This is a genomic window from Mesorhizobium subarcticum, from assembly GCF_055456085.1.
In genome coordinates this window covers 3,403,097-3,457,780 of the sequence record NZ_CM144237.1, presented here as the reverse complement: position 1 = coordinate 3,457,780, position 54,684 = coordinate 3,403,097, and the positions used below count along the sequence as shown (strand labels likewise).

Genomic DNA, 54,684 nt, shown 5'->3' with positions numbered 1-54,684 from the left:
TTGGCATTTCAAGCCCCCGGTTTCCAATCCCTCACACAACCCTATAGACATCGAGAGTTGCGGTTCGGTTAAGTTTTGCCAGGCTTTTGAAGGTGCTTGCGCACGGACCTGAATCAAAACATCAAGCGTCCGGCCGTGGGACACGGCTTGGTTGCAGGCGGCCCAGACCGGAGCTGTTTTCAGCTTACCGGCCTGGAACCGCCCACCCGCCTTGTGTCCTTCCCAAGACAGTAGACCGGATAAAGGGATCGTCGCCGATCCGCTTTGACATGGATCAAACGCCAAATGCGCCCGTGAAAAAACTCCGCATGCCTGTCGAAATCCGTTCCTGGCGAACGACATTGGTGCGGCGCCGGCGAGGCGCGATCACATCAAAACGACAGGGAGCGCCACCATGGCCAAGATGCTTGTCATCTACAAAACCCCCGCCGATCCCGCCGCCTTCGACCGGCACTATTTCGACATCCATCTGCCGCTCGCAAAACAGCTTCCCGGCCTGCGGCGCTATGATGTCAGCAAGCGACCGATCGTGAACCTCTTGCAGGGCGAGACGCCTTACCTCGTCGCGACCCTCTATTTCGACAGCCTGGAGGCCATTCGAGCGGCCTTTGCCAGCGAGGTCGGCAAGGCCTGCGCCATCGACCGGCGCAAATACGCGCCTGACCACGATGTGACGATGCTGCTCTTCGATTCCGAGGCGATGTGAGGCGTAAGAGCAATGCTAGAGCAATTCCAGGAAAAGTGTGTAGCGGTTTTCCGTTCGGAATTGCGTCAAAACAAAGAGTTAGAGCGGTTCGCCGTTTCCGTGAAACGATGAACTGCTCTAGGAAAAGTGTGAAACGTTTCCCCTTGGGATTGCGTCAAGACCAAGAGCTTGAGCAGGGCAAGTCACAAGGGCAGAAAAAACCCGCCATCTTGCGACGGCGGGTTTGATGGTCGCGTCGAAGGCTGTTTGCGTGTCAGCTCTTGGACAAGACTATCAGCGCCGTCACGCAGGAGAGCTGCTGGCGCTTGCTGAGCGTCGGCTTTTCATAAGTCTTTTTCATCGATGTCCCCCAAAGCCCCCGATGGGCTATCGCGAAGTGCGCCCTGTGCTGTCTCTTTGTCAAGCTGGAGCTGAAATACCCGGCGAGAACGCCATGGCCGAGCGGCTCACACATCTTCACTGTCGAAGATCAGCATGTCGGCGCCGCCGGTCGCGAAGACCTGGAGATCGGCGCCGGCGGCCTGCCCTTCGGCGCTGGCAAAGGCATTCTGGATGGCGGTCAGGTCATCGAAATGCAGGATGGCGACAAGGTGCACCTTCGCTGGTCCCGCCGGCGTCATGACAGGGCCACGGTTGATTTCGTAGCGCCGCAGCCCCGGGATGGTCTTGGCCAGCGGAATGTGTTTTTCGCGATAATAGGCATCGAACGCCGCCGGATCCACAGGCGTGCCGTACATCACCACCAGACTTGCCATCATTGCCTCCCGAAATAGTTGCTCTTTCGGGAGCGTGATGGCTTTGGCGGGAACTTGTCAATGCGTCCTTAGCCCAGAGCGAAGGAGCCCTGACGACTTGCTCAGCTCTTCAATCGCCGCAACCGGCGCATCACACCATGCGCGGCCTTGTACAGCCCCGGCTTGGAGCGAATGAAAAGCTCGGTCTTGCCGCGCAGCTTGATATAGGCGGTCGAACCCCTGCCCTTCAGCGTCATCGCGTGGCACAACTCGGCCAGCACCGAGCCTGAAGCGCCGATATGCTGCTTGTAGCCCTGGCTGCCGACCGACAGGTCGAAATAACCGAGCCCCTGCTCGCGCGCCCAAATCATCAACTTGCCGATCGTCGTCAGGCCTGGCGAGACGTTGGGAACCGCATCCTGGTCGATCCCGAGCAGAAGCGCGTGCAACGTGCCCTTCATGACCAGCACGTAGATGACGGCGAGATAGGCCTCACCGACACGCAGCCCGAACAGCCGCACGGAGCCATCGGACAGGCCCTGGAGGGCGGCGTTGCGGTAGAACGCGACGACCGGCGCCTGCGTCAGCAGGTCGAAACGCCCAAGCTCGCGGAAGCGGTTGAGCCTGAGCTCCAAAAGCCTCGCGAACTGCTCCTCCACCAATTCAGGCGTCTCGGCTTCGACCAGATCGAGCTTGCCCAACTGTTCGAAGCGGCGGCAGTGCTTGTGGAAATTCTTGGCAAAAGACGATTTGCAGATGCGCTTGATCAGCGTCTCCGGATTGCCATCCAGGGCCAGGCCCGAGGCGATCTGGATGGAGTCGTGCGCCGCCGAGAGCAGCGCCACCGGATTGTCGACGCCGTGGATCTGTCGCGGGATCCCAGCGATGTGGAAGCGGTCCGTCGGCGGCAGCACGGCGCACACCGCCGCCCAGGCGGCGTCGGCACTCTGCCTGGTCCAGGGTCTCGCATCGGCCAGCAGCGGCGCCGCGTAGTCGCACACGCCGCCGCTCAGCCATTCGATCACGTAATGGCCCCGAGCGCGGCGGCGCATCAGCGGCAGCAGCATGACCGGCGCACCCGTGGCGACGTCATTGACCTCGACGACGAGCAACTCGGCACTTTTGGGCATCAGCCGTTTGGCGATCCCTTCCACCCAGGCAAAGCCCTGGTGGCCGGTGCACAGGCCAGTCTCCTCAAGGCGCAACCAGAGCGGCTTTACGGTGTCGAGGCTGGTGTGCAGCCGCGCCGCATAGTGCGCGGCCATGCCGAAGCCGACGACCGGCGAAAGCCTGACGCTGCCCTCGGTCGCCGCAGCCTGTCGCATTGCATGGCTTGCCAAACGCTTCTCCTGTTCGTTCTGGCCCGCCCTCAGCGCCCTCAGCGCCCTCCACGCAAGCGCCGCAAGCCCCGCATCGTCCCCTGAGCCGCTTTGAGCAGCCGTGGCTTTGAGCGCACGAAAACCTCGGTCCAGTCGCGGAACTTGATGGCCGTGCTCGCGGCATTGCCCCGCATCGTGAACCCGTGGCAGAGTTCGATCAGGACCGAACCCTTGGCGCCCATATTTGCCTTGTAACTCTGGTTGCCGACCGACAGGTCGAAATAGCCAAAGTCCTGCTCGCGTGCCCAGCTCATCAACCTGCCCATGATCGCAAGTCCCGGTGAGACATTGGGCACGACGCTCTGGTCCATAGCTATCAGCAGAGCATGAACAGTCCCTTGATGGACCAGCAGATATTGAACCGCGATCAGAGCCTCGGCTACGCGCAGTCCGAACAGCCGCACCGCTCCGTCCGACAGGCCCCGAACGGCGGCGTTGCGGTAGAAGTCGACGACTTTCTCCTGCGTCAGCAGGTCGAAGCGGCCCAACTCGCGAAAGCGGCTGAGCCGCATCCGGACCAGTTCGCCGAAGATACGCTCTACCTCGGCCGGTGTACCGGCCTCGACCAGTTCAACATCGCCGAGCCGTTCGAGCCGGCGCCAGTCCTTGCCGAATTCCTTGACGAAGGAGGGCTTGCACAAACGCTTGAGGACCGTGTCCGGATCGCCGTCGATGGCGAGGCCGAAACTGGTCTGGAGGGAATCCCGCGTCTCCGCGAGCAAGGCAAGCGGATTGGCGACGCCGTTGATCTCGCGCGGAATCCCCGTGATCTGGAACCGGTCCGCCGGCGGCAGCACGGAGCGCACGGCGGCCCATGCGGCCTGTGCGGATTGTGTGGTCCACGGCCTCGCATCGGCCAGCAGGGGTGCCGAATAGTCGCAGACTCCGCAGCTCAGCCATTCGATCACCCGATGACCCAACGCCGGCCGGCGCATCAGCGGCACCAGCATCCTGGGTTCGCCGGAAGCGGCGTCCCCCACCTCCACGACGAGAAGTTCTGAACCTTGCGGCATCAGCCGCGCGACGATCCCCTCGGCCCACGCATAATTCTGGTGACCGGTGCACACACCGCTCTCCTGGAAGCGCAGCCAGAGCGGCCGCGCCGTTTCGAGACTGGTGTGCAATCGCGCCGTGTAGGCGTCGTTCGCCGCTATGATGACTGAGTGCGAGACCTGCTCGTCGGCCAAGCCGGTCACCGCAACTATTTCCACTGCCTGGCCCGTCACATCGCCCTCCTATCGTTTCGCCGGGGCGAATGTGATGGCCCGCCGCCAGGAGCCCAGGCGGCTGTAGCGCTGCTGGTCCGGATGCTCGATGTTCCACATGCGGTGATGCGCGAAATACCATGATGCCGCGAGCACGAAGGTTTCGGAGACCGCCGAGCCCAGCAGTGCCCACTGCGGAGACGCGATTGAAAGCAGGATGGCGATCAGCGCCAGCCCGACAATCGCGCCGCCCATGGTGATGAAGGCGACGATGCGGAAGTCACCGAATATCTCGAGCACGATGCGGGGCATGATGTAGAGCATGATCGGGATAAAATTCACTGTCACGAAAAGCCCGATGAATTCGACCGAGGCATCCTGGAGAGCCTGCGATTTTATCATCGGCAAGACGAACAGGATGGCGCAGCCATAGGCCAGGCCGCCGAGCCCCATGACGACCGACCAGATCTTCGCCTGCGACCAGACACGGCGCGTTTCATTCTGCCGCATCAGCTTTGCAAGCTCCGGCTGCGTCATGTTGACGAAGGCGAGGCTGATGATGCGCAGCGGCGCGAACAGCACGATCACCGCCGCCAGCGGCGCGTAAGCCGCGGGTCCAGCAATGCCGGCGACCAGCAGGGCCAGGCTTTGTCCCTGGATGTTGGTGGTGGTGGCGCTGAAGGCGGACCAGCACAGCTGACGCCACAGCCTGGCATAGCGCCGCCGCGTCGGCATGCGGAAGGAGATGCGAATTGTACGGCGCGCCAGCCGAACCAGAACAAAGATGCCGAACAAATTCGCCGCGGCAAGCGCATAGAACACGGCTTGCAACACGTCCCGGGCGTACCAGATTGCCATCCCGGCCAGCACGGTGCCGGCGATCGTGAAAGCGGCATCGCTGATGGAGACGACCACCTGCTGGCGGCGCGCGAAGAAGGCCGTGCGCATATGGCTGCGCAACGACCATGCGCCGACGAAGCAGCCGGCGGAAATGCCGCTCGGGTCGCCCAGGAGACGCATCAGGACAGCCGTGCCGACCGCCATCAGGAGCGCCACCATCAGCGCCGCCGTTCCGAAGGCCACGTCATAGGCATCGACGCCGGCTGCGTTGGTGCTCTTGCTCATCCATATCGAGGCGGGGACAGCGGTGAGCGACCTGATGTAGGACAGGCCGACGCCGCCCATCACCATCGCGATGGCGAAAAGGCCGTAGCCTTGCGCCGACAGCATGTGCAGCAGCATGATGTTGAGGGCAAAGTGGAAGCCGCTCTGCATTGCCTCGCCGCCGATCATCAGCACGAGGCGGCGCACCAGATCGATCGGGAGCTTCACGACCGTGTCTCCGCCTGGCGGATGCTTGCCGCCCTGCCCGGCCGCGCCATGGCGGCCTTCAGCTTCTCAGTGGCGATCGCGGCGATCGCGGCGGCAGCGACCGGCTCGCTGAACATCGTCTCATAGCGCTTGCGCCCGGCGGCGACAAAACCGCGCCACGCTTCAGGGGCGAGGATGATCTCCCGCAATTTCGCGGCAAGCGCGGCTGCGTCACCCGGCGGCACATGCCAGCCGGTCTCGCCGTCCGCGACCACCTCGACCAACCCGCCGATCGCCGACACCAGCGGCGGCCGGCCATAGGCCATCGCCTCGATGGCGACGCGGCCCAGCGATTCCGGACGCCGCGACGGCACGGTGACGATATCGGCCCAACGATAATGCTCTGACGGGTCCGAGATGAAAGGCAAGGCGCTGACCTGTCCGGACAGCCCCATGGTCTCGACCAGTTCGGCCAGGGCATGCTCGCGCTCGGCGCTTTCGAAGGCACCGCCGACCAGCCGCACCTCGATCCGTGACTTCAACGCCGCCGGCAGCGAGGCGATCGCCTCCAGCAGCACTTCCTGGCCCTTGATCCGGTTGATGCGGCCAAGCAGCAGCACGCGCAGCGGGCGCTTGCCGTCATAGGCCATGGCTTCCGCCGCCACTGGGCCGGCAACGCCATTATAGACGACGTAGGAGCGCGCCGATCTGGGCTCGCCGAAGGTGGCGCGCGTCGCTTTCGAGTTGAAGATGAGGTCGGCATGGCTCCAGTGCATCAGGCCGACGAGGATCCGGCGCAGCACGCCTTCGGGAATTTCGTGGATGTGCAGCAGCGCCTTGGAGGGCAGCAGGCGCGAGGCCAGCGCATAGTCGGCGACGATCGAGGTGTTGACATAGACGAGGTCGCAATTGCAGAGCCGCCGCCATGCCCGCCACAGCGCGACCGGCAGCCGCACCATCTCGATGGTCGCCAGCCGCAGCATCGCCTGGCGCCGCAGCACCCAGAGCGGCTCGAAGACGATCCGGCTGGCATGGGGTTCCAGGATGTCGACGATCGGTCCGCTGCGCGGCAACACCACTTCGATGTCGGCCGGTGGAAACGCGGCGCGCAACGCCGCCACGCTCTCCGCGAAGCTGCGGTCGGAGCCGTAGAGTTCGTAACCCTGGTGGATGCAGGCAATCCGCATCTTCACATGCATCTTTCTGTCAGGGTGGTGAGACGATTCCGCCGCCTGACGCTGTCGGCGACCGGAAACTTCAAGCCAACACCCCTTTGGACTTCACTCGTCGTCAGTGTAGTCGTGAAACGGATGCAGGTCCGGATCACCACACCAATGCTGCACGCCCTCCGCCGATTCCGGCGCGCAGAAGTCCGTTTGCAAGGATTATGCCGTTCTAATATATCCATTTGCAGGCCAACCGGCCCCGGCATTGCCTCTTTTCGATACAAATACGATGGGAAGGTTGACCGATAATGAAACAACCCCGGCGTTTGGAAGAAATATTTTACAACCTGGATGCGATAATGGCTGGAATCGGGCCTGGCAGGCATCTTGCAAGGCGGCGGTTGAAATGGGACAGCCGCGCATCGCGGATCGGGCAGACTTGAAGGTGCCAGCAGTCATGAAATCGGAACAGCCTGCCATCCTCATCCTGGGAACGCGCGGCATTCCCGCCGCCCATGGCGGCTTTGAAACCTTCGCCGAGAAGCTGGCGCTTTTTCTCGTCGGGCGCGGCTGGAAGGTCGGCGTCTATTGCCAGGACGAGGTCGAGCGGGTCGACCAGAGGGTGCGCCTCGACAGCTGGCGCGGCATCGATCTCATCCACGTCCAGGTCGCCTCGAAAGGCCCGCGCGCGACGCTGGAATTCGACTGGCAATGCGTGCTCGACGCCGCGCGCCGGCCGGGCGTCTGCCTCGTGCTCGGCTATAATGGCGCGGTCTTCCTGACCTGGCTCAGGCTGATGCGGCGCAAGATCATCACCAATATGGACGGCATCGAGTAGCGCCGCCCTAAATGGGGAACGGCGGCGAAAACATGGTTCTGGCTCAATGAGTGGATCGGCGCCTGGGCCTCGCACCGCCTGGTCGCCGACCATCCTGTCATTGCCGACCACCTGGCGACGCGGCGGCCGCGCAGCGCCATCACCACCATCACCTATGGCGCCGATCCGGTGACATCGGCACCCGAGGCACCGGTGCGCGCGCTCGGCCTCGAGCCCGGAAAATACCTGATCTCGATCGCGCGTATCGAGCCCGACAACAACATCCTGCCCATCGTCGAAGCCTTTTGCAGCCAGAAGCGCGACATGAAGCTGGTGGTGCTGGGCACGCTGTCCGACCAGATCCCTTATCATGTCGCGGTCCGCAAGGCGGCGAACGCCTCGGTGGTCCTGCCCGGCGCCATCTACGACCAGGCGGCGGTCAAGGCGCTCCGCTACCACGCGCGCGCCTATATGCACGGCCACACGGTCGGCGGCACCAACCCGTCGCTGGTCGAGGCGCTGGCCGCCGGCAACATGGTGATCGCGCACGACAATCCCTACAACAGATGGGTCGCAGGTGCGGCCGCCATCCACTTCACCGACACGCCGAGCTGCGCCGAGCGGATGCAACAGGCGATGGAGGATGACGCGCTGGTCGAGGCCTGCGGCGAAGCCGCCCGGACCCGCGCCCGCGAGGCCTTCCGCTGGGACGATGTCCTGCTGGCCTATGAGAATGAAGCCTACCGGCTTCTCGGCGTCACATCGGCACGAACGGCCGCGATCGACCGTCCCTCGCCCGGCGCGGTATGACGGGCTGGTCGCGCCGGCGGCTTCTCAAGGCGGCGGTCGCCGCCACTGCGGCGCCGTTGGCGGCGCCGCTCGCTGCTCCATCGCAAGCCGCCACGGTCACCGGCGCCTGGCCGTTCCGCCGTGGCGTCAACGCCTGGCCCTGGTTTGCGCTGACGCGCGAGTTTCCCGCCCCGCGCACCGACTATGACTGGCCGCCTTTCCAGTTGCAGCGGCCGGTGCCGACCCCAGACGACCTCCGTCGGCTGCGTACGACCGGGCTCGATTTCATTCGCCTGCCCGTCGATCCCGGCCCGTTCCTGGCCGCCGACGCCACCACGCGCGGAAAATTGCTTGATATGCTGGACGCGGCCGTCGCGGCCAGCCTCGACGTGGGTCTCGGCATCATCGTCAATGTCCAGGCCAATGGCGCCACCCATTACTGGAATCCCGACCGCATGGTTTCCAGCACCGCCGCACCCGAATTCGCGGCTTATCGAGGGCTGGTCGGCGAACTTGCCGGCAGGCTGCAGCGGTTCACGCCGGGTATGGTCGCGCTGGAGCCGGTCAACGAACCTCCGCAATCCTGCGATTCCAACGTCTGGTCGCAGGTCCAGGCATCCCTGCTGACGGCGGCCAGGGGGTCGTCCCAGACCTTGCCTCTGGTCGTCACCGGCGGCTGCGGCTCGATGGTGAGCGGGCTCACCGCCCTCGACCCGGCGCCGCTGGCCGGCGCCGAGCCGATCCTATTTACCTTCCATTTCTACGAGCCCTATCTGTTTAGCCACCAGGGCGCGCCGTGGATGCGCGAACCCGTCTACCGGGCGCTGAACAATGTGCCGTGGCCGGCCTCCGCCGGTTCGCTCGAACAGACGCTGGCCTCCGTGCGGGCGCGCATGGCCGGGGATACCGAGACCTCCGAAGCGGACAAAAAGGCCGCCTATGCGGAAACCGAGCGCGTACTGAAGGTCTATTTCGACGCCCAACCCGACCGCTGGTTCATCGACAAATATCTCGCCCAGGCGCGCGGCTGGGCCGATGCCCACGGCATTGCGCCGGAGCGCGTCATCATGGGCGAATTCGGCGCGCTGCGCACCGACGCCCGCTACACCGCCGCCCCCAACCCCGACCGCGCGCGCTACATTTCCGATGTCAGGCAAAGCGCCGAGGCGGCCGGCTTCCCCTGGGCGTTCTGGGACCTCTTCGACGGCATGGGCATGATGGACGACAGCACCCGCGCGCTGGATCCGGCGATGGTCGAAGCGCTTGGGTTGAGGATGCCGGAATAGGGCGTCTTCCAAATGCGGTCGAGTTCCATGTCGCCCCCCTCTGTCCTGCCGGACATCTCCCCCTCAAGTGGGGAGATTGCCAGTTTTGACGCCGGCTCGTTCTTTACAACATAGGCAATTGGCGAACGCCGGTGCGACATCCGATCTCCCCCCTTGAGGGGGAGATGTCCGGCAGGACAGAGGGGGGCGCCGTAGAGCGCTACCTTCGCCCCGCTTGCGCCCCTTGCCCCACCCCAGCCCTTACCGGCCGATACAGCACCAGCGCGATCACCACGAATTTGGTCATCAGCGTCGTCTTCGATGCCAGGCTCTCGGAGGTGTTGAGCAGGATCAGCCAGCCCAGCATCAAGAGCCAGACGCCGGGGCGGCAGTGGCGCGCCACTTCGTGCATGAACAGCGCGAATCCGACAAACAACAGCAAGGTGAAGAAGGCGCCCTGGTAGAGGACCATGCGGATGACCGGGTTTTCGATGCCTTGCTCGAGGCCGCTGATGCGGCGCAGGCTGTCGATGAGGTCGATGTCGGGCCCCACGATCACGTCGCGCAGTTCCAGATGATTGAACAGGTCGAACATCTCGACGCGGGCATTGGCGCTGCCGCTGTCCGACACGAAACGTTCGAGCAGCGCGTCGAAAAAGCCGTATGACGCGGCGACCGCGATGACCACCGGGACCAACGCGGCAAGGATGAGGCCGAGGGCCGCGCCAAGCAGGTTGACGCGGCCCGTGCGCAAGCCGCGCAGGCCCTGGATGAGCATGTAGCAACCGCCGAGCACGATCGTCAGCACCATCGCCGAGCGGCCGCCGAAGGCGACCAGCGCCGCGCATTGCAGGCCGATCAGGCCGAGCCGTACCGGCATGGACAGCGATTTCGATCCGGAAAGCAGCGCCAGCACATAGATCGAGGTGACCGTGGCATTGGACAGCGGATGACCCTGGAGCGCCGTCGAGCGCAAATCGGTCATGAACACCTCGCCGTCGAGGCGATAGGGAAAGATCAGCGTCTTGGTGGCGAACTCGAACAAAGCGAGCAGCGCGTTTGCGGTCATGATGGCGTGAACGACGGCCTGCATGCGGGCGAATGTCTTGTCTTCGTTCTCGGCCAGCATCATCACCAGCAGCGCCGGCGCCACGAACGTGTCGATCATGCCGGCCATGCCGGGCCGTTGGCGCGCGATGACGACGACCAGCAGCACGATCGAGATGACCGCCATCAGCGTGCTGGCCGGCCGCCGGTCGGCTATGGAAACCATGTAACCGACCGGATTGCCGAAGGTGCAGGCGCGCCAGGCAAACACCAATACGAGCAGATAGGTCGACGGATGGATCTTGGTGGCGGGGTTGCCGGTCAGGCCGTCATAATTGAAGCCCACCAGCCACAGCATGCCGCCGGAGATGGCAAACAGCAGCGCCACAACAGCGACCAGGCCATAGCTGGTCAGCCAGTCGACGGAGCCGCCTGCGGCCGCTTGCCCCGGGCCGGCCCAGCCGGCTGCCGGGTTGGCGGCCCCTCGGGCACCTGCCCCTCGGGCGCCGGTCCCGGTGGCGGGCCAAGCGGTGGCCATGTCAGGCCGCCTCGTCGACCAGCAAGGCGCCGGTCGGCAGCCGCCCCATGACGGAGATGGCCTGCGATGCCGCCGTGACATCGCGCATCGGCGTCGAGTTGAGCGTGGCGACCATCACGATCTCGTCGACCATGGCGACCAGCGGCGAGGCGTTGAGATTGTCGGCCAGCGCTCCGCCGTCGACGACGACGAGGTCGAAGTTGCGACCCGCCTGGGCCAGCATGTGTTGCGTGAAATAGACGCCTTGCGCTTCCGAGAAGACAGCCTTTTGCCGGCCCCTGCCCATGACCGCGACATTGCTGCCGGCCGTGTAGTGGCTCAGCGCCTCGAAGGCATATTCGCCGCGCAGCACGTCAAGGAGACCGGGCTGCGGCTCCTTCTTGCCGCTGCCGGCATTGGTGTCGATGAACAGGACACGGCTGCCCCTGGCAGCCGCGGCATTGGCCAGCAGCCGCGCCACCCGGCTCCGGTGCACGGCGTCCTCGGGTGGCGATGTCAGCAATATGGATGGCACCAGCGGCCAGTTCGGCGGCCGCCGGCTGGAGGCGAACAGGCGCCGCAGCGCCAGCCCGGCAACCGCGTCCGTCTTCTGCCCGGCCGGCGCCGCACTGCCAAAAGGCCACCAGCGGCGACTGCTGCCCGACTTTGCCGGCAGCACGCCGAACACCGGCGCGTCGATGGCCGATTGCATCTGCGCGCTGGAAAGCACGGTCGGCGAGGAATATTCCGCGATCAGCGCCAGCGCCGTGCCCAGCCCCAGCCCGCCGAAGAGCGCGCCGAAGACCAGCAGCGGCAGAGGCGGCCAGCTCTTCTTCAACGCCGGCATGGCATTGGAGATGATGCGCGCATTGGTGCTGTCGACATTGATCTGCTCGCGCGTTTCCTGCGCCCGCTGCAGATAGGTGGCGTAGACGGAGCGCACCGCCTCGAGGTCACGCTGCAATTCGCGCAGCCTGACCGAGGCCTGGTCGGTGTCGAGCGACTTGCTCTTCATGCCGGCCACCTTGGCCTCCAGCGCCTGCTGGTTGGCCAATGCCCGCTCATAGTCGGTTTCGGCGGCAGCGCCGATGCGGCCGAGTTCGCGCGCGATGAGCGCGCGCGTGTCGCGCAGCTGCTGCTGGGCGGCGATCATCGAGGGATGGCGCGGCCCAAGTTCCGTGCCGAGCTGCGAGACCTGGTCGACAAGCGTCGCCTCCTGCGCCCGCAGGCTCGAAATCACCGAGGAGCGCATGGCTTCGGAGGTCGCGTCCGGCGCGCCGCCGGAGCGGCGCAGCTGGTCGACCTGCGCCTTCAGCGTCGCGGTGCGGCTCTGCGCGGCCGAAAGCTGCGTGTTGAGCTCGGTCAGTTCCTGGTCGCTGACCAGATTGCCCGCCGCCATCACCATGTTGTTGGCGGATTTGTAGGCCTCGACGGCGTTCTCGGCCTGCTGCACGCGCTTGCGCTGTTCGTCCAGCCGCGCGGTGATGGAATCCGAAGCATCCGTGGCCATCTTGGCGCGCGCGCTCGCCTGGTCGGCCAGATAGGCCTGCGCTATGGCATTGGCGAGGATCGCCGCCTTGTCGGCGCTCTTGGCGGTGACGATGACGTCGAGGACCAGCACCTTGTCGGCCCGCTTCACCGCCAGCCGCCGGCGCAGCGCATCGAGCGTCTTGCCCGTCCTGTCGGTTTCGGCCGACCCCGAGCCCAGCAAGCCGCCGAGCAGACGGTTCACCAGCCCGCCCTGCCCGTTGAACTCCGGATCGTCGGTCAGGTTGGTTGCCTGGATGGCCTTGAGCAGCACGCCCGTCGACTGGACCACGCTGACCTGGCTTTCCACCATGGTGATGCCGCCATCGGGGGGCACGCGGCTCGGATTGACGTCGTTGGTCACCACCTGCAGGTCTTGCGGATCGACGAGGATTTCCGCCACCGAGCTGTAGAGCGCCGGCGTCAGCAGTGCATAGAGCAGCGTGCCGAGCGTCAGCAGCGCAGCGGTGGCGAAGATCAGGAAGCGACGGCGCACTAGGATGCGCTTCAGGTCACCCAGCTCGACGGTCGAGGATGCATACGACGCCGTCGGCACTGGCTCCGGGGCGTATTGCATCACCTCCGGAGCGGGTTGTTGCGGCAACGAGAGCAGGGATGATTGCAAAGGTCGCTCCGACAACACTCCATGTGCGTGCAAGTTTAAATTGCAGCCTCAACCTAGCTATGCCTTCAACTGTTAAAACACTGTTAATTATGTTGGGAGCTCTTCTGAATTTTGGCCCCGGGTTTACGCATTTTTGGCACGGAGTTTGCGTAATATTAGGCACAGGCGCTGATACGGGCGCGGGCGAACAGGAGACGAATGGAAATGGGGCAGTACTTCAATCCGGCCCCGCCGTGCCGCCATCGCCCCTGCACTGATATCGAACAACGGGCGGAAACCGGACATCACGACGCCAAGAGTGCGACATGCAAGTGAGCCTGCGCCTGGACAGCGACTGCGTCCGTGCCTTCCACCTGACGCTGCTGCAGCGTCTGGCAGCATTGCCCAAGGTCGACGTTTCCGTCGACGCGCGCCCGGCGGGGGGTGGCATTCCAGCCAGTGCGGCTGCGCTGTTCCAGCTTGAAACGGTCATCCATGGCCTGCCCGCGAACGGACTGGCAAAGCGCCTGCCGCCTTCGGCGCTAGCGCCTTACCGGACGCAGCCGCCTGGCTCACCGGATCTGATTGTCGATCTCTGCGGCGACGTGCATCTGGAAGGGACGCGGGTCTGGCGGGTGACCTATGACGGCGTCGCCGGCGAAGCCGCCTTGCTGGCGCTGATCCTCGACGGTCGGACGCCGATTGCCCGCATCGAGGAGAATGGCACCACTGTTGCCGAAGGACGCCTGGGCACCGAATATGGCGGCATCGCGCTAGCCTCCTTCCAGGACATGCTGGCGCGCACCGCAAGCCTGGTCATCGCTGCAATAACCGGCGCGGCGCGGGCCCTGCCCGTGCTGCCCGAGCCGGCGCAAGCCGGTGCTCCCCCGGGGATCCCCTCCACCGCCAGGCTGGGCATCAGGGCGGGCAAGGCACTGGCGCGGCGGATCGTCCAGAAGATCTATCATCTCTGCTACAACGCCCCGCACTGGAAGGTCGGCTGGCGCGAGACCAAGGGGCAGGACCTGTTCAACCTGCGCGCGCACCCGGCATCCGGCTGGCAGGATCTGCCCGACGACGGCAGCCGCTTCTACGCCGATCCGTTTCCGATCCTTCATCAGGGAAAGGTGACCCTGTTCGTCGAGGACTATATTCACCAGCTGGGGCGGGCCATCATCTCCGCCGTGCCATTCGGTCCGGCCGGGCCGATCGGCCGCCCCGAACCGGTGCTCGACTTGCCCTACCACCTCTCCTACCCCTTCGTCTTCGAACGCGATGGCGAAGTCTGGATGGTGCCGGAAAGCTGCGCCAACCGCACGGTCGACCTCTACCGCGCCACCGCCTTCCCCGGCGGATGGGTCAAGGAAGCCACGCTCTTGTCCGATGTCGTGGCCAGCGACGCCACGCCGGTCGAGCATGGCGGACGCTGGTGGCTGTTCGCCACCGTCCGCGACGGCGGCGGCGCCTTCTCCGACGCGCTGCATCTGTGGTCAGCGCCGGACTTTCGCGGGCCGTGGACGCCGCATCCCAAGAATCCCGTATTGATCGACATCGCCTCGGCGCGGCCTGCCGGCCGGATGGTCGAACGCAACGGCCAGTTGCTGCGCCCGGTGCAGGATTGCCGCCGCAGCTATGGCGCAGCGCTTGGCATCGCACGCGTCGCTCACCTTGATTTGAACGGCATGGAGCAGGTTGTCGAGACCATCTTAACGCCTGGTAAGCTATGGAGCGGTCGCAAGCTGCACACGCTCAACGAGGCGGGCGGCCTGGAATTCATCGACGGCTCGGCGATCGCGCCGCGCTGGAAACAACAGGCCCGCCGTTAAGGTAAACAAGTATTACTACCGGGTGCGCGCATGGGTTGCTTGAGGTTGATAAAGGGCTGGAAGATATTTTCCACCACAGATTGTGGAGAAAAACAATGACCAGCAGAAAGGGTAGAGACATGACTATCGCCGCGGCTGGCCCGGCCGAAGTGGACGTGGCGATCATTGGCGCCGGAATGGCCGGCATCACTTTGGCAACGGTGTTGGCAAACGCCGGCCGCAAGGTGGCGCTGATCGACCCGCACCGCATTCATCACGACGAGTTCCGGGCCGAGAAGATCGGCATGAGCCAGATGCGGCTGTTCGAGAAACTTGGCCTCGACAAGATGGTCATGCCTCTGGTCACCCCTTTCACAGACATTCATGTGTTCCGCCTTGGCCAGTTCTTCGCGTTTGAAAAGAAGTGGGAATACGCATTCTCCTATGGCGGGCTGATCAACGGCATGCGCGACGCCTTGCCGCCGCAAGTGCCGCTGACGGTCGGCAAGGTAACCGAGGTTTCGACCGGACCGGACCGGCAGCGCCTGGTGCTGGCCGACGGCGCCGTCATCGACGCGCGATTGCTGGTGGTGGCCACCGGCTACAGCGAGGCAATACGGCGCGCCATCGGCGTCGAACGCGTCGAACTGTCGAAGGCGCATTCGCTGTCGATGGGATTCGACCTCGCGATTGCCCCGGATGAATGCGCCTATCGCTCCGTCACCTGCTACGGCAAGCGGGCCTCGGACCGCATCGCCTATCTCAGCGTCTTTCCCATCGGCAACAAGATGCGGGCGAACATGTTCGTCTACCGAACCGTCGCCGATCAATGGACGCGGGATTTCCGTGACAATCCGCAGAAGATGCTTTGTCAGCTGATGCCAGAGATCGCGGCGCAATGCGGCAATTTCGAAGTGGCAAGTCCCGTCGAGGTCAGACAGGTCAATCTGACCACGACGCAGGGCCATCGCCGCGACGGGGTCGTCTTTATTGGCGACGCATTCGTGACGACATGCCCGACGCCGGGCGTCGGCATCGGGCGCGTCATGGTCGATGTCGACCAACTCTGCTCGGTCCACATTCCGCGCTGGCTGGAAACGCCAGGCATGACGGCGGACAAGATCAACGCCTTCTACGACGACCCGATCAAGGTGGCTTCGGATGAGGAAGGCATGCGTGTGAGCATCTACGCCAAGCAGATCACCACCGAACCGGGACTGGAATGGCGCGTGCGGCGCCTGCGCAACAACACGGCGCGTCAGCTGATGATCATCGGCCGCAAGGTGCGCCATTTGGGACTGCGGCGGGAGCCCGGAATGGCGTGAGGGTCCTCCCACTCTCGCTCGCTATTGAAGGCAGAGGCGTCTTCCCTTCTCCTTCCCCGGGAGAAGGGAAGCGCTCGCCCTGCCCAAGCGGCGTAGGTGCGACGCAAAGCGAAAGCCGTTTTGTAGCGATCCTTCACCCCCTCTGTCCCGCCGGCCTCAGAGGCTAACTGGGCTATGACGCTCGCCCTTACCCCAGCTGCAGCCCGGCCTTCCGCGCCGCCTCACGCAGGAACGGCAACCCTACCCCGATCACATCGTCCGGATTCTCCGCCACCGGGCGCCATACGGCCAACCCGCCGGCAATGTCGACATCGACATGGTTCATGCTTTCCAGCGTGATGGCGCCGGTATAGCCGATATCGGCGATCGCCTTCATGCAGGCCGCCCAGTTGAGCATGCCGCGCCCCGGAACGCCGCGATTGGCTTCCGAGACATGGACGTAGCCGAGAAAAGGTGCGGCCGCCTTGAAGCCGGCCTCGAAACTCTCCTCCTCGATATGCATGTGGTAGGTGTCGAGATGGATGAAGATGTTGTCGGCGCCGACGCGCTCGATGATGCGCGTGGCGTCGATGCCGCGATTGATCAGGTGCGTCTCGTAGCGGTTGCAAGGTTCGATGCCGACCTTCAGCCCATGCGCCTTGGCGGCCTTGGCCGCGCGGACGAGGAAGCGGCACATGCCGTCGATTTCATCCGCCGTCGGCGCGCGGCCGGACGTCTTGCCGATCGTGCCATAGGTGACGCCGCCAAGGGCAGCACTTCCCACCGCCTCACAGACGCCGAAGGCCGGTTCGAGAAAGGCCAGCGCCTCATCCGGCCGCGCCACGACATCGAGTGAAGCGGGCAGGCCAAGCGACGGAATAAGCTCGACATTCCAGCGTTCCGCGAAGGCGCGCGTGCGCTTGGTGTAGATCTCCTCGGGACGCAGCAGCGGGATTTCCAGCAGGCCGATGCCCAGCCCCTTCAGCCGCTCCATCTGCGGCTCGATCAGGTCAAGGTCCCAGACCGGGGCAATCGCAAACGTGTGCAGTCCAAAAACGTTCATCAACTCTAGCCTTTCTGTTGGTGCGCCACCGCGGCCGCGGCGCTGCCGGCTATGCGGCTATGGTCGGTTTCCGGAATGCGGGCCGCTGCCTGGCGAGCCAACGGATTCCCGCATCAAAACCTGGCAAGGCTCGAGCCGCGCTCTTGGCGGCCCCTCCCCACCTTCAATCCTGGCAAACAAGGCCTCCATGGCGTGGCCGGCGATCTGGCGCACCGGCTGCACCACGGCGGCGATGGCCGGCCATGTCACCTGCATCCATTCGGCATCGTCGAAGCCGACCAGCGAAATATCGTTGGGGCACTGCCAGCCACGGCGGCGGAATTCCGACAGCGCCACCAGCGTGCCCTTGAGGAACAGCGAATAGACTGCCGTCGGGCGCGCTCCCCTACCCCTGCCTTCAACCCTGTCAAAATAGTCGCGCAGCTGCGCCCTGAGCGGCTCGACATCGGTTTCAGCCAGCACGACATCGATGCGCACATCCGGCGCCAGTTTCATCGCCGTAGTGCGAAATCCGTCGAGGCGGGCGCGCACGGTGGCCGCTTGCTCGCCGAGGCCGACGACCAGTATGTGGCGGTGCCCCTTGCCGATCAGCTCGCGCGCCACTTCGGCGCTGGCGGCCGCACTGTCGGCCGACACGGTGTCGAAGGCGTCGTCCGAAAGCACGCGGTCGATCAGCACCCCGGTCATGCCATTGGCTTTCATGAAGTCGGCCGCCGGGCCATGCTCGTTGCGCACCGGCGCCAGCACCACGCCGGCAACCCGCCAGTCATGCATGCGGGCGAGAATTTCCGTTTCGCGCGCTTCCGATTCACGGCTCGATGCCGCCAGCAGCGTGTAGCCCCGCTGCTCGGCCAGGCTCTCGAGCTGGGTGACCATCTGGCCAAAGAATTCGCTTTCGAATTCCGGCATGATGGCACCGATGATGCGGCGCTTGGCTCTGCGCATATCGGAGGCCAGCGGATCGACGCGGTAGCCCAGTTGCTCAATGGCATCGAGCACGCGCTGGGCATTTTCGGGCTTTACCGTGGTGACGCCGGCCATGACCTTGGAGACGGTGGCGGCCGACACGCCGGCGCGGCTTGCCACGTCATGGATCGACGCACGCCGCTGCTGGTCCTGCCTATGCGCCATGGATCCTCCTCCCGAGGCGCGGACATCAGCACCTTCTTGTCCGCTGGTGAAATGAGTAAATCGATTTTTCAGAGTTGTAAATCGGTTCACCGGCGGTATTTTAGCCGCCGAGCCACACACTGCCCAAAAACTATAAAGCGATTTTGGGATAACGACATGTCCAAAGCAAAAGCGCGCTTGTAGCATCGCGCCGGGAGGAATCGTCATGCCAAACAGGGATTTGCCGCTGGTCATCAGCGCGCCGGAACCACGCACGCTCGAGCTGATCTTCACGCCGCCGCAACTGGCGCGCCTCAAGGCGCATTACCGCATTGTCGAGACGACCGCCGAGGGCGTGGCGAAACTGCCGGCCGATGTGCTGGGAGAGGCTCGCTACATCATCGGCCAGCCGCCAATCTCGGCGGACACCCTGGCTGAAATGAAGGCGCTGCGCTGCGTCTTCAATGTCGAGACCAACCTCATCAACAACATGCCTTATGAGACGTTGTTTGCGCGCGGCATCCATGTCGTCACCACGGGTCTCGTCTTCGCCGAGCCGGTGGCCGAGCTTGGCCTTGCCATGGCGCTCAACCTCGCCCGCAACATCGTCGATGCCGACCTCGCCTTCCGCAAAGGCGAGGAGCTGTGGGGCGGCGACGGCAATCTGACGGCGCGGCTGCTTTCAGGCGCTGATGTCGGCATCATCGGCTTCGGCGATCTCGGCCGTGCGCTGAACCGGCTGCTGTCGGGCTTCCGCACCCGCACCAAGGTTTTCGATCCCTGGCTGCCGCCGTCGATCCTCATCGACAGTGGCGTCGAGCCGGCCTCGCTCGACGATGTCCTGACATCGAGCGATTTCGTCTTCGTCGTCGCCTCGGTGACCTCTGAGAACCAGGGTTTTCTGGGCAGCCCGGCCTTTGCCTCGATGCGCAAGGGCGCCGCCTTCATCCTGCTCAGCCGCGCCGGCGTCGTCGACTTCCCCGCGCTGATGGCAGCGGTGAGGAGCGGCCACATCGTCGCCGCCAGCGACGTCTTCCCCGAAGAGCCGCTGGCGCCGGATCATCCCGTCCGTACCATCCCCGGCTTCCTGCGCTCCGCCCACCGCGCCGGCGCGCTCGACATCGCCTTCAAGCGGATGGGCGACATGGTGCTGGAAGACATGGACCTGATCGACCGCGGCCTGCCGCCGCTGCGCTCCAAACGCGCCGAACGCGAGACGGTGTCAAGGATGCGCTCGAAGCCGGCGGACAGGAATTAGGCGGCTCGATAAGTAAAGCCGCCACCGCTCGTAGTAGACATCGACGACAACACCGGCTCTAGTAAAAAAGGATATCCCCTACAATACAGCCAGCGTGCGTTTCCTTGGATATGGAGATCGGGCGTGTACCTGAATTTTATCGATGTCTTTCGCCAGGAACTGAGCGTCATCAATTTCCGTCGCATGCGCATCCGCAGTGGCGCTGTGGCGCAACAGAGATCACCGGCCGCAGGCAATGCAGTTCGCCACTTTCTTGTCGATCGCAACGCTGCGGCGCTCGACGACGCAAGGTCCGACCCGCAGCGCGGTGCCGTTAGGACGGACGAAGCGAGCAATCTTACGGGCATAGCCCTGTCGGGCGGCGGCGTGCGCTCCGCCTCCTATTGCCTTGGCGTCCTGCAGGCGCTGGAGTCGCTCTCACCCGCGGGCAGTCCGCGCCCGCTCGATGCGGTCGACTATCTCTCCACCGTGTCGGGCGGCGGCTATATCGGTACATCGGTCGTGGCCGGGATGATGCAGGACAGCCGCACATTCCCGTTCGAAAGCCGGCTTGATGAGGCAGAGACGCCTGAAACGCAGCACCTGCGTGACTTCTCCAATTTCCTGGCCCCGGCAGGCGCTCCGGACTATCTGGTCAGCATCGCGTTGGTGTTGCGAGGCCTGGTGGTCAACGCCTTGATCGTTCTGCCGGCTCTGCTGTTGCTCGCCGTCATCACCATCGCGATCAATCCAACCGTGGCCGATCTGGTGACGCCCGGCTTCTTCGGCATTTCAGCTTCGAAACTGCCCATGCTGAGCGGCACCATGAAATATTTTGCGCACACCGTGGTTCTCGGGGCCTTCGCGGCATTTCTGATGTTCGGCAGTGCCCTCTACACCTCATTCACGTTTCCCACCGGCACGCTGAAGAGCCGCCAAATTCTCGGCCGTGGCCTTGGTCTTCTGGTTGCCGTGGTGCTGGCCTCGGTCATTTTCGACCTGCAACCCCTCGTGCTTTCGGGGATGCTTGCAAACGCAAACGGCAAGGTCATCAGTTCGGCCGACCAGACTTTTGTTCTGGCAGAACCATTTCAGGATTTTCTTTCGGCTTTCGCGAGCATTCTGCCTTCCCTTGCCACGGCACTCGTTCCAACGCTGGCGGTTCTGATCTCCGTCGCACAAAAACTCGCCAAGCTCGCCGATGCGGCACTCGGCGATGGAACCTGGACCGCGACGATCAAGAAGAACAGCAGCCGGTTCATTCTGTATCTTGCCGCCGTGATCGTGCCGTTCATGCTGTGGGTGGCGTATATATATCTGAGCTATTGGGCGATCCGCAAAGACGACAACTGGTGCGGCGTTGAAACCCCACCCTGGCTGAAAACAATCTCGCGATGCGAGGCGGACTGGTATATCGGGCCGCTTTCCCGGCTTGGGCCTATCGGCGCGACATATCTGGGCATCGCTCTGGTTCTTTCAGCCATCTGCCTGCTGATCGGGCCGAACTCGAACTCTCTCCACAGGCTCTACCGGGATCGCCTCAGCCGCGCCTTCCTCATGCAGAGAAGCACCATAGGTCAGCATCCGTCGGAAACGGTCGACACATGGAAATTCTCGTCGTTGAAACCTGTCGATGACGCGGGAAACTGGATGGAGGGGGCGGCCTTCTCGCCATATCTCCTCGCGAATGCCGCGATAAACCTCGAGGGCTCGAAGGACCTCAACAAGCGTGGCCGCAACGCCGACAATTTCATCTTCAGCCCGCTCTACGTCGGCAGCCAGTCGACCCGCTATGTCGCATCGAAAGACATCGAGAAGGTGGTGCCCGACCTCAGCCTCGCAACAGCGATGGCAATTTCGGGCGCGGCGGCGTCGGCGAATATGGGGCGGCAAACCATCAAGATCATCACATTCAGCCTCTCCTTGCTGAATATCCGGCTCGGCTATTGGCTTGCCAACCCTTGGAGGATCGCGGCGTTCAGGAACTGGGTGAACCGATGGGTCGCGAATGTCGGCACATGGTATTTCGCGGCCGAGACAACCGGCCTTTTGAGCGAGAACATGCTCAACGTGTACCTGACGGATGGCGGACACATCGAGAATCTCGGCATCTACGAACTGCTTCGGCGGCGCTGCAAGGTCATCGTTGCGGTCGACGCCGAGGCCGACCCGGCGCTGACGTTTCCTTCGCTGGTCAATCTGGAGGTCATGGCCCGCATTGATCTCGGCGTCAGGATCGATCTGGGATGGCAGACGATCCAGAAGCATGCCCTGGGCGTCACGCCAGCCACTCCCTATGGCCCTGACGGCCCGCCAGGCAAGCATGGTCCGCACGCCGCCATTGGCGTCATCCGCTATGACGACGACGAAACGGGTGTCCTGATCTATATCAAATCGTCATTGAGCGGGGATGAGAACGACTACATTCTCGACTATCTCAAGCGAAATCCATCCTTCCCTCACGAAACGACCGTCGACCAGTTTTTCACCGAGGAACAGTTCGAGGTTTATCGCGCTCTGGGGTTCCATGCGGCACGCGGGCTTCTGACCGGCGCTGACGATTTTGGACAGCCCGTGGCGGCGCCTGAGAATTGGGAAAGCCAGGTGGCCAAGGCTCTCGCCCTGCTCAACGTGCCAGAACAGATGGCGGCGGCCACGGTGTCGCACATCTAGAGCAATTCCAGGAAAGCGAAACCGGTGGCCTGGAAACCCTCCGCATTGAGTGCGCCAGCCACGGCCGCGAGCAGCGACGCCAGGCGAACGTCGATATCGATTGTCCATTGATCGCTTTCGCGAACCAGCATTTCCAAACCCTCTCGCCTTCTTTGTAGCGGGAGCGGCGGTGGCCGTGGCGATGGCCACCGCCGAGTGTGAAACGCTGAAGGCGGCGACAGAGTTTGCCGGAGCCTCGCGCGGCTTTTGCGCCGGCTATGCGTGATTTTGGCATCAGCCGGCTATGCGTGATTTTGGCATCAATAGAAGCTAAAATAGCACCCGCCGCGAACGCCAGGCCGCGAAACGCTTTGACTTTAGCCTTCCCCCTGCGTCAGCTCGGCCGGCAAACTTGGGCAAGGGGAAACAAAATGAAGAAAAACTATGTCAGGCCGACGCTTCTGAAGCGCCAGAAACTGTCGTTGGTAACGGCAGCTCAGTGTCTTTCCCATTGCATGTGACGGCCCCAGCGCATGTGACGACAAGAGCCGGCTAAAGAGCTTCAAGCCATCAGCGGCCTGCCGACGCCGGAAAGCCGACAGGCGCGGGCGATCATCTGCGCGCCGCCGCCCGGGGACTGGGGTGCCCCCTCCCAGGGTGCGGAACTTCCGCGCCACGTCTGCGTTCCTTATCCGGATCGTCTCCCATTCGATCCATTGATCCTCCAATCAAGCCCCGCCAGGCTCCAGCCGGCGGGGTCTCTTTTATTTTAGCCATTGCTTGACACGGGTCGCACCCATGCGTTTACCTCGGGGCACTGTCAAGCAATGGGGGATTTCATGAAAAAGACCTGCCAGAGGCCACTTCTGGTGAAACGGGACAGGCTTTCGGCCGTGACCGCCGCCTGCCCCACTTCGGAAATTTGCGGGTAATGATCGGCGGGGAACACACGATGAAGAAAACCTACGCCAGGCCAACGCTTCTGAAGCGTGACAGGCTGTCGACGGTGACCGCCCTCTGCGCCCCTTCGATTTGCCCACGCTGATTTTTACCCTGGGGATAGGACATGAAGAAAACCTACGCCAAGCCGACGCTTTTGAAGCGTGAGAAACTCTCGGCGGTTACAGCCGATAGCTGCACCTCGATTTGCATCTGAGGCGCATTGCTGTCGAAGAACTGAAGACATGAGCGAGGTCGCGACCTCGCACCGGCCCGATCCGCAACGCCCGAAAGGCCGCTCCCCGAGGTGGCGGGCTTTCTGAGTGGCGGGCTTATTGTTGTGATGGAACGATCATCGCGCCGTGAAGTTTTCCACACAGCCGGGCGGTGGGACGCCCGGTGTACTCCAGAAGGCCCGTCACGATTCGCGTCGGTGGCGGGCCTTTCGTTTTGCTGGCTCTCAAACGCATCGGAACTTTCCAAACAAAGCGACGTTGGTCCTCGCCGGTCAGGCAAGCAATTTCGGAAAAAGGAAAATCTCATGGGTAGCACCAGCGACAAGGCATCGGGTCTCGCCAATCAGGCTCTCGGCAAGGCCAAGGAAGGCGTCGGCAAGGCCGTCGGTAATGATCGTCTGCGCGCCGAAGGCGCCGCGCAGGAAGCCAAGGGCAAGGTCCAGAAGGCTGTTGGCGATGCGAAGTCGGCCGTCAAGGATGCAACGAACAAGACAGCGGCCAAGATCAACAAGAACCTCTGAGGTTCCGGTCAAGGTGAATCGAGGGCTGCCCGTGCGAACGGGCGGCCTTCTCCGTTTCCGGATCTGAGTTTCCGGATCTGAAATCGGCAGGGAACGCATTGCCGTCAGGGAGATTGAGGAACCAGCGCAGCCCGCGTGTTGACCCCTCAAGGAATCTCAGTAATGGCCAAGCAAGCATCGAAACCGGCTGGAATGTCCGCGACCATCCACGATCAGAAACTGCAGCGCGGCGAAGGCGGCGAACTGCATCAAACCGCCTCGGGTTCGACGCCGCTGCTGACCACCGCGCAAGGCGGCCCTGTGTCCGACGACCAGAACTCGCTGAGGATCGGCGCCCGTGGTCCGACAGTGCTCGAAGACTTCCACTTTCGCGAAAAGATCTTCCATTTCGATCACGAGCGCATTCCTGAGCGCGTCGTCCATGCCCGTGGCTATGGCGCCCACGGCTATTTTGAAACCTACGAATCTTTGGCCAAATACACCCGCGCCGACATCTTCCAGCGCGCCGGTGAAAAGACGCCGGCCTTCGTGCGCTTCTCCACCGTTGCTGGCAACAAGGGCTCCGCCGACCTTGCGCGCGACGTGCGCGGCTTCGCCGTCAAACTCTACACGCAGGAGGGCAATTGGGACATTGTCGGCAACAACATGCCGGTGTTTTTCATCCAGGATGCGATCAAGTTTCCCGACCTGATCCATGCCGCGAAGGCCGAGCCCAACAGCGACTTCCCGCAAGCGCAGACCGCGCATGACAATTTCTGGGACTTCATTTCGCTGACGCCCGAAAGCATGCACATGATCATGTGGGCGATGTCGGACCGTGCCATCCCGCGCTCCTTGCGCTTCATGGAAGGGTTCGGCGTCCACACCTTCCGGCTGCTCAACGCCAAGGATGAATCGACCTTCGTCAAATTCCTCTGGAAGCCGAAGCTCGGCCTGCAGTCGGTTGCCTGGAACGAAGCGGTCAAGATCAACGGCGCCGATCCCGACTTCCACCGCCGCGACCTCTGGGACGCTATCCACGCCGGCAATTTCCCCGAATGGGAATTGCAGCTGCAGCTGTTCGACCAGGCCTTCGCCGACAGTTTCGACTTCGACATCCTCGATCCGACGAAACTCATCCCCGAGGAGGTGTTGCCGCCGATCGCGGTCGGCCGCCTCGTGCTCGATCGCATGCCCGACAATTTCTTCGCCGAGACCGAGCAGGTCGCGTTCATGACGCAGAACGTGCCGCCCGGCATCGACTTCTCCAACGACCCGCTGCTGCAGGGCCGCAATTTCTCCTATCTCGACACGCAGATAAAAAGGCTGGGCAGCACCAACTTCACCCACATTCCGATCAACGCGCCGAAATGCCCCTTCCACAATTTCCAGCAGGACGGACACATGGCGATGCGCAACCCGATCGGGCGCGCCAACTACCAGCCCAATTCATGGGATGAAGGCCCGCGTGAATCCCCGGCCAACGGGTTCCGCTCCTTCGCCGAAGTCGAGGCCGGACCGAAGGCGCGGCTGCGGTCGGAAACCTTTGCCGACCATTACAGCCAGGCGCGCCAGTTCTACATCAGCCAGCAGCCGGTGGAGCAAGGCCACATTGCCGCCGCGCTGACCTTCGAGCTGAGCAAGGTGCAAACGCCTGTCATCCGCGAGCGGGTCGTTTCCCATCTTCTCAACATCGATGATGGGCTGGCCGCCAAGGTGGCGGATGCGCTTGGTCTGAAGGCCATGCCGAAGCCTGCCGATGCGGCGGTGCCGACGCGCAAGGATCTTTCCGCGTCGGATGCGCTCAGCATCCTCAAGAACGGCCCCGGCCGTTTCGAGGGCCGCAAGCTCGGCATACTGGTGACCGACGGTACGGATGCCGGCTTGTTGAATGCCCTGAAGCAAGCGCTGACCAAGGCCGGCGCCAAGTTCGAGATCATCGCGCCCAAGGTCGGCGGCGCCAAGGCCAGCGACGGCAGCTGGATCGACGCGCAGCAGATGATCGCAGGCGCGCCATCGGTGCTCTATGACGCGATCGCGCTGCTGCCGGCAAAACCCGCAATGGCCGATCTCTTGAAGGAATCCACCGCCCGCGACTTCGTCGCCGACGCCTTCGCGCACTGCAAGTTCATCGGCTTCGTCGAAGCGGCGGCCCCGTTGTTGGACAAGGCGGGCATTGCAAGGGATGAGGCGGTCATTGCGCTGGCATCCACCAAGGACGCCGCAGGCTTCGTCGCCAGGCTTGGCGAATTGCGCTTCTGGTCACGCGAGCCGAAGGTGAAGCTGGGCTAAACCGCCGAATTGGATCTGGCTGCGCTCAGGCCACTGCCGGCGCAGCCAGATCCAGCCGCATCTCCTTGGCGATCGTGAAGCCGGCAGCGAGATAGACGCCCTCGCCGGCATCCGAAGCGTGAAGCACGGCTTTCGTGCAGCCGATCGACCTGAGATAGGCGATCCCGGCCTGCACCGGCGCAAGCGCTATCCCGTTTCGCCGCGCGGCAGGGTCGACGTAGACGCTCCAGATATAGCCGTGCTTGCGAAACGACGGCACGGTGACATCGGGATAGGGAAGATGTTCCACCTGGCACGCAAGCGATCCCACGGCAACGCCATCCGCTTCGGCAAAGAAGCTCGCCAGTTCATAGTCCCGGCGCCCTGACAAGATGAAGTCTAGCGTGACATCCTCGGCATCGTCCTTGATGTTGACCGGCTCGACGCCATAGCTTTCCCACAGCGCCCGATAGTGACGGATCAAGGTCGGGTCGTCGGCGGGTGTGCCCTTGCGGATGATGTAATTCATCGCTCCACAACGCGGGTGGCTCGTGGCCGTTCCAATGTCAGGAAGCGCCCTCCCCGGCGCGGTTCACGACGATCCGGAAGCCTGCAGCCTGGTCAGTTGTTTCTCGGCTTCTTCAACCGCGTCGGCCATCACCTTGTCGAAGTCGATCATCGCTTCGAGATGACCATGGTCCTCGATGGATTTCCGCAGCATCCGCATTGCCAGGATCGCGTCCGCCAGCGCTTGTTCGATACTCACCACCATGGATGCAGTCCTCCGCTTCGCGGATAAACCGTTCTGGAGGCGTGCGGTTCCCGTCCGTGCTGGTCTCGCATCGAGGGCCGGACTTCGCCTTACGCGTCCGAAGGGTCGCTCCGCGTCGTGTCCGGACCGTTCCGGAAGATCCGTCTGAGAATGTCGCGCGCTATCTCGGCCCGATGCCGGTCCTGGCCGCGCAGCTCAACGCCGCCGAGTCTTGCGGGCGCGCCGCCCTTGTGGTCCCACACCATCCAGTCGCCGGAGTCTTCCTTCATGCACTCGAACCTGTCCCCCGGCATCAGGCAGATCTATCTCTCGGCATCAGCGTCTCCATTCACGGGCCTTCGAGGCATTCTCACCGATGGCGATGGCGGGTTGGGTGGTGGCCGTGTCGGCCAAGGCGGCATCCGAGGTCCGCTGCGTCGCAAAGCTAGCGAGTTGCCGGGGGCCGAACAATGAACAAGGTCGCTTGGTACGTTTCCGACAGTTCGCGGGACTCGCTAACCGATTGTCGGAAGCGTACAGTCGCTCTGTCGCTGGCCGTTGAATGGGCGCTGGCGCTTTAAAGAGCCGATCGCGCTTTCGCCCCACGATGGGAAAAACGCGATGATCTTCAACGGCTCGGCCGATTCAGATCAGCTTTCGATCCTGGCCAAAGTGCTCGACGAGTATTGCCGCCAGGCAGGCATTGGCGCGGGTCACGCGGCGCGGGAGCGGCTTGGCCGCCGCGTCATGGAACTGTTCCAGGGCGGCACGGACAATTCGGTGGAATTGCATGCCGCCATGAACTCCAGCTACGACGAATGGCTCAGCGAGGTCGATCTCGTATCCCCATCTCCACAACAGCCCGTCCTGTGGGCGATCGAACCGACAATCACGGAACCATCGGCTGCCGAGGCAGTTGGTTCAGGTGGCGGCGGAGCATCGCGCTTCCCTCAAGCTGATGGTGCGGATCACTCCGCTATTTCGTCGCCACACCCCCTCTGAGACGATATTCGGAAAAGCAATTCGGCGCGGGTTCAAGATGGACGCCGTCGCGCCGAAGCCCGGCCCTTGCAAAAAGGCCATCCAGAGGAACGGCCATCTGGAGGAATGACTCGCTAACCGATTGTCGGAAGCGTACAATAGCCTATCGGCGATCAGGCCAAGGGCTTCGCTGATTGAGAGACATATCGCACTCTCGCCCTGTGAGGCGTTGAGATGCTGAACTTTACTCCCCAAAGCGAGTTCTTGAGTCCGGAAGACTTGGCAATCTGCCAGCGTGTATTCGATAAGATTTGCACCGACTGCAAATGGGATAGCGCGTCCAGCGATGCCGAAGGGTTGGCGATCGTTGTTATATCTGTCTTTCAACACGGCCTGTTCAAAGAAGTTGATCTGCTCGCAGAGATGCAGGCGCGGCGCAATGATTTCGAGCGGCGCACCGGCTGACATAGAAGTAGGGGAATGGCGCGGGCAGTTTCGAATTTCAAACTAAGACACTGCCCGCATGGAATGACTCGCTATTGGAATGTCGGAAGCGTACAGTTCTCCTGTCGCCAGCCACTGAACGGGCGCTGGCGCTTGAGAGTGTCGATCGTACTCCCGCCCCTGCGGGAGCTACATGATGAATTACGAAATCCTGAAATCGACTGTCACCGGCCAGGCCCTCGCTGGTGAGGCCTCGCCTCCGACAACATTCCGAAATGGGCTGTTGCGCAGGATGAGCGCGGATGATCTCGCGCTCCTTGAGCCCGATTTGCATCCTGTGGCCCTGCCGCTGAGAATGCCGCTTGTGACGCCCGACGTGCCGATTGAGGCCGTCTACTTCATCGAGTGTGGAATTGCGTCGGTGGTCGCGCGCACGTCCAGCGGACACGAGGCGGAGATCGGGTTCATTGGCTATGAGGGAATGGCTGGGGCTTCCCTGGTGATGGCCGACGACCGCTCGCCGCAAGCCTGCTTCGTGCAACTCGAAGGCGAGGCGATGCGCATCGACGCGGGCAGCTTTACCGCCGCTCTGACGAGCAGTCCCACGCTGCGATTGTTCCTGCTGCGCTTTGTCAATTCCCTGCAGATCCAGACTGGGTGCACCGCACTCGTCAACGCGCGGCTGAGATTGACGGTCCGGTTAGCACGGTGGTTGCTGATGTGCGACGACCGCGTCGTGGGCGTACGATTTTCCATTACCCACGAATTCCTCGCCACGATGCTCGGCGTCAGGCGGCCAGGCGTCACCGTTGCCCTGCAGGAACTGGAAGGTCTTGCCCTGATCCGGTCCCTGCGCAGTGAGGTCGTCATAGTGGACCGCCCTGGACTGATCGCGCTGGCCAGTGGCGGATATGGGGTGCCGGAAGCTGAATACACCAGGCTTTTCGGAGCGATCGGGTCGGCGGCGGAATTGACTGGCTAACGGATTGTCGGAAGCGTACAATTCGAAAGTCGTCCGCCGTCCACGGCACACGGACGCTTGGGAGCCAAATCAGGTGCTTTCGCCCTTTAGGGATGAAAGTCATGGCTGAAGCAAAACAACCAAATAGTATTCCGCCAAATCTCGTTCCAGATGGCGTCGAAGTCAGCGAGAGCATGGGCGAATGGCATGTTCGGGTCGTCATCAATGGCAACGCGCATTTGAGCACGTTTGATGTGGAATCCTACGCCCGCTCATTTGCCGACAGCCAGCGCATGCGCGTAGGGCTGACCCGGCTCGCTTCGCGCATCTAAAGCGAATTGCCCGAGCCGCCGACATTGTCGGTTTTGTACCAATACACGCCAAGAAACTTGTCGGATTCGTACGGTTCCTTAGAAGTAAATGGTGAAGTTTAACCCAATCAGATATTGCTGTTCCGATGCGTCATAGTTAATAGACGGCGCCTTGTTTAAGTGCTTAATCAAGATGTCATCAGCTATTGCACGGGCGCTGGTGCTTGAGAGTGTTTGACATCCTCCCGCCCAAGCGGGAGCTATGCAATGACCATTAACCGACCAAGTATCTTTTCCGGAATTCCCATCGCGAGAAGTGACGGGACCATCGCGGTCCTTTGTACACTTCCAGAGATGTCCGACGCCTTGGCAGATGACTGGCCGTCCGATGGCCCCATGTTTCTGGCCGCGCTTGCCGCCCTGGTGGGGCAAAGGGTGGGACGCTGCAGCACAAGGGAGGTCCACCGGGCTTTCATTTCGGCGGCGCTCGAAGCCGACTGTCTTCCCGACAGCTACATGAAGGAGTGAAAGCGAAATGCCCCTCACCCTGCGGACGACACTTTGCGAAACGAGAGATGCACTGCACATGTTGCGACGGGCTTTGTTTGTCCGTGGGCATATCGAAGCAATGGGGGAGATCGATTCCCTCATGGGGGTCGCGGAAGACAAGGCGGTTCACGCGATCGGCAACATTGACCGGGCCGAGTTTCGAAAACCCATTCTCGCGGCGGTGGCGAACTCAGCCATGCCTGAAGACATAATCGTTCCGGTCGCAGCGCCTGCAAAACTCGGCGAGCTTCGGGAACAAGGCATGGGCCTCAGTGTCTATTGCGGCAATACGCGTTGCGGTCATTTGCGCGCGCTGGATCTCGATGGTCTGATCGAAATCTATGGGACCCACTACGACTTCAACACGGAAAGGCGGCTGGCATCGAAGCTCGTCTGCAAACGGTGCCAGAATGTCGGAGGGAGGCTGGTCGTGGTTTCCGATAAACGCCCACGCTATTGAAGACCCCGGCGCCGGACTCAACCTCTGAGCCGCTTTTCGTGCACGCAGGGAACCTCTTGGTCGCCAGCCCGTTCCTCATAGCGCCTCGGAAGCCCCCCGGCCGAAAAAGGCGCCGGAGAGTTGGTCAAACAACTTTTCACTAAGCCCGCCACTGACCCCTCGGTGGCGGGCTTACATTTGTCGGTTTCGTACCAAGAGTCGCTATCCGATTGTCGGAAGCGTACAATGTTGGTGTCGCTGGCCACTGAACGGGCGCCGGTGCTTGAGAGTGTACATCGTACTCCCGCCCTGAGGGAGTTGAGACGATGAACGACGGCGCCGACAGCCAGGTCTCTGCCCTCGATTTCCACACCCTTCGTAGTGCATTCAAAAGCCTGGTCGCCGAAGGCTTGCTGCCCGAAGCCATATGGGTCCGCCATGCCGAGGAAATGGTCAGGGACCTGACCGGATCGACTGTTGTCGACCCCGAGATTATCCTTCGCATCATCCGCAAGTAACGCCAGAACGCCTTGGCAAGGACAGTCGGCGCGGGGCTGGGAATTCGGGATCAGTCCGCTGCATCGAGCGCATTTGACGTGGATCGAAGTGCCCGGATTCGCTGGACCTCGAGCGACCGGATCTTCCTGCGGACCTCTTCATTCGCAACGCCGACCAGCGCGTCTATCTCGAACATCATTTCGTGGTGCCCGCTGCCGGAAATGGCCTTGTGAGCCGTCGCGAACAGGGATTGCAGATGGTTGAGGAGTTCCAGCAGGTCGGTGTGTTTCACAGGCGTCTCTCATCAGACGATGTCGAGAGGCCGGTCCGATTAACGGGTCGCTCTTGTCAGAAGATTAGGCTTATTGTCAGACAATAACCAGAAGAATTGGCGGAAACGGACAATTGCTGCTCAGGCGGCGCGGCCAAACTCGTTCTGGACGATGTCGAGAAGCAGGCCGTCATTGTCTGGGCCGACCGGCTCTTTCAGCCGCCAATCGCACCCCGAGCGGTCGAACACGATGGGTGCGCAGTAGAATTCGGCAAAGCCAAGCACCAGCCGTTCGGCGTCCGCCAGGGACAGATTGTCATGGCGCCCGGTCAGCTGCGCCGCCAAGACCGGAACATTGACGATGCCATACTCGTAGATTGTCTTGACCAACGTGTAATTCAGGTCGTCGCGCAGCTCGATCGGGTAGGTGTACATGGCAAACTCCTGTCCTGGGACTGGGTTTTCCCTCCCTTTCACCATGCGCCGCCGGCTTCGTTAAAGCAAGGCAAATCTCAACAAAAGATTAATAAAATCAATTAGTTAGTATGTTGAGCCGGTGTGGCAAGCCAAGCACTATGAGTACGCGGTGCAACAAATGTGTTTGACTGTCTTGGAACCAAATAGGCCATTGGCAGATTGTGAGGCAGATAAGTCACTTACTCATTCGGCTCACCGGCTGGATTGCCGGGAGATGGAGGCCATGATGACCGACAATCTCGAACGTCCCGAACGGCTGCAAGTCATGCTGAACGAAGAGGAATTCGCCGCGCTCGACACGTGGCGTTTCGACAAGCGCATGCCGAGCCGCGCGGCTGCCGTGCGTGAACTGCTGCGCCGCGGCCTGGCCGCCGAGGGCTTTCTGCACGCCAGCAGCGGCACCCGTTCAGCAGATTTCGGTCTTCTGAGCGGCGGAAAGGGCGCCGGCAAGACCAATCCTTCGGATGCGTGAGAATCTCACGGCTCTCGCGCCGACGGCGGCGTGATTGCGTCCGCCGGGGCCTCGAAGCCTAAAGCATCGATCAGCATGTCGACCGGCGCGGCCAGGCCACCCAACGTGGCATGGATAGCCAACGTTACCGCGGCAAGGTGATCTTCAGGTGTGACATTGTCGTTGGCCAGCCTGGCGGCTGATGGCTTCTTCACTTGCGGATAATCCAATCGATGAAGCTGGTATCGACGTGAAGACGGCCGGTGAGGTCACGCATCATCGCACTGGCGTGCTCCATCCATTGCGCTTCCGGCAGCTGCAGCTCGGCGACCGATGCCTTGAAGGCATTTCTCAAAATGTGAGAATCGTGAGCGGATATCATGCCGCCCGGCTCGTGTTGGTCGTCCACCACAAATCTCCCGGCCGGGCGGGAGTACACGACACTCTCAAGCACCAGCGCCCGTTTCATGGCCGGTGACATCTGATCTTTAGGGCGATTGCGCTTGCGCACAACAACAAATGTGGTGTCGTTTTCGTACGGAGGCTCAGCCATGCGGCTCAGGTTTTGCATGGAACATCAGGCACTCTGCTATCCTGGCATGGCGTTCTTGCCTGGCCGCTTCCCTGGGTCGACAAGGGTGTTGGAATTCGATCGCTGCAAGTGGGATTGAGACACATGTGCAATGATTACGAACAATATGTAGTTCGCCCTGAAAAACTCTTGGATCCCTTGCGTTGCAGGGATTCCCATCGGGTTTGAAGTATTGGAGAATGCCGGAAACCACCTTCGATCTGTCGTTTCCTGGTGTTTTTGCAATGCTTCCAGCCCGTCCGTCGTCCGGTAAGAATGATTTGTTCCGCGAGCGCCTCGATGCCATCATCAATCCGCGCCATCCGCTGGTCCGGTTGTCGGCATTGATGCCGTGGTCGCGCTTTGACGAAGCGTTTGGCGGGTTTTATCGCCCGATCGGCAGGCCGGCCAAGCCGACGCGGCTGATGGTCGGTCTGCATTACCTCAAGCACGTCCACGACCTGTCCGACGAAGAAATGGTGGAGCGTTGGGTTGAGAACCCGTACTGGCAGTTTTTCTGCGGCTTCGAGTTCTTCCAGCACGAGCCGCCGATCGATGCCAGCACGATGACGCGCTGGCGCAAGCGGATCGGGTCCGAGGGGCTGGAGGAAATGCTGAAGGCAAGCGTCGACGTCGCACTCGAGACGGGGACTGCGAAGCCCGGTTCGCTGGAGCGGATCACCGTCGACACGACGGTGCAGCCGAAGGCGATCGCCCACCCCACCGACAGCCGGCTCTACCTCAAGGCAATCCAGATCCTGGTGCGTCAGGCCAAGCGGTACGGCATCATGCTCAGGCAGAGCCACATGCGGCTGGCCAAGGCAGCGGCGGTACGGGCGGGTCGCTATGCGCATGCCCGGCAGTTCCGCCGGATGCGTCGCGAACTCAAGCGCCTTCGCACCTATCTCGGCCGGGTGTTCCGCGACGTCGGTCGCAAGATCGCCGGCAATGCCGAACTCGAGGCCAGATTTGCCCCGTTGCTCGGGCTCGTCGAGCGGCTCTTGGCGCAGAAGCCGAAGGACAGGAACAAGATCTACTCCCTGCACGCGCCCGAGGTGGTCTGCATCTCGAAGGGCAAAGCCCGCAACCCTTACGAATTCGGCTGCAAGGTCGGGATCGCGGCAACCAATCGCGAGGGCCTCGTGCTGGCGGCCAAGGCGTTCGAGGGTAATCCGTATGATGGCCACACGCTCGCAGCAACGGTCGATCAGGCGGTGGAGATCGGCGGCGTCGACCCGGACCGCATCTACGTCGACAAGGGCTATCGCGGCCACGACTATGCCGGCGCGGGATCGGTGATGATCGCCGGCCGCAAGCGTGGCCTGACGGCCACCATGTGTCGGGAACTGAAACGACGATCGGCCATCGAGGCCACCATCGGTCACATGAAGACCGACGGCCGACTGGACCGCAACTTCCTCCTCGGCCATGATGGCGATGCGACCAATGCGCTGCTCGTCGCCGCAGGCCACAATCTGCGCCTGGTCCTCACGGTTCTCGCGCTTTGGCTTGCCTGGTGCCTGCAAGCACTCCAGCCGAAAACGGCGAAATCGGATGCTTCCACCCGTCTTCACGCGTTCGGAATATCAACGCCTTAGCCGTTATTCAGGGCCGACTATGTAGCCTGGGCCGAATATTGCCGGATGATGGCGTCTCTGGCGCTTCGAATACCCAGCCATCAGACCGAACTCGACCTGCCCCAGGCCGGCGACATTCGCATCAACGATCCGGCTCCCATCATGCGCCGCGCCGCCGAAGGCGACGCTATCGAACTGGCTTCAATGACATTCGGGTTTCCACCGGCCGGTCCCAAGGGCGGTCCCGTCTTCAACTTCCGCAGCGAAGGCCGGCAATTCGCCAACAGCAAACGCTGTCTCGTGCCGGCGTCCGGATTCTTCGAATTCACCGGCGCGAAATATCCGAAGGCGAAACATCGCTTTACGCTCAACGGCTCCCCGTTCCTGGCCATCGCCGGGCTTTGGCGGGAGGCCGTCGGCAACAAGCCACCCACTTTCACCATGCTGACGACGGAGCCCGGGCCTGACATCGCGCCCTATCACAACCGGCAGGTCGTGGTTCTCCAGCCAGAGAAGTGGGCAGCCTGGATCAATCTGACCAAGCCGGAAACCGAACTGTTGCGGCCGCTTCCGGCTGGCTCGCTTCTGGTGGAGACCGTACGCCCCGAAAGCGCGTAATCGGCCCTGCCCTGTGGCTATCTTGCCCGCTTCGACCGAAATCAGGGGGGGTACAGCTCACAGGCCCTTGACGAGAGAGGAATATTTTCCTCATTTCAGCCATGCCTGATCAACCCGACAAATGGCCGAAGGGGATGCCGTGGACCCTGATGCATGCCCATGACGCCGGGCAGGTTGCGCGGCTACGCTGCGGCCATTGCAACATCAAGCGCTTCTACAAGCCCAAGGAGCTCCGGGAGGTCATCGGCAATGTGAGCATCGATGAGGTCAGGGCGAAAGTCCGCTGCGAAAAATGCGGGCGCAAGGAATCGATGAACGCCGAACTGTTCCACCCCGTGGGGCAGGAACATGTAACCATCAGGTTCAGACGTCTGGTCGAAATCAGATGGGAAAAGCGGGTCATCTGGAGGGACGAATGAGCCAAAAACTGGCACGCAAACGACAAATTTGATGTCGTTTTCGTACTGAGGCTTGGCCGCCGGAACATTTTTCGCCGGCCCGCATTTTGAGTGCCACCGAAGCATCAGGAGGAGAATGCCGTGGCCCGACTGCCCCAGGACAAGGACCGGATTGAACGCGCCACCCGCGAGTCCCAGACGATCATTGACCTTGAACGTCAGGCGCGTGAAGCCAAGACCGCTCGGCTGCGCGAGCAGCGGCTTTCGGCGGAGGCCCCCGCCAAGGCCGTCGCGAAACACAAGCCCATCGGCCGCAAAACGGCGCGAAAGACTAGCGACGCGCGGTGAGCGTGTGCTCGACGCTGTATTCGAACACGCTGCCCTCGCTTTCGTCGACCACCCTGAACCAGTGGTTCTGCAAGGCGCGCGTCGAAATGGTCTTGCCGGTGATTTTGCGCAGCGCCTCGAGAGCGGTGGCGCCGCTGGCGACATGCGAAGCCGAAAGCGCATCGCCATCCATCTCGTCGATCTGGTATTTCGGCATGGCTGGCCTCCTTCACCTCTGCACAACTTCGGGAGGCCGCCTAAGTTCCTGGAACAAAACCCCTTTCCCGAACTTGCAGGCATCATGATCGCCGGTGAACACCAGGAGGGTTGCGGGCAGCATGAACAAGATCCTTTTCGTCGCCGCTGATTTCCTGTCCCGTCCGCCGGGTTTCTACGTCATGATCATCGCCATGGTGGTGTGTACCGCCTTGGTGCCTTTCGGCCTGACAAACGCCGTCACCTACGCGCTGTCGGTCGCGGCAATCGTCATCACCGGTGTGGTCCTGATCCAGGGCTATCGCGACACCGCCGCCATCCACGCCAAGCTCGATGAGATCATCGTCGCGCTCAACGACACCAGAAACGATGTTGTCGGGCTGGAACATGCCGACCCGAAGGAGATCAAGGCAAAGCTTGTCAAGCTCGAGGAAGAGGCGGCGCAAACCGGCATGGAGCAGGCATAGCCAGGCAGGCCTAGATGCGCACGATCCGCTCCACAATGTCCGGATCGATCTGGTCGAGCTCTGTCAATTCGCGCGCCAGCACCCGGGCGCGCATGCGCCATTCCCGTTCGGCAATGCGATTTTCCACGACCGATCGTCTGAAGGCGCCGCGAAGGATCTCGCAGTCCAGAGCTGTAACCCTTTTGCCTGAGTGGTCTTGTGCCATTTCAGTCTCCGCGTCGATGGCGGGAGCACCTGAGTTGGCTACCAAGCGCCCGTTTGCCCTGAAAGGCGGACGACCTGGAAACTGTACGCTTTCGTACAGTAATAGCGAGTCAATTCGCGGTGGAACGTTACCCCCGACTCAGGGTTGTAGCCCAAAAGGAGGGCTAGCCGTGTCGGACCAACCCAGCGTTGCCGAGACCTTGCGCGTTGTCAGGGAACATCTGCGCCTCGCGCGAAAAGCGGTCATCGATGCGCGTCATCTCGAGGCGACGATCGAGATCGATACGCTGATGCAGGTCGCACTGGTGGAGACGGATAGGCGGATTGCCGTCCTTGAACGAGCCATTTTGTCAAAGAGATAGGCCCGCGAGCAATTCCAATTGCACAATGACGCGCATCATCCGGCATGGTCCTGGACAGTTTGCAGGGCCAGCCGAGCCCATGTTGCTTCATGATTAGCCGGCGGAATTTTCTGGGGTCGCCGAAACATGGCGCTGACATGAAATATGTCGGTTTTGTACCAATTGTGAATTGGTACGCTTCCGACACTAACCTTCAGGTCGATCTTTTCGTATGCGAACGGAATTGGGGGACGCCGTGCATCGAATTCCAGACCGCATTCCTAGGTTTTTCCTTTCAAAGCCCCTATACATAAGCGATCGTCGGCACGTTGATACGGGCGCGGACGGCTGGGAGATCGGATGGCTCTTGCCCTGCATTGGGCCGCGCCATGTTTGAATCCGGCAAAAAGTCTGAATCCGCCAAAAAGTCTGAATCCGACAGAAACCAAAACTATCGAAACCAGCTGTTGCTACACATGAGCGCGGATGACCTCGCTTTGCTGGAGCCGCATATGCGGCGCTGTGACTTGCCGTTGCGCATGATGCTGGTCATCCCCAATGTCCCGATCGAAGCCGTCTACTTCATCGAACGGGGCATCGGTTCGATCGTCGCCAGCACGCCGAGCGGCCACGAGGCGGAGGTCGGCTTCGTCGGCTTCGAAGGCATGACGGGCGCTCCCCTGGTGATGGGCGACGACCGTTCGGCACACGCCTGCTACGTGCAGCTCGAAGGGCAAGCCATCCGCATCGATGCCGCCCCGTTCAACGCAGCCCTTGCGGCAAGCCCGAGCTTGCGCCTGTTTCTGCTGCGCTTCGTCAACACGCTTCAGACGCAGACCGGCTGCACCGCCTTTGTTAACGCCAGGCTGAAGCTCGAAGAGCGGCTGGCACGCTGGCTGCTGATGTGCGACGACCGGGTGCCCGGCGAAAGCCTCGCCATCACGCACGAATTCCTGTCCATCATGCTTGGCGTGCGGCGGCCAGGCGTCACGGTCGCGCTGCAGCTGCTGGAAGGCCGCGCGCTGATCCGCTCGCGCCGTGGCGAGATCGTCATTCGCGACCGCGCCGGATTGCTGGAACTCGCCAATGGCGGTTACGGCCAGGCCGAGGCCGAATATGCCAGATTGATCGGAACGATCATATCAGGCTGATCGGCACGATCATGCCAGGCTGCTCGGCACATGCCACGCTGATCGGCAGGGTCATGCCCGGCGCTCGCTAAGAAGATCAAGCGTCGGCGTTCTCACCGGACGGCCCGGCGTCCGAAGCCACACTGCCCCGGTGGCTTGCTATCTCGTCGCCAGCCTGCTGCACGACAAGCCGCAGCGGCGGCGCATAGGCAGGCATGCTGATCTGATGCCAAAGTCCGTCGAACTCGTCGGATGTGCCGGGATGTTCGAAGAAGGGCACGCGGCGCTCGAGCGGCGTGACGTCAAAACGCTCCCCCGTCGCTGTGTTCTCGACGATGACGTGCTTTTCGAGAATGACGTCCCGGGACAACAGCCAGCCCTGGATCAGACGGCAGCCTGGATTTTCCGCGACGACATCCCGGGCGTTCTGAAAGCTGTCGAGGTCGTCGGGAAGACCTGAGCGCAATTTGACATATTTATAAGGGATCAAGGCGGCCGACTGGCTGCCAGCGCGAAGTCTGGCAAAAAGGCTCAAGGCAGCAATTCCGCACGCGCCAAGGCGACCGCGTTACAAATCTTGCTCAATCGGTCATGCGTGCAGTCGACCAGGTCGGCAATATCCAAACCGCCCCCCATCACACGATGTCGAGTGGCCGATAAAGGTCGCTCTTGGCGATGCAGTACGCCCATTTATGGCGCTTGCATAGAAAAACTGTACGAATACGTACAATTGGTACATTTCGAACCGTTCAATAGGTCAAAGGTCGCATTCGGAAGCAGCTGCGGCATATGTTATTGGTACGGCAATGTGATATAAGCTACTGCTAAAATATCTGGTTCGTACGTCAATCGAGGGAACGATGTCGTGCCAATTCGGCAGAATCTCGCTGTCAATCTGAGACAGCTGATCCGGGGGCACGCGTCGGTGAGCGCGGTGTGCCGGGCGCTTGGCATAAACCGTACCCAGTTCGAACGCTATCTGCAGGGCCAGGCTGTTCCCAACAAGGCCACGGCGACACTCATCTGCGAATACTTCAAGATCGACGAGAACGAACTCTATCGCAAACCAGAGGTCGAGGGCCAGGCTGACGAATACGCATCGCTGCGCCAGAAGCTGTACGAGAACATGGTGCGACCGCCCAGCCCAGCCATCGCCGGCGGTACCTATTTCACCTATTTTACGGTGCCCGGCCGTCCCGAATTTCTGATGCGCTCGGTCACCTTCGTGCGGCGCGAGGCGGAGCTGGTCACCTTTCGGCGGGTGACGCGGTGGGCCCCGGGCGACGGCCAGGGCGGAGCCCGAGCGCCCGGCAACCATTACGGCGTGGTGGTCTCGCGCCTGAACTGGATCTACTTCAATGGCGTCAACAGCCGCCAGACCAGCGAGCCATCGATCCTGGTCCTGCAATGGGCTTCCATTTCCGAGCCCGTGCTGGTCGGCAAGGCCATGGTCCTGACCGGATCAGGCCCGTCCTTTGTCACGGCGATCATGCGCCAGGAAGTCACCCGGATCGGCAAGAGACGGGCGATGGAAATGGCCCATATCGTAAGCTTCAATGACCCCGGCCTGGATCAGCTTGTGGTCAGTCTAATCCGCGAGGGGGTTACAAACTCGGCATAGGGAAAATCACTCGCGTCTGAAGCTGAGAATACCTCTTCCTATTGGGTTTCCCGACACCAACGGATTCGGCATCCAGGCCGTAAAGACGTCGAGCATGTCTCCATCAAGCTTGTAGAACCGTTCCTGCTCGCTGCCGTTCCAGGCTTCATTCCAGGATGCGTCGATCCTGACGATGAACCTGTCGCCATCTATCCGATACCGCCCGGTATAGGCCATCACGGTACGGAAAAGTCCCAGCAGTTTCTCATCTGTATTCCCCGGCTCCCGCGTCTCCGCGGTAACCAGCACCATCATTCGCCCATCGGAGCCGAAAATGAGGTACCCATTGGGGTCGGCGCCCCAAGGTTGACTGCGCTCCTTTGATTCCTGAAGCTCGGTATCGAAGGAAACCAGCCGCCAGCAACCGTGGAGCTTGGTGTCGCGCTCAGACATATTCGCTCCTGTTTGCCCAGATGTACCCACCCGTCGACGGTAGGGCATGTTGCCATGCGGATGCAAAATACCATCGAATTCGCGGGGATGCGCCACGGACCGGCTACAGCCAGCCGCGACCATCAAGGCAAGGTTAAATCTCCATTGCTCTTGCCGCCTGTTCCAAACTCGCCCGCACAATCGCGCGATGAAACGGTGCTATCGTCGCGAGATAAATACGCCCCAGCCGGTTATGGCAATGCACCACGGTACCCACGACCAGCTCGCGCCCATTGGCCGCATCGGCGCGAAGTTGGATGGTAGCGCGGAAGTCGAGATGCCGGTCGTCCTCGCCCACTACCAACTCCGTCGCGCTCTTTGACAGCACCGGGAAGTAGCCGATAACCGGCCCACGCGCCGCTGCGGCAAGACCGATGGCGCGCGACGATTTGACGGCGACTGCCGCCATCACCACATCGCGGATATGAGTGAGCGCGCGAATCCACCCCGCCTGTCGCTCGAACGCGGCGCGTGCCAGCACCTCCAGATCATCGCTGGCGCCCGCCGGCAGTCGAATTGCAAAGGCGTCCAAAAGGTCCGCGCCGGCGTAGAGCGGCGCAAGCTCGCTGTTGCTAGGCATAGGCACGGCGCGCGCTTTGGTCATGCGATTAGGTACCGTATCCCAGGGAAAGCGCATAGCGTTTCCCAACCGGAATTGCGTCAGACAAGGAAATAGAGCGGTTCGGCGTTTCCGTGAAGCGATGAACCGCTTTAGAGTGCTGTTTGCGGGGCAACTCTTGTTGTCCCGGCGGACAACGAGGGTTGCTCGGGAAATAACAAGGGTTCGCGATGCTCAACAGCTTCGACTATGGCGGCAAGGAAGCCGACACCGTGCACGCGCTGGAGGAGGACATCATCTTCGGCCGGCTGGCACCCGGCACGCGCCTGGTCGAGGATGTGCTGCTCGCCCGCTTCCCGGTCTCGCGCCACACCATCCGCCAGGCGCTCTACCAGCTGGAAAAACTCGGCATCGTCACGCGCGAGCGCAACAAGGGCGCCATGGTGCGCCGGCTCTCTCCCGAGGAGGTGCGGCAGATCTACGAGGTGCGCGAAATGCTGCAGCGCCAGGCGGCACTGATGATCTCCCTGCCGGTCAGCGACGCGCTGATCGCGGAATTGATCGAGATCCACGGCATCTACAGCGGCCATGTCGACAAGGGCTATCTCAGAGGCATCCACGAGGCCAATGACCGCTTCCACCTGACCATGTTCTCGGCCTGCGGCAACGCCTATCTGGTGTCCTCGATCGAACACTACATGCGCCTCAGCCTGCCGGTGCGCGCCAATTCGCTGGCCGACCGGGAGAAGCTCGACGTCTCGCGCCAACACCACTCAATGATGATCGAGGCGCTGAAACGCCGCGACAATTGGGTGCTGGCGCAGCTCTGCGTTGACCATCTGCAGCCGAGCAAGGTGTTTTATCTCCAGGAGATCGAAGCAGCGCCGGCGGGTTAGGTGATCATGGCCGACAGTGAGAGGCAGCGCCAACGGTAGAGATTGCCAAGAAGCAGCTAAAACCGCCCGGCCGCAAAAGGCGCAAGTCTTTCGCTGTTGGGCCGCCGGTCGGCGATGAGGTCACCGACCAGCCGCGCGGTGACGGCCGAGAGCGTCAGTCCGAGATGGCCATGGCCGAAGGCGTAGACAATGTTCGGATTGCCGGGCGACGGGCCAATGACCGGCCGCGAATCCGGCAGCGACGGGCGAAACCCGAGCCATTTTGACGAGGGCTGGCCGAGCGCCGGGAAGAACTGGCGCACACCGCGATCGAGCAGCGCCAGCCGGCGTGGATTGGGCGGCGCGGCCAGCCGGCCGAGTTCGACCGTGCCGGCAACGCGCAGCCGGCCGGCCATCGGCGTCATGTAGAAGCCGAGATCGACCGGGCACACCGGACGCGTCAGCAAAGGCATTTCGGCCGGAAATTCCAGATGATAGCCGCGCTCGGTTTCGAGCGGGATGCGGTCGCCGGCCTGTGCCGCCAGCGGCCGCGAGAAGGCGCCGGCGGCGATCACCACCTTGCCGGCGCGCAGGCTGAGGCCCGGGCCGCTGAGTTCGACACCACCGGCATCGGCCCGCAGCCCGGTCACCTCGCCGCGCAGCAAGGCGGCACCCCGCTCCGTCGCCGCCTTGAGCAGCCGCGCCATCATGGTCTGGGGATCGGTCAGGTTCATCGATTGCGGGAAAAACAGCCCGCCGCCCTGCACCGCCGGCAAGTTTGGTTCCAGTGCGGCCACTTCACCGGGGTTCAGCACCGCCTGGTCGACGCCGAATTCGGCGCGCAACGCGCGGCTTGCCGCGCCGCGGGCAAAATCGTTCGGGCGACGATAGAGATAGAGGCAGCCATTGCGGCGCAGCAAATCCCCGGCATCGGCCTCGACAGCCATCTCCTCCCAGGCCGGCAGGGAATCGGCCAGCAGGCCGGCCATCGCGACCGCATTGGCATGGGTGGCGGCCGGCAGCGATTGCCTGACGAAGCTCGTGAGCCACGGCGCCAGGTGCAGCAGCGCTGTCCAGCGCAGCGAAAAGGGACTGTCGGCGTCGAGAAGCAATTTTGGCAGCGCGCGCAGCACCGCGGGGTTGCCGACCGGCAGGCAGGCATATTCAGCCAGCGTGCCGGCATTGCCAGACGAGGCGCCGGAGCCCGGCTCGTTGGGATCGATGAGCAGGACTTCGCGGCCGTCGCTGGCCAGGCGCAGCGCCGTTGCCAGCCCGACCACGCCAGCGCCAATAATGGCGATCTCGACGGTTTTCCCTGTCACTGTGCGGTTCCCTGGCCTCAGACAAAACCCGGCAGTTGCAGATGCCCGGCCGACAACAACTCCGCCATGGTGGTCAGCGCGCTGCGCAGATCGTCCTGCGAACGCGCGGCACCCACATTGATCCGCACGCCATGCTGGACCGGTTCGCGGCCGACGGCGAAGGCATCGCCCGGCAACAGGGCGACGCCGCGTTCCAGACAGGTGCGGGCAAAGCCGGCGCCACGCCACGGCTCGGGCAGGCGCAGCCATGCATGGGTCGCGCTTGGCTGGCTCTGGACATCGTAGCGGCCGAGGATTTCGCTCAGGATCGCCTGGCGCTGGCGCAGTTCCTGCTTCTGCACCTCGATGATGCGCGCTGCCGCCCCATCCTCGATCATCCGCGCTCCGATCAGCGCCGTCAGCGGGCTGATGCTCCAGCAATTGATGCGCAGCGCCGCGGCGACCTGGCCGGCAATGGCGCGCGGCGCGATGACGAAGCCGAGCCGCAAGCCCGGCGCCAGGCATTTCGACAGCGCACCGATATGCACCGTCAGCTCCGGCTCCAGGCTGGCGAAGGAGGGCAAGGCCTCGTCGGCCAGCGGCCGGTAGACGTCGTCCTCGATGATCATGACATTGTGGCGGCGTGCCACGGCGGCAAGCTCGTGGCGGCGCGCTTCGCCAAGCGTAATGGTGGTCGGGTTGTGCAGCGTCGGCACCAGGAATACCGCGCGTGGGCGCAACTGCGCGCAGGCGGCGTCGAAAGCGTCCGGCCGCATGCCGTCGCGATCCATGGCAACGCCCCTGAGATCGAGCCCATGCACGCGGCAAAGCGCATTGATGCCCTGATAGGTCACCTCGTCGGCCAGCACCACCTCACCTTGCCGGGTCACCGCGCCAAGCAAGCAGTCGAGCCCATGCTGGGCGCCCGCCGCCAGCACCACCCGGCCGGGGTCCCCATCGCCGGCAACCGTCTTCAGCCAGTCGGCGACGGCCACGCGCGCCCAGAGCGGCCCTTCCGGCGGATGATAGTCCTGCAGCGAGGCATAGTGCGGATCCCTGGGCAGGCGCGGCAGCAACGCCGCCAGCACGTCGAGATAGGCCGAGGTAGCGGGCCGGTTGACCGAGAGGTCGATGATGCCGCTCTCGTCGCTCGGCGCCGAGACAAAGCCGGGCCGTTCGCCGGCCTGCCGGGCGGCCACTGTGGTGCCCCGCCCCGGCCGCGCCTCCAGCAGGCCGCGCCGCTGCAGCGTCGCCAGCGCCCGCGTCACCGTGGTGACGTTGATGCCAAGCGCGCGCGCAATGTCGCGCTGCGGCGGCAGCCGGTCGCCGACCGCCAGCGTGCCGGCAGCAATGCGCTCGGCGATCGCGTCGGCGAGACGGCGATAGACCGGACTTTCATCCTCGGTAAGGCGGAGATCGCTGAGCATGCTGGATGGATTCGGGGGTTCGGCTTCGTCGTGGGCTTAGCATAAGACAATTCGCCGGACAATAGCGCTTGTGTGGCATCAATTCGGCCTTGTCAGCCGAAAATATCACACAATCACTGAAAATACCGGCTTGACGGTCAAAGTTGTATGCATCTATGCTCGATTTCAGATAGATTGTGTGAGCATACAAGTTTGGGTGACCCGCCGATATGCGGGCTTCCAATGGGACGGAACCATGCATCACAAGCCGCATAGTGCTTCAGCCAGTGCATTTCGGGATCGTGCCCGATGAGCGCCCGTCAGGCCGTTCAGCCATCACCGCCAGCCGCGTCGCCCGGCCCGGCTTTTGTCGATTTCGTCGATGTCGAGAAATCCTATGACGGCCGCGCCTTCGCGGTGACGCGGCTGAACCTCGGCGTCGCGCGCGGCGAATTCCTGACCCTGCTCGGGCCTTCGGGCTCGGGCAAGACGACGACGCTCAACATGCTGGCCGGCTTCGAACGGCCGACCAGCGGCACCATCACCCTGGAAGGCAAGCCGGTCGACCGCTTGCCGCCCTACCAGCGCAACATCGGCATGGTATTCCAGAACTACGCGCTGTTCCCGCATATGAGCGTCGAGGAGAACGTCGCCTTCCCGCTCTCCGTGCGCCAGGTGAGCAAGGCCGACATTGCCGGCCGCGTGGCCCGAGCGCTCGACATGGTGCGGCTGAAGCAATTCGGCGACCGCAAGCCGGCGCAGCTTTCCGGCGGCCAGCAGCAGCGCGTGGCGCTGGCCCGCGCGCTGGTGTTCGAGCCGAGCCTGGTGCTGATGGACGAGCCGCTGGGCGCGCTGGACAAGAAATTGCGCGAGCACATGCAGCTCGAGATCAAGCAGATCCACACCATGCTCGGTGTCACCATCGTCTACGTCACCCATGACCAGAGCGAGGCGCTGACCATGTCGGACCGTGTCGCCGTCTTCAACAATGGCGCCATTGCCCAGCTCGGCTCGCCCGACGATCTCTATAATTCCCCGCAAAGCTCCTTCGTGGCGAGCTTCATCGGCGAGAACAACACGCTGGAAGGCGTCGTCGAGCGCGTCTCAGGCCAGGAATGCCGTGTCAGGCTGACTGGCGGCGGCGAGCTCACCGCACTTGCCGTCGGGGTGACGCAAGGCGCGGCCTGCCACGTCGCCATCCGCCCGGAAAGGCTGAGCCTGGCGCCAACCGCCCCAGGCGGCAACGCCCTGACCGCCACGGTCGACGGCCGCATCTATCTCGGCGACCATCTGCGGCTGCTGGCCAGGCTCGCCAACGACCAGGGGCTGACCGTCAAGGTCGGCCCCGAGGCAAGCATGGCCAATGGCGAGGCCGTCACGGTGTCCTGCGCGCCGGGTGACTGCCGCGCCTTTCCCGCCGATGCCTAGGCGGGCGCCGCCAAGACAGGCCCATCCTGAACCAAAACAGATCCATCTCAAAAACAGGGGAAGAAAAATGAAAATCGCCAAGACCCGTATGCTCGCCTTCGCTGCGGCCACCGCACTCTTCACCATCAGCCACGCCTTCGCCGACGAACTGTCGATCATGGCCAGCGGCGGGGCCTGGCAGGATGCCCAGCGCAAGGCCTGGTTCGAGCCGTTCAGCAAGGAGACCGGCGCCAAGATCCTCGAGCAGGAATATCTCGGCGATCTCGGCAAGGTCAAAGCCATGGTCGACACCGGCAATGTGCCGATCGACCTGGTGACGGTCGAAACCGCGACCGTGCTGCAGGGCTGCGACGCCGGCATTCTCGAGCGCCTCGACTATTCCAAAATCGGCCCGCGCGACAAATTCATCGAAGGCTCGGCGCTCGATTGCGGTGTCGGTCTCGATGCTTACGGCGACATCCTCGCCTATGATCCGACCGTGCTGAAGGAAGCGCCGACCTCGGTGCTCGACCTCTTCGACACCAAGAAATTCCCGGGCAAGCGCGCCATGCGCAAATTCCCGGCGCAGAATTTGGAATGGGCGCTGATGGCCGATGGCGTCGCGCCAGCCGATGTCTACAAGGTGCTGGCGACGCCGGAAGGCGTCGACCGTGCCTTCAAGAAGCTCGACACCATCAAGAAGGACATCGTCTGGTGGGATGCGGGCGCGCAGCCGGCGCAATTGCTCGCCTCGCAAGAAGTGGTGATGACCACCGCCTGGAACGGCCGCATCCAGAACGCCATCGACACCGACAAGAAGCCGTTCAAGATCGTCTGGAATAACCAGATCCTCGAATATGACATGATCGCCATCCCGAAGGGCGCCAAGAACCCGGAGCTCGCCTACAAATACCTTGCCTATATCTCGAAGCCGGAAAACAACGCCAAGCTCGCCAGCTACATTACCTACGGGCCGGTGCGCACCGATGCGGCGTCTTTCGTGGCGGCCGATGCCTTGCCGAAACTGCCCAACGCGCCAGACCATCTGGCCGGCGCCTACCTCGTCGCCGACACCGAGTTCTGGGGCGACTATGGCGAGGATCTGGTCAAGCGCTTCAACGCCTGGCTGGCGCAGTAGGACCTGGCATGTCGGCCTTGCAGCCCAGCGAACTCGACCGGCCCGCGCTGGCCCGCGGCCGGTCGGCCGCCGGCGCGGATCCCGGAACCGCGTCGGCGGCGCTGCGCCGCGCCGAATTCGGCGATCGGCTGCGCACGCTGGCGCTGGCCGCACCCCTGCTCCTGCTTCTGGCCTTGAGCTTCGGCATCCCGATCGTGCTGCTTCTCTCGCGCGCCGTCTACGACCCGACCATCGCCGACGCCTTGCCGCGCACCAGCCAGGCGCTCGCCGGCTGGAACGGCCAGGGCCTGCCGGGCGATGCCGCCTTCACTGCGCTGGCCGCGGACCTCAGCGACAGCCAGGCCAAGGGCACCGCCTACGAACTGGCCAAGGCGCTCAACGCCCGCCTGCCCGGCGCCCGCAGCCAGGTGCTGAAGACCGTGCGCCAGCTCGAAGGCGCCGGCGGCAAGCCGCCGCTCGACATCATGAAATCCGTACCCTTCTGGTCGTCGCCCGGCACCTGGCCCACCGTCGCCAACGGCACCCACGCGATCACCTCGTTCTATCTCCTCAGCGCGCTAGACCTCAGATGGAACGCCGATGGCGGCATCGAGCGCGTGCCGCCCGAACAGGCGATTTTCCTGCAAGTGTTCGCGCGCACCTTCTTCGTTGCCGCCGCCGTGACGCTCGCCACCTTGCTGCTCGGCTTCCCCCTCGCCTATCTCATCTCGAGCGTGCCCAAGGGGCTCGCGGCAATCCTGATCGTGGCGGTGCTGTTGCCGTTCTGGACCTCGATCCTGGTGCGCACCGCCGCCTGGACGGTGCTCCTGCAGAAGTTCGGCCTGGTCAACGATCTCTTGCTGTGGCTCGGCATCGCCGACGAGCGGCTCGACCTGATGTACAGCCGCATCGGCCTGATCATCGCCATGACGCATATCCAGCTGCCGTTCACGCTGCTGCCGATCTACTCCGTCATGCGCACCATCGCGCCCTCGCAGATAAAGGCCGCCTATTCGCTCGGCGCGAAACCCTTCACCGCCTTCCGGCGTGTCTATCTCCCGCAGGTTTTCCCCGGCGTCATGGCCGGCTGCCTGCTCACCTTCATCCTGTGCCTCGGCTACTACATCACGCCTGCCCTGATCGGCGGCGCCAGCGACCAACTGATCAGCAATTTCATCGCCAATTACGTCAATGTCGAACTGAACTGGGAGATGGCGGCGGCGCTCAGCTTCATCCTGCTCGTCTTCACCCTGGCGCTGTTCGGCATCTTCGCCCGGATCCTCGGCCTCGACCGCCTGAAGATGGTGTAGCCATGCTGCTCTCGCCCTACCCGACATCTGGTGAACGCATCCGCGTCGCGCTGCTCTGGCTGTGGTGCGGGCTGGTCATCCTGTTCCTGCTGGTGCCGATCCTGATCCCGGTGCCGCTCTCCTTCAACAGCGGCGCCTTCTTCATCTTCCCGCTCGAAGGCCTGTCGACGCGCTGGTATGAGGTGGTGCTGGGCACGCAGCGCTGGCAGTCGGCGATCGGCAACAGCCTGATCGTCGCCTTCGGCACCACGCTGATCGCCACCACGCTCGGCACGCTGGCGGCAATCGCGCTCTCCAACGAGAAGTTCCCCGGCCGCCGCATCGTCATGCCGCTTTTGCTGTCGCCGCTGATCGTGCCTGTCGTCATCACCGCCGTTGGCTCATACCTGTTCTACGCCCGCATTGGCCTCGCCGGCACCTATGCCGGCATCATCCTGGCGCATACCGCACTCGCCAGCCCCTTCGTCGTCGTCACCGTCGGTGCCAGCCTCACCGGCTTCGACCGCAACCTGATGCGCGCCGCCGCCATTTCAGGCGCAAGACCGCTGACCGCGTTCTTCCGTGTGATGTTGCCGCTGATCCTGCCCGGCGTGCTTTCGGGCGCGGCCTTCGCCTTCGTCACCTCCTTCGACGAGGTGGTGGTGGTGCAGTTCCTGGCCAGTGCCGGCCAGCGCACCATGCCGCTCGAAATGTTCATTGGGCTGCGTGAAAAGCTCTCGCCCGCCATCACCGCCGCCGCGACGCTGATGATGGCGCTGTCGATCGTGCTTTTGGTGGTGGCGAACCTTCTCGCACGGCGCGGCCAGGGCCGCCGGGCAGCAAGCGGCTGAGGCTTCGACGCCATCGGCGGCGCCCAGTGAAACTTTTCGCACGCCGCTGTCGTTGCTGCGACATCGCCTCTAGAGGCGATTGCAGACCTCCGATCTAGGCCCCGCCGGCCTGCCGGTGGGGCCTTTTTTGAGACGGCCGGCACGGAACGATCCTGGAGTCGGGAAGTTTTGGTCTGTTCGCGATCCGCGTTCGCTGTGAGCCTCCGCAGCGATACCGCGGCACTGAAACCGGACGACAAGACCTCGATGACGACGGCGTGCGCCGACGAGGCCAAGAACGCCAGCCCCGCCAATAGCCATCCGGAATTCTGCAGCAGCGTGAAGCTGAACGGCGGCAGCTAAATCGCTCGATGGAATAGCGCTTCAGACAGCCCCGTTCGCGGGGCTGTCTTGCTTCAGGCTCGTGGCTTGCGCCGCAAAGGCCGATCGGCGATTGTCGTGCCATTGGGGAAGTCGGCGGAGGCACGGGGCATGGAAGCGGTCAGGCGCAAGCGCGGCTTGTTCGGCTGGTTTTTCCTGCTCCTGTTCATCGGCTTCAACATACTGATGCTGTGGGCCGCCGATGCCGGCATGGGCGCGTCGGACCAGCTGCCGGGCCTGAGCACAAATGTGTTCAGCCTCGGCGTCGACCTGGGTGCCGCCATCGGCGTCGCCGCCTTTGTCGTGTGCTGGGTGGTGGGGTTCCTGCTGCTCGGCCTGCTGGTCTATCTGACGCGCGGCCGCAAGGTGACCGAGCCGGTTCGCTAAGGCCCTTCCCCCAGGCGACGCCGCCGCGATCAGGACGCGATCGCCAGCGGGACGCGGTTGTAGCGCACCAGCTCCTCGTGCCCCGAGAGTTTCATCAGCCTTGCCTCGTCGAGGACTTCGAAATGGCGGGGCTCATGAACCCTGATGATGTTGAGGTTGCTCAGCTTCAGCATGATCCTGCCGACGGTCTCGATCGTCGTGCCGAGACAGGCCGCCATGTCGCTGCGGCTGATCGGGATGCTCACCAGCAGCCTTCCCGTCGGCGTCACCATGCAGGCCTCGGTGCGCCGGCACAGCATGAGCAGGAAACTGGCAATCAGTGCGGTGACGGAAGGGCTGTCGAGAAGGGCTACCCAGTCGCGTGCCGCGTCGATCTCGTCGAGGCCGTTGTTCATCCACTCCCGCCCGAGCTCCGGAAAGCGCGCCGACAGCTTGTCGAGGGCGTCGCGTTCGAAACAGCAGACGATGGCGTCGCAGGCTGCCGATATCGTCACCTTCGACAGACCCGTAAGCGCCCTGCCGTAGAAATCCGACGGCAGCAGCAAGCCGACGATCCGGCGCCGTTCGCCGCCGACGTTCGCCTGAACGCGCAACATCCCCGACAGGACATTGCCGACAAAGGGCACCTCTTCGCCTTCAGCCTGCACGGTTTCGCCCCTGCGGAAGGCCCGCAGATGGGAAATGGCCGCGAGTTCGTCGCGCAATTCCCTGCTGAAATGGCCGCACGACGAGGTCCGGCGAACGTCACACGGCTCACAAAGTGGCCGAATGGTTGGGCTTTGCATGCTTCACCTCCCACGTGATGAAACCACGGCGGCCGTTCGACCGCTGGAGACCCCGCCCCGAAAGGCGATTGCGCCTCGAACGGTGAGCCTCCGCCAAAAAGCGTTCGTCGCATTGATCTGGATCAAAATTGACTGCGCACGCATGCACTAATCGCGCACACGGCCGATCTTGGGCGGGCGCGGCGGACTGACTGCCAGGCTTGAGCACCAATGTGTTCAGCCTCGGTGTCGACCTGGGTGCCGCCATCGGCGTTGCCGCCTTTGTCGTGTGCTTGGGTGGTGGGGTTCCTACTGCTAGGCCTGCTGGCCTATCTGACGCGCGGCCGCAAGGTGACCGAGCCGGCTCGGTAGGCCTATTCGTCGCGGGGGTCGACTAGCTTGCCGGTGGCGACGTCGCGGCGTTCGCGCCGGATGATGGTCGCCCGCAACTCCCAATCCGGCATATGGCGATCGAAGTCGAGGGAACTGGCGAGCGAGATGCCCTCGGCAAGCGCCAGGTGACCGAACCGCTCCGTGCGGACGATCTTGCCGCAGGCCGCTTCCGACAGATCGAACAGTTGGACCTTCCAGGTCGAATCGTCGCCCCAGATACAGCCGGCGACGAAGCCGGTGGTCAGCGACAACCAGGGGCCGATCGACCAGCCATGATCATACGCATTGTCTTCCTGCAGTTTGAACGTCTCGGCCCGAGCTTCGAACACCCATTTCTCTTCTAGTTGGCCGGTCGCCCGTCTTGTGTAAGTCACCTTCCTGTAGCGCGGCACATACAACTCGACCGGGCAAAAGCCATCGGGTGCGCACTCCTCGCCTCCCAAATCCTTGCAAGCCGGTAGGCTCATCACCCGCGTTGCGGTGTAGTCGCTGGAGTAGAGCGCATACCAGGCGCCATCGATCTCGAACGGTTCGAAGGTTTCTGCCCCAAAGCTGGGATAGTTGCGCTCATACGCCCCAATCCAGCTGTCGCCGTCGAAGATGTTGACGGTCGCCGATCCCCAGGCGCCGGGCAAACGCGGCGCTGCAACCACCTCGACCCGAAACCGCCTTGCGCTCAATCCTGCCTTCATGCGGCGCTCTATATCAGCAAGGGCGGCTCATCTTCCAGAACCTGCAGCATGGCTGAAACCATCAGCGGCGATTGCCAGACAATATGGTCCGGCAAGATTGCGAGCCCGAACAGGTCAGCAGCGCCGGTCTTCCCAAACCTCGATCAGGGTTTCGGGCCACCCGACGAGCTGACCGCGGCCGCGGTGATGCGGGAAAGCTGCTGGCGCTTGTCGAGCGTCGGCTTGTGGTAAATCTTCTTCATCAATGTCCCCATGCCCAAGGAAAGGCGGTGAGTGGAGCGAGCCGCCCAACCCATGTCAAGCCAGACCTGAACGACCCCCGCGAAAATCGCGAAATGTTGATCGCACTGGCGGCGTTGCCGTCGACCATGCCGCTGTAACGTCCGCCCTGCGCTATGGGCAGGACGAAGGCGTGCAACCGGCGGTGATGGCAGAGAGCTTTTCACGCCGAACAAGCGTCGGCCTTTCATACGCTTTCTTCATGTCACTTGCAGTTCGAGATGGGGCATTCCGCCACGACGGTCGACAATCTCTCGCGCTTTACAAGCACCGGCTTCATATAGGTTTTCTTCATTTGTTGATCCCTGCCAATCCCTCGACCCGGAATAGGGCTGCGGCATCGACGTTTGTCAAGCGGCAGCTAAAATTCCAAGCGATGCGCGCTCTGCCGGGAAGTTGATTTCCGCCATTTTCCCTTTTTCGCCATGTTGCGTTGCGAAAAATTTGCTGCACTGCAATATTGTTTTGGCCAGATCGATACGGGAGGACGGCTGGGCGCAGCGAAGGAGTTACCATGGCGGCATCATTCCGGCCTGACATACAGGGGTTGCGCGCGCTGGCGGTCGGCGGGGTCGTTTCCTATCATTTCGGCCTCACGGCACTGCCCGGCGGCTTTGCCGGCGTCGACATCTTCTTCGTCATCTCCGGCTGGCTGATCACGACGCATCTGATGCGCGAGATCACCGAGACCGGCAGGCTCGACCTCTGGCGTTTCTATGCCCGGCGCGCCCGGCGCCTTCTGCCGGCCGCCGTCTTCGTCATCCTGGCGACGCTTGGCACGGGCTATTTCATCCTGGCGCCGCAGGAGCAGGCGCTCTATTCGCACGGCGCCATGTATGCGTCGGCCTATGCCATCAATCTGTGGCTGCTGCGCTGGTCGTTCGACTATTTCGCCGCCGATGCGTTCAGCAATCCCTTCATCCACTTCTGGTCGCTGTCGGTGGAGGAGCAGTTCTATCTCGTCTGGCCGGCGCTGCTGCTCTTTGCCGCCTGGCTGCACCAGGGCCGGCGCATGGCGGTGATGGTGATCGGCGTCGCCGGCCTCGCCTCCTTTATCGCTTGTCTGTGGCTCACCAGCCTCTCGCCGGCCTGGGCCTTCTATTTCTCGCCGCTGCGCGCCTGGGAGTTCGCCGCCGGCGGCCTGGCGACGCTGGCGCCGGCGGCCTTGTGGCAACACCGGCCCGGGCTGCGCGCGGTACAGGGCTGGCTTGGCCTGGCACTGATCGCGGCGGCCTATCTCCGCTTGAGCGAAGACATGTCCTTCCCCGGCTGGTACGCGCTGTTGCCGGTCATAGGCACGGTGCTGGTGCTGCTGGGCGGCGCCGGTGAAGAACCCGCCCCGGAGACAGCCAGCCCGGCCGGCTGGCGAGCCCTGGCGCCAGCTTCCGTTCTGTCGCTGCCGCCTCTGCAATGGATCGGCACGCTCTCCTATTCGCTCTATCTCTGGCACTGGCCCGTCATCGTCTATGCCGGCATGCTGGTGCCGGATCTCACCATCCCGCAGCGCCTTGGCTGCGGCGCGCTGGCGCTGGTGCTGGCGTTCCTGACCTATCATCTGATCGAGAACCCGGCGCGGCGCGGCGCCTGGCTGGCAGCGGGCAAATGGGCGCTGGCTCCCGCTTTGGCGTTGACGGGCGTGGGCGTGGTGGCAGCCTATGCCAGCGCGCATTTCGCCACGCGCAATATCGACCCGGCCCAGCGCGGCATCGAGGAAGCCGCCCAACAGCCCTCCACCGCGCGCGCCACTGACGAAAACTGCCTGCTCGACTTCCACACGGTGACGCCCAAACCCTGCACATTCGGCAAGGCCGACGCCGCCCACACCATCGTGCTGTTCGGCGATTCGCACGCCGACCACTGGTCGACGCCGCTGGTCGAGGCGGCGAGCCGCAACGACACCAAGGTGGTCACCTATCTCAAATCCTCATGCCGCGCCTCACGGCTGCCAACCTTCAGCGCGGTGCTGAAACGCGACTACACCGAATGCGACGCCTGGCGCGAACAGGCGATAGCAGACATCATCCAGGCCAGGCCGCGCCTGGTGGTGATCTCGGAATTCTCGATCGGCAACCTGACCCGCGACATGCCCGCCGCCGAGCGCGGCCAGGAGACCGCGCGCTGGCAGGAAGGCCTGCGCTCCACGCTGCAGGCCTTCAGCCAGGCCGGCGTCGAGACGGCGGTGATCCGCGACACCCCGATCGGCGACAGTTTTGCCGATTCCTGCGTGGCCCGCGCGCTCTGGTGGCGCGAAGCCCCCTCGCGCTGCGACACACCGAGAGCGCAAGCCGCCAATGACAGCGCCGCGGCGCAAGAGCGCGCCGTGGTCCAAAGCGTCCCCGACACGCGCTACGTCGACCTCACCGACCAATTCTGCGGCCCGACCGAGTGCCACGTCTTCATATCAGGCAAGCTGGCGTTTCGTGACCGGCACCATCTGACGACGGCGTTTGCGGAGACGCTGGAGGGGCCGTTGGAGAAGGCGCTGTTTTGAGGGGGTGAGCGGCTCTAGGGAAAGCTCACCGCGCTTTCCCGGGAAAACCGTTCACACTTTTCCTGGAATTGCCCTTGCAGAGCGGCCCGCGTCACCGGTTCCGGCGCACCCTACGCATGCCGCCTGTAGCGCAGATGCTCGACGAGGGCCGTAAGCGCGGCCGATTTCTGGTGCCTGCTCGGGTAGTAGAGATGGTAGCCCGACCAGACGGGGCAGAACGTTTCCAGACACGTTTCCAAACGTCCCGAGGCGAGA

At 63.0% G+C, this 54,684-nt stretch carries 60 protein-coding genes and 1 pseudogene (2 of these 61 only partly in view); 32 read left to right on the top strand and 29 right to left on the bottom strand.

Translation table 11 applies throughout. The features are described 5' to 3' along the window. On the bottom strand, positions 1-7 hold the start of the coding sequence (locus tag ACZYHG_RS16915; RefSeq protein WP_464609513.1) for a Flp family type IVb pilin. Its footprint begins 170 nt before the window's first position; 7 of the gene's 177 nt are visible here — the first part of the coding sequence; the start codon lies at positions 5-7; the stop codon falls past the left edge of the window. Between the two features lie 387 nt (positions 8-394). On the opposite strand from ACZYHG_RS16915, the gene ACZYHG_RS16910 reads away from it, so the two are divergent. Beyond that, the gene (locus tag ACZYHG_RS16910) at positions 395-706 is read left to right on the top strand and encodes an EthD family reductase (protein ID WP_464609512.1); all 312 of its coding nucleotides are present in this window, start codon (positions 395-397) and stop codon (positions 704-706) included. Between the two features lie 446 nt (positions 707-1,152). Here the strand turns inward: ACZYHG_RS16910 and ACZYHG_RS16905 are convergent, their stop codons facing one another. The 5 genes from ACZYHG_RS16905 to ACZYHG_RS16885 all read right to left on the bottom strand — a co-directional run bounded on the left by ACZYHG_RS16905 (position 1,153) and on the right by ACZYHG_RS16885 (position 6,534). Continuing rightward, on the bottom strand, positions 1,153-1,461 hold the full coding sequence (locus tag ACZYHG_RS16905) for an EthD family reductase (protein WP_464614709.1): 309 nt from the start codon (positions 1,459-1,461) through the stop codon (positions 1,153-1,155). Between the two features lie 101 nt (positions 1,462-1,562). Beyond that, complete coding sequence (locus ACZYHG_RS16900) at positions 1,563-2,780, bottom strand: GNAT family N-acetyltransferase (protein WP_464609511.1); 1,218 nt, start codon at positions 2,778-2,780, stop codon at positions 1,563-1,565. A 38-nt stretch (positions 2,781-2,818) separates the two neighbouring features. Further along, complete coding sequence (locus ACZYHG_RS16895) at positions 2,819-4,045, bottom strand: GNAT family N-acetyltransferase (protein WP_464609510.1); 1,227 nt, start codon at positions 4,043-4,045, stop codon at positions 2,819-2,821. A gap of 9 nt (positions 4,046-4,054) precedes the next feature. After that, positions 4,055-5,356 carry an MATE family efflux transporter gene (locus ACZYHG_RS16890; RefSeq protein WP_464609509.1) on the bottom strand — a complete coding sequence of 434 codons (1,302 nt, stop codon included), beginning with the start codon at positions 5,354-5,356 and terminating at the stop codon, positions 4,055-4,057. After that, on the bottom strand, positions 5,353-6,534 hold the full coding sequence (locus tag ACZYHG_RS16885; protein WP_464609508.1) for a glycosyltransferase: 1,182 nt from the start codon (positions 6,532-6,534) through the stop codon (positions 5,353-5,355). Before ACZYHG_RS16885 ends, ACZYHG_RS16890 begins: the two co-directional genes overlap by 4 nt. Before the next feature lie 424 nt (positions 6,535-6,958). Between ACZYHG_RS16885 and ACZYHG_RS16880 the strand changes: the two are divergent. After that, positions 6,959-8,128 (top strand): annotated as a pseudogene (locus ACZYHG_RS16880) (DUF1972 domain-containing protein). Further along, a complete protein-coding gene (locus ACZYHG_RS16875; protein WP_464609507.1) occupies positions 8,125-9,393 on the top strand; it encodes a glycoside hydrolase family 5 protein in 1,269 nt (422 codons plus the stop codon). Before ACZYHG_RS16880 ends, ACZYHG_RS16875 begins: the two are co-directional and overlap by 4 nt. A gap of 199 nt (positions 9,394-9,592) precedes the next feature. On the opposite strand, the gene ACZYHG_RS16870 is transcribed toward ACZYHG_RS16875, so the two are convergent. Both ACZYHG_RS16870 and ACZYHG_RS16865 read right to left on the bottom strand, forming a co-directional pair. Continuing rightward, a complete protein-coding gene (locus ACZYHG_RS16870) occupies positions 9,593-10,957 on the bottom strand; it encodes a VpsF family polysaccharide biosynthesis protein (RefSeq protein ID WP_464609506.1) in 1,365 nt (454 codons plus the stop codon). A 1-nt stretch (position 10,958) separates the two neighbouring features. After that, positions 10,959-13,040 carry a GumC family protein gene (locus ACZYHG_RS16865; protein ID WP_464609505.1) on the bottom strand — a complete coding sequence of 694 codons (2,082 nt, stop codon included), beginning with the start codon at positions 13,038-13,040 and terminating at the stop codon, positions 10,959-10,961. Positions 13,041-13,393: 353 nt separating this feature from the next. Here ACZYHG_RS16865 and ACZYHG_RS16860 point away from each other — a divergent pair, with 353 nt between their 5' ends. Beyond that, entirely contained in the window at positions 13,394-14,893 is a 1,500-nt protein-coding gene (locus ACZYHG_RS16860; RefSeq protein ID WP_464609504.1) for a glucosamine inositolphosphorylceramide transferase family protein, read from the top strand. Between the two features lie 95 nt (positions 14,894-14,988). After that, positions 14,989-16,197, top strand: coding sequence for an FAD-dependent oxidoreductase (locus ACZYHG_RS16855; RefSeq protein WP_464609503.1), 1,209 nt, complete (start codon positions 14,989-14,991; stop codon positions 16,195-16,197). Positions 16,198-16,384: 187 nt separating this feature from the next. Here the strand turns inward: ACZYHG_RS16855 and ACZYHG_RS16850 are convergent, their stop codons facing one another. Together ACZYHG_RS16850 and ACZYHG_RS16845 are read right to left on the bottom strand one after the other, a co-directional pair. Continuing rightward, a complete protein-coding gene (locus ACZYHG_RS16850; protein ID WP_464609502.1) occupies positions 16,385-17,239 on the bottom strand; it encodes a sugar phosphate isomerase/epimerase family protein in 855 nt (284 codons plus the stop codon). Between the two features lie 57 nt (positions 17,240-17,296). After that, positions 17,297-18,370: a LacI family DNA-binding transcriptional regulator gene (locus ACZYHG_RS16845; RefSeq protein WP_464609501.1), complete on the bottom strand. Its 1,074-nt coding sequence runs from the start codon at positions 18,368-18,370 to the stop codon at positions 17,297-17,299. Positions 18,371-18,575: 205 nt separating this feature from the next. Here ACZYHG_RS16845 and ACZYHG_RS16840 point away from each other — a divergent pair, with 205 nt between their 5' ends. Beyond that, positions 18,576-19,607, top strand: a complete 1,032-nt coding sequence (locus tag ACZYHG_RS16840; RefSeq protein ID WP_464609500.1) for a hydroxyacid dehydrogenase — start codon at positions 18,576-18,578, stop codon at positions 19,605-19,607. 123 nt (positions 19,608-19,730) lie between these two features. After that, positions 19,731-22,259 (top strand): patatin-like phospholipase family protein, encoded by a 2,529-nt coding sequence (locus ACZYHG_RS16835; RefSeq protein ID WP_464609499.1) that lies wholly within the window; start codon positions 19,731-19,733, stop codon positions 22,257-22,259. Here the strand turns inward: ACZYHG_RS16835 and ACZYHG_RS16830 are convergent. After that, entirely contained in the window at positions 22,256-22,390 is a 135-nt protein-coding gene (locus ACZYHG_RS16830; RefSeq protein ID WP_464609498.1) for a hypothetical protein, read from the bottom strand. The genes ACZYHG_RS16835 and ACZYHG_RS16830 overlap by 4 nt on opposite strands. A 914-nt stretch (positions 22,391-23,304) precedes the next feature. Here ACZYHG_RS16830 and ACZYHG_RS16825 point away from each other — a divergent pair. The 3 genes from ACZYHG_RS16825 to katE all read left to right on the top strand — a co-directional run bounded on the left by ACZYHG_RS16825 (position 23,305) and on the right by katE (position 26,205). Next, complete coding sequence (locus tag ACZYHG_RS16825) at positions 23,305-23,394, top strand: putative RiPP precursor (protein WP_464609497.1); 90 nt, start codon at positions 23,305-23,307, stop codon at positions 23,392-23,394. Positions 23,395-23,718: 324 nt separating this feature from the next. Beyond that, positions 23,719-23,934: a CsbD family protein gene (locus tag ACZYHG_RS16820; RefSeq protein ID WP_464609496.1), complete on the top strand. Its 216-nt coding sequence runs from the start codon at positions 23,719-23,721 to the stop codon at positions 23,932-23,934. 162 nt (positions 23,935-24,096) lie between these two features. Then, positions 24,097-26,205, top strand: coding sequence for a catalase (katE, locus tag ACZYHG_RS16815; protein WP_464609495.1), 2,109 nt, complete (start codon positions 24,097-24,099; stop codon positions 26,203-26,205). A 25-nt stretch (positions 26,206-26,230) separates the two neighbouring features. Here the strand turns inward: katE and ACZYHG_RS16810 are convergent, their stop codons facing one another. The 3 genes from ACZYHG_RS16810 to ACZYHG_RS16800 form a co-directional block, all read right to left on the bottom strand. Further along, positions 26,231-26,713, bottom strand: coding sequence for a GNAT family N-acetyltransferase (locus ACZYHG_RS16810; RefSeq protein ID WP_464609494.1), 483 nt, complete (start codon positions 26,711-26,713; stop codon positions 26,231-26,233). Positions 26,714-26,776: 63 nt separating this feature from the next. Next, positions 26,777-26,956 carry a hypothetical protein gene (locus tag ACZYHG_RS16805; RefSeq protein WP_464609493.1) on the bottom strand — a complete coding sequence of 60 codons (180 nt, stop codon included), beginning with the start codon at positions 26,954-26,956 and terminating at the stop codon, positions 26,777-26,779. Positions 26,957-27,045: 89 nt separating this feature from the next. Beyond that, a complete protein-coding gene (locus ACZYHG_RS16800) occupies positions 27,046-27,225 on the bottom strand; it encodes a hypothetical protein (protein ID WP_464609492.1) in 180 nt (59 codons plus the stop codon). A 331-nt stretch (positions 27,226-27,556) separates the two neighbouring features. On the opposite strand from ACZYHG_RS16800, the gene ACZYHG_RS16795 reads away from it, so the two are divergent. The 7 genes from ACZYHG_RS16795 (at position 27,557) to ACZYHG_RS16765 (ending at position 31,138) form a co-directional block, all read left to right on the top strand. Then, positions 27,557-27,937 (top strand): hypothetical protein, encoded by a 381-nt coding sequence (locus ACZYHG_RS16795; protein ID WP_464609491.1) that lies wholly within the window; start codon positions 27,557-27,559, stop codon positions 27,935-27,937. 213 nt (positions 27,938-28,150) lie between these two features. Continuing rightward, positions 28,151-28,381 (top strand): hypothetical protein, encoded by a 231-nt coding sequence (locus ACZYHG_RS16790; RefSeq protein WP_464609490.1) that lies wholly within the window; start codon positions 28,151-28,153, stop codon positions 28,379-28,381. 271 nt (positions 28,382-28,652) lie between these two features. Further along, on the top strand, positions 28,653-29,342 hold the full coding sequence (locus ACZYHG_RS16785) for a Crp/Fnr family transcriptional regulator (RefSeq protein WP_464614708.1): 690 nt from the start codon (positions 28,653-28,655) through the stop codon (positions 29,340-29,342). Between the two features lie 101 nt (positions 29,343-29,443). Continuing rightward, entirely contained in the window at positions 29,444-29,653 is a 210-nt protein-coding gene (locus ACZYHG_RS16780) for a hypothetical protein (RefSeq protein ID WP_464609489.1), read from the top strand. A 246-nt stretch (positions 29,654-29,899) separates the two neighbouring features. Further along, positions 29,900-30,160 (top strand): hypothetical protein, encoded by a 261-nt coding sequence (locus tag ACZYHG_RS16775; RefSeq protein ID WP_464609488.1) that lies wholly within the window; start codon positions 29,900-29,902, stop codon positions 30,158-30,160. 7 nt (positions 30,161-30,167) lie between these two features. Then, positions 30,168-30,641 (top strand): hypothetical protein, encoded by a 474-nt coding sequence (locus ACZYHG_RS16770; RefSeq protein WP_464609487.1) that lies wholly within the window; start codon positions 30,168-30,170, stop codon positions 30,639-30,641. A 305-nt stretch (positions 30,642-30,946) separates the two neighbouring features. After that, a complete protein-coding gene (locus ACZYHG_RS16765; protein ID WP_464609486.1) occupies positions 30,947-31,138 on the top strand; it encodes a hypothetical protein in 192 nt (63 codons plus the stop codon). 50 nt (positions 31,139-31,188) lie between these two features. Here the strand turns inward: ACZYHG_RS16765 and ACZYHG_RS16760 are convergent, their stop codons facing one another. Together ACZYHG_RS16760 and ACZYHG_RS16755 are read right to left on the bottom strand one after the other, a co-directional pair. Beyond that, a complete protein-coding gene (locus tag ACZYHG_RS16760) occupies positions 31,189-31,410 on the bottom strand; it encodes a hypothetical protein (protein WP_464609485.1) in 222 nt (73 codons plus the stop codon). 120 nt (positions 31,411-31,530) lie between these two features. Then, positions 31,531-31,824 (bottom strand): hypothetical protein, encoded by a 294-nt coding sequence (locus ACZYHG_RS16755; RefSeq protein WP_464609484.1) that lies wholly within the window; start codon positions 31,822-31,824, stop codon positions 31,531-31,533. Positions 31,825-32,092: 268 nt separating this feature from the next. Here ACZYHG_RS16755 and ACZYHG_RS16750 point away from each other — a divergent pair, with 268 nt between their 5' ends. After that, positions 32,093-32,338 (top strand): hypothetical protein, encoded by a 246-nt coding sequence (locus tag ACZYHG_RS16750; protein WP_464614707.1) that lies wholly within the window; start codon positions 32,093-32,095, stop codon positions 32,336-32,338. A 5-nt stretch (positions 32,339-32,343) separates the two neighbouring features. Here ACZYHG_RS16750 and ACZYHG_RS16745 read toward each other — a convergent pair whose 3' ends face one another. Both ACZYHG_RS16745 and ACZYHG_RS16740 read right to left on the bottom strand, forming a co-directional pair. Further along, a complete protein-coding gene (locus ACZYHG_RS16745; RefSeq protein ID WP_464609483.1) occupies positions 32,344-32,532 on the bottom strand; it encodes a hypothetical protein in 189 nt (62 codons plus the stop codon). Beyond that, positions 32,529-32,888, bottom strand: a complete 360-nt coding sequence (locus tag ACZYHG_RS16740; RefSeq protein ID WP_464609482.1) for a hypothetical protein — start codon at positions 32,886-32,888, stop codon at positions 32,529-32,531. Before ACZYHG_RS16740 ends, ACZYHG_RS16745 begins: the two co-directional genes overlap by 4 nt. A gap of 245 nt (positions 32,889-33,133) precedes the next feature. On the opposite strand from ACZYHG_RS16740, the gene ACZYHG_RS16735 reads away from it, so the two are divergent. Together ACZYHG_RS16735 and ACZYHG_RS16730 are read left to right on the top strand one after the other, a co-directional pair. Further along, positions 33,134-34,486 (top strand): IS5 family transposase, encoded by a 1,353-nt coding sequence (locus ACZYHG_RS16735; protein WP_464614706.1) that lies wholly within the window; start codon positions 33,134-33,136, stop codon positions 34,484-34,486. A 45-nt stretch (positions 34,487-34,531) separates the two neighbouring features. Next, positions 34,532-35,083 (top strand): SOS response-associated peptidase, encoded by a 552-nt coding sequence (locus ACZYHG_RS16730; protein WP_464609481.1) that lies wholly within the window; start codon positions 34,532-34,534, stop codon positions 35,081-35,083. Positions 35,084-35,265: 182 nt separating this feature from the next. Here the strand turns inward: ACZYHG_RS16730 and ACZYHG_RS16725 are convergent, their stop codons facing one another. Beyond that, positions 35,266-35,781, bottom strand: coding sequence for a hypothetical protein (locus ACZYHG_RS16725; protein ID WP_464609480.1), 516 nt, complete (start codon positions 35,779-35,781; stop codon positions 35,266-35,268). 31 nt (positions 35,782-35,812) lie between these two features. Further along, positions 35,813-36,025, bottom strand: coding sequence for a hypothetical protein (locus ACZYHG_RS16720; RefSeq protein ID WP_155256376.1), 213 nt, complete (start codon positions 36,023-36,025; stop codon positions 35,813-35,815). A 121-nt stretch (positions 36,026-36,146) separates the two neighbouring features. Here ACZYHG_RS16720 and ACZYHG_RS16715 point away from each other — a divergent pair, with 121 nt between their 5' ends. Next, entirely contained in the window at positions 36,147-36,491 is a 345-nt protein-coding gene (locus ACZYHG_RS16715; protein ID WP_464609479.1) for a low affinity iron permease family protein, read from the top strand. A 10-nt stretch (positions 36,492-36,501) separates the two neighbouring features. Here ACZYHG_RS16715 and ACZYHG_RS16710 read toward each other — a convergent pair whose 3' ends face one another. Next, entirely contained in the window at positions 36,502-36,696 is a 195-nt protein-coding gene (locus ACZYHG_RS16710) for a hypothetical protein (RefSeq protein WP_464609478.1), read from the bottom strand. A gap of 169 nt (positions 36,697-36,865) precedes the next feature. Between ACZYHG_RS16710 and ACZYHG_RS16705 the strand changes: the two genes are divergently transcribed. Next, positions 36,866-37,057, top strand: coding sequence for a hypothetical protein (locus tag ACZYHG_RS16705; RefSeq protein ID WP_464609477.1), 192 nt, complete (start codon positions 36,866-36,868; stop codon positions 37,055-37,057). A 455-nt stretch (positions 37,058-37,512) separates the two neighbouring features. Beyond that, positions 37,513-38,187, top strand: coding sequence for a Crp/Fnr family transcriptional regulator (locus tag ACZYHG_RS16700; protein ID WP_464609476.1), 675 nt, complete (start codon positions 37,513-37,515; stop codon positions 38,185-38,187). Between the two features lie 76 nt (positions 38,188-38,263). Here the strand turns inward: ACZYHG_RS16700 and ACZYHG_RS16695 are convergent, their stop codons facing one another. Then, positions 38,264-38,701, bottom strand: a complete 438-nt coding sequence (locus ACZYHG_RS16695; RefSeq protein ID WP_464609475.1) for a hypothetical protein — start codon at positions 38,699-38,701, stop codon at positions 38,264-38,266. A gap of 330 nt (positions 38,702-39,031) precedes the next feature. Between ACZYHG_RS16695 and ACZYHG_RS16690 the strand changes: the two genes are divergently transcribed. Then, on the top strand, positions 39,032-39,787 hold the full coding sequence (locus tag ACZYHG_RS16690) for an XRE family transcriptional regulator (protein WP_464609474.1): 756 nt from the start codon (positions 39,032-39,034) through the stop codon (positions 39,785-39,787). Positions 39,788-39,793: 6 nt separating this feature from the next. On the opposite strand, the gene ACZYHG_RS16685 is transcribed toward ACZYHG_RS16690, so the two are convergent. Next, positions 39,794-40,219 carry a lipocalin-like domain-containing protein gene (locus ACZYHG_RS16685; protein ID WP_464609473.1) on the bottom strand — a complete coding sequence of 142 codons (426 nt, stop codon included), beginning with the start codon at positions 40,217-40,219 and terminating at the stop codon, positions 39,794-39,796. 133 nt (positions 40,220-40,352) lie between these two features. Then, positions 40,353-40,862, bottom strand: coding sequence for a DUF2867 domain-containing protein (locus ACZYHG_RS16680; protein ID WP_464609472.1), 510 nt, complete (start codon positions 40,860-40,862; stop codon positions 40,353-40,355). A 185-nt stretch (positions 40,863-41,047) separates the two neighbouring features. Here ACZYHG_RS16680 and ACZYHG_RS16675 point away from each other — a divergent pair, with 185 nt between their 5' ends. Continuing rightward, on the top strand, positions 41,048-41,713 hold the full coding sequence (locus ACZYHG_RS16675; RefSeq protein WP_464609471.1) for a GntR family transcriptional regulator: 666 nt from the start codon (positions 41,048-41,050) through the stop codon (positions 41,711-41,713). A gap of 56 nt (positions 41,714-41,769) precedes the next feature. Here the strand turns inward: ACZYHG_RS16675 and ACZYHG_RS16670 are convergent, their stop codons facing one another. Then, positions 41,770-43,014 (bottom strand): NAD(P)/FAD-dependent oxidoreductase, encoded by a 1,245-nt coding sequence (locus ACZYHG_RS16670; protein ID WP_464609470.1) that lies wholly within the window; start codon positions 43,012-43,014, stop codon positions 41,770-41,772. Between the two features lie 17 nt (positions 43,015-43,031). Next, on the bottom strand, positions 43,032-44,420 hold the full coding sequence (locus tag ACZYHG_RS16665; protein ID WP_464609469.1) for an aminotransferase-like domain-containing protein: 1,389 nt from the start codon (positions 44,418-44,420) through the stop codon (positions 43,032-43,034). A gap of 288 nt (positions 44,421-44,708) precedes the next feature. Between ACZYHG_RS16665 and ACZYHG_RS16660 the strand changes: the two genes are divergently transcribed. The 6 genes from ACZYHG_RS16660 (at position 44,709) to ACZYHG_RS16635 (ending at position 49,810) form a co-directional block, all read left to right on the top strand. Further along, complete coding sequence (locus ACZYHG_RS16660; protein ID WP_464609468.1) at positions 44,709-45,827, top strand: ABC transporter ATP-binding protein; 1,119 nt, start codon at positions 44,709-44,711, stop codon at positions 45,825-45,827. A 67-nt stretch (positions 45,828-45,894) separates the two neighbouring features. Further along, positions 45,895-46,944 carry an ABC transporter substrate-binding protein gene (locus ACZYHG_RS16655; protein WP_464609467.1) on the top strand — a complete coding sequence of 350 codons (1,050 nt, stop codon included), beginning with the start codon at positions 45,895-45,897 and terminating at the stop codon, positions 46,942-46,944. An 8-nt stretch (positions 46,945-46,952) separates the two neighbouring features. Beyond that, positions 46,953-48,233 carry an ABC transporter permease gene (locus ACZYHG_RS16650; RefSeq protein WP_464609466.1) on the top strand — a complete coding sequence of 427 codons (1,281 nt, stop codon included), beginning with the start codon at positions 46,953-46,955 and terminating at the stop codon, positions 48,231-48,233. Between the two features lie 2 nt (positions 48,234-48,235). Further along, entirely contained in the window at positions 48,236-49,063 is an 828-nt protein-coding gene (locus ACZYHG_RS16645; RefSeq protein ID WP_464609465.1) for an ABC transporter permease, read from the top strand. Positions 49,064-49,258: 195 nt separating this feature from the next. Then, positions 49,259-49,405, top strand: a complete 147-nt coding sequence (locus tag ACZYHG_RS16640) for a hypothetical protein (RefSeq protein ID WP_464609464.1) — start codon at positions 49,259-49,261, stop codon at positions 49,403-49,405. Between the two features lie 129 nt (positions 49,406-49,534). Continuing rightward, entirely contained in the window at positions 49,535-49,810 is a 276-nt protein-coding gene (locus ACZYHG_RS16635) for a hypothetical protein (protein ID WP_464609463.1), read from the top strand. A 29-nt stretch (positions 49,811-49,839) separates the two neighbouring features. On the opposite strand, the gene ACZYHG_RS16630 is transcribed toward ACZYHG_RS16635, so the two are convergent. After that, positions 49,840-50,514 (bottom strand): Crp/Fnr family transcriptional regulator, encoded by a 675-nt coding sequence (locus tag ACZYHG_RS16630; protein WP_464609462.1) that lies wholly within the window; start codon positions 50,512-50,514, stop codon positions 49,840-49,842. A gap of 434 nt (positions 50,515-50,948) precedes the next feature. Further along, on the bottom strand, positions 50,949-51,659 hold the full coding sequence (locus tag ACZYHG_RS16625; protein WP_464609461.1) for a hypothetical protein: 711 nt from the start codon (positions 51,657-51,659) through the stop codon (positions 50,949-50,951). 793 nt (positions 51,660-52,452) lie between these two features. On the opposite strand from ACZYHG_RS16625, the gene ACZYHG_RS16620 reads away from it, so the two are divergent. Further along, on the top strand, positions 52,453-54,429 hold the full coding sequence (locus ACZYHG_RS16620; protein ID WP_464609460.1) for an acyltransferase family protein: 1,977 nt from the start codon (positions 52,453-52,455) through the stop codon (positions 54,427-54,429). A 110-nt stretch (positions 54,430-54,539) separates the two neighbouring features. On the opposite strand, the gene ACZYHG_RS16615 is transcribed toward ACZYHG_RS16620, so the two are convergent. Further along, positions 54,540-54,684 carry the 3' end of a LysR family transcriptional regulator gene (locus tag ACZYHG_RS16615; protein ID WP_464609459.1) on the bottom strand. Its footprint extends 755 nt past the window's final position, so the window shows 145 of its 900 coding nt (coding positions 756-900); its start codon lies beyond the right edge, outside the window; it ends in the stop codon at positions 54,540-54,542.

Bases quoted from the DNA above. Each gene is read 5' to 3' on its own strand.
- ACZYHG_RS16905 (WP_464614709.1), bottom strand. From the start codon at position 1,461: ATGGCAAGTCTGGTGGTGATGTACGGCACGCCTGTGGATCCGGCGGCG.
- ACZYHG_RS16840 (WP_464609500.1), top strand. From the start codon at position 18,576: ATGCCAAACAGGGATTTGCCGCTGGTCATCAGCGCGCCGGAACCACGC.
- ACZYHG_RS16795 (WP_464609491.1), top strand. From the start codon at position 27,557: ATGATCTTCAACGGCTCGGCCGATTCAGATCAGCTTTCGATCCTGGCC.
- ACZYHG_RS16785 (WP_464614708.1), top strand. From the start codon at position 28,653: ATGAGCGCGGATGATCTCGCGCTCCTTGAGCCCGATTTGCATCCTGTG.
- ACZYHG_RS16855 (WP_464609503.1), top strand. From the start codon at position 14,989: ATGACCAGCAGAAAGGGTAGAGACATGACTATCGCCGCGGCTGGCCCG.
- ACZYHG_RS16685 (WP_464609473.1), bottom strand. From the start codon at position 40,219: ATGTCTGAGCGCGACACCAAGCTCCACGGTTGCTGGCGGCTGGTTTCC.
- ACZYHG_RS16885 (WP_464609508.1), bottom strand. From the start codon at position 6,534: ATGCATGTGAAGATGCGGATTGCCTGCATCCACCAGGGTTACGAACTC.
- ACZYHG_RS16715 (WP_464609479.1), top strand. From the start codon at position 36,147: ATGAACAAGATCCTTTTCGTCGCCGCTGATTTCCTGTCCCGTCCGCCG.
- ACZYHG_RS16780 (WP_464609489.1), top strand. From the start codon at position 29,444: ATGGCTGAAGCAAAACAACCAAATAGTATTCCGCCAAATCTCGTTCCA.
- ACZYHG_RS16790 (WP_464609490.1), top strand. From the start codon at position 28,151: ATGCTGAACTTTACTCCCCAAAGCGAGTTCTTGAGTCCGGAAGACTTG.
- ACZYHG_RS16680 (WP_464609472.1), bottom strand. From the start codon at position 40,862: ATGACCAAAGCGCGCGCCGTGCCTATGCCTAGCAACAGCGAGCTTGCG.
- ACZYHG_RS16645 (WP_464609465.1), top strand. From the start codon at position 48,236: ATGCTGCTCTCGCCCTACCCGACATCTGGTGAACGCATCCGCGTCGCG.
- ACZYHG_RS16620 (WP_464609460.1), top strand. From the start codon at position 52,453: ATGGCGGCATCATTCCGGCCTGACATACAGGGGTTGCGCGCGCTGGCG.
- ACZYHG_RS16650 (WP_464609466.1), top strand. From the start codon at position 46,953: ATGTCGGCCTTGCAGCCCAGCGAACTCGACCGGCCCGCGCTGGCCCGC.
- ACZYHG_RS16870 (WP_464609506.1), bottom strand. From the start codon at position 10,957: ATGGCCACCGCTTGGCCCGCCACCGGGACCGGCGCCCGAGGGGCAGGT.
- ACZYHG_RS16865 (WP_464609505.1), bottom strand. From the start codon at position 13,040: ATGCAATACGCCCCGGAGCCAGTGCCGACGGCGTCGTATGCATCCTCG.
- ACZYHG_RS16845 (WP_464609501.1), bottom strand. From the start codon at position 18,370: ATGGCGCATAGGCAGGACCAGCAGCGGCGTGCGTCGATCCATGACGTG.
- ACZYHG_RS16710 (WP_464609478.1), bottom strand. From the start codon at position 36,696: ATGGCACAAGACCACTCAGGCAAAAGGGTTACAGCTCTGGACTGCGAG.
- ACZYHG_RS16850 (WP_464609502.1), bottom strand. From the start codon at position 17,239: ATGAACGTTTTTGGACTGCACACGTTTGCGATTGCCCCGGTCTGGGAC.
- ACZYHG_RS16740 (WP_464609482.1), bottom strand. From the start codon at position 32,888: ATGCAAAACCTGAGCCGCATGGCTGAGCCTCCGTACGAAAACGACACC.
- ACZYHG_RS16800 (WP_464609492.1), bottom strand. From the start codon at position 27,225: ATGAAGGAAGACTCCGGCGACTGGATGGTGTGGGACCACAAGGGCGGC.
- ACZYHG_RS16660 (WP_464609468.1), top strand. From the start codon at position 44,709: ATGAGCGCCCGTCAGGCCGTTCAGCCATCACCGCCAGCCGCGTCGCCC.
- ACZYHG_RS16720 (WP_155256376.1), bottom strand. From the start codon at position 36,025: ATGCCGAAATACCAGATCGACGAGATGGATGGCGATGCGCTTTCGGCT.
- ACZYHG_RS16805 (WP_464609493.1), bottom strand. From the start codon at position 26,956: ATGGTGGTGAGTATCGAACAAGCGCTGGCGGACGCGATCCTGGCAATG.
- ACZYHG_RS16765 (WP_464609486.1), top strand. From the start codon at position 30,947: ATGAACGACGGCGCCGACAGCCAGGTCTCTGCCCTCGATTTCCACACC.
- ACZYHG_RS16730 (WP_464609481.1), top strand. From the start codon at position 34,532: ATGATGGCGTCTCTGGCGCTTCGAATACCCAGCCATCAGACCGAACTC.
- ACZYHG_RS16755 (WP_464609484.1), bottom strand. From the start codon at position 31,824: ATGTACACCTACCCGATCGAGCTGCGCGACGACCTGAATTACACGTTG.
- ACZYHG_RS16665 (WP_464609469.1), bottom strand. From the start codon at position 44,420: ATGCTCAGCGATCTCCGCCTTACCGAGGATGAAAGTCCGGTCTATCGC.
- ACZYHG_RS16655 (WP_464609467.1), top strand. From the start codon at position 45,895: ATGAAAATCGCCAAGACCCGTATGCTCGCCTTCGCTGCGGCCACCGCA.
- ACZYHG_RS16675 (WP_464609471.1), top strand. From the start codon at position 41,048: ATGCTCAACAGCTTCGACTATGGCGGCAAGGAAGCCGACACCGTGCAC.
- ACZYHG_RS16750 (WP_464614707.1), top strand. From the start codon at position 32,093: ATGACCGACAATCTCGAACGTCCCGAACGGCTGCAAGTCATGCTGAAC.
- ACZYHG_RS16830 (WP_464609498.1), bottom strand. From the start codon at position 22,390: ATGCTGGTTCGCGAAAGCGATCAATGGACAATCGATATCGACGTTCGC.
- ACZYHG_RS16625 (WP_464609461.1), bottom strand. From the start codon at position 51,659: ATGAAGGCAGGATTGAGCGCAAGGCGGTTTCGGGTCGAGGTGGTTGCA.
- ACZYHG_RS16875 (WP_464609507.1), top strand. From the start codon at position 8,125: ATGACGGGCTGGTCGCGCCGGCGGCTTCTCAAGGCGGCGGTCGCCGCC.
- ACZYHG_RS16775 (WP_464609488.1), top strand. From the start codon at position 29,900: ATGACCATTAACCGACCAAGTATCTTTTCCGGAATTCCCATCGCGAGA.
- ACZYHG_RS16700 (WP_464609476.1), top strand. From the start codon at position 37,513: ATGAGCGCGGATGACCTCGCTTTGCTGGAGCCGCATATGCGGCGCTGT.
- ACZYHG_RS16820 (WP_464609496.1), top strand. From the start codon at position 23,719: ATGGGTAGCACCAGCGACAAGGCATCGGGTCTCGCCAATCAGGCTCTC.
- ACZYHG_RS16810 (WP_464609494.1), bottom strand. From the start codon at position 26,713: ATGAATTACATCATCCGCAAGGGCACACCCGCCGACGACCCGACCTTG.
- ACZYHG_RS16860 (WP_464609504.1), top strand. From the start codon at position 13,394: ATGCAAGTGAGCCTGCGCCTGGACAGCGACTGCGTCCGTGCCTTCCAC.
- ACZYHG_RS16825 (WP_464609497.1), top strand. From the start codon at position 23,305: ATGAAGAAAACCTACGCCAAGCCGACGCTTTTGAAGCGTGAGAAACTC.
- katE (WP_464609495.1), top strand. From the start codon at position 24,097: ATGGCCAAGCAAGCATCGAAACCGGCTGGAATGTCCGCGACCATCCAC.
- ACZYHG_RS16635 (WP_464609463.1), top strand. From the start codon at position 49,535: ATGGAAGCGGTCAGGCGCAAGCGCGGCTTGTTCGGCTGGTTTTTCCTG.
- ACZYHG_RS16735 (WP_464614706.1), top strand. From the start codon at position 33,134: ATGCTTCCAGCCCGTCCGTCGTCCGGTAAGAATGATTTGTTCCGCGAG.
- ACZYHG_RS16770 (WP_464609487.1), top strand. From the start codon at position 30,168: ATGCCCCTCACCCTGCGGACGACACTTTGCGAAACGAGAGATGCACTG.
- ACZYHG_RS16910 (WP_464609512.1), top strand. From the start codon at position 395: ATGGCCAAGATGCTTGTCATCTACAAAACCCCCGCCGATCCCGCCGCC.